Annotated in this window: 55 protein-coding genes (1 of these 55 cut by a window edge); 34 read left to right on the forward strand and 21 right to left on the reverse strand. The window is 74.1% G+C overall.

From position 1 onward, the window contains the following. Positions 1-302: 302 nt before the first annotated feature. A complete protein-coding gene (locus ACWEPX_RS19495; protein ID WP_451898597.1) occupies positions 303-1,568 on the reverse strand; it encodes an alpha/beta fold hydrolase in 1,266 nt (421 codons plus the stop codon). A 215-nt stretch (positions 1,569-1,783) separates the two neighbouring features. On the opposite strand from ACWEPX_RS19495, the gene ACWEPX_RS19500 reads away from it, so the two are divergent. The 5 genes from ACWEPX_RS19500 (at position 1,784) to ACWEPX_RS19520 (ending at position 7,559) form a co-directional block, all read left to right on the forward strand. Continuing rightward, positions 1,784-2,758, forward strand: a complete 975-nt coding sequence (locus ACWEPX_RS19500; RefSeq protein ID WP_451898598.1) for an ABC transporter permease — start codon at positions 1,784-1,786, stop codon at positions 2,756-2,758. Between the two features lie 38 nt (positions 2,759-2,796). After that, positions 2,797-4,527, forward strand: a complete 1,731-nt coding sequence (locus ACWEPX_RS19505; protein WP_451898599.1) for an ABC transporter substrate-binding protein — start codon at positions 2,797-2,799, stop codon at positions 4,525-4,527. A gap of 95 nt (positions 4,528-4,622) precedes the next feature. Beyond that, entirely contained in the window at positions 4,623-5,615 is a 993-nt protein-coding gene (locus tag ACWEPX_RS19510) for an ABC transporter permease (protein ID WP_451898600.1), read from the forward strand. Next, positions 5,612-6,631, forward strand: coding sequence for an ABC transporter ATP-binding protein (locus tag ACWEPX_RS19515; RefSeq protein ID WP_451898601.1), 1,020 nt, complete (start codon positions 5,612-5,614; stop codon positions 6,629-6,631). Before ACWEPX_RS19510 ends, ACWEPX_RS19515 begins: the two co-directional genes overlap by 4 nt. Further along, positions 6,621-7,559 (forward strand): ABC transporter ATP-binding protein, encoded by a 939-nt coding sequence (locus ACWEPX_RS19520; protein WP_451898602.1) that lies wholly within the window; start codon positions 6,621-6,623, stop codon positions 7,557-7,559. The genes ACWEPX_RS19515 and ACWEPX_RS19520 overlap by 11 nt, the downstream gene beginning before the upstream one ends. Here the strand turns inward: ACWEPX_RS19520 and ACWEPX_RS19525 are convergent. From ACWEPX_RS19525 to ACWEPX_RS19535, 3 genes are all read right to left on the reverse strand, one after another. Next, complete coding sequence (locus tag ACWEPX_RS19525) at positions 7,554-8,495, reverse strand: LysR family transcriptional regulator (protein WP_451898603.1); 942 nt, start codon at positions 8,493-8,495, stop codon at positions 7,554-7,556. The two genes, ACWEPX_RS19520 and ACWEPX_RS19525, sit on opposite strands and share 6 nt — an antisense overlap. Positions 8,496-8,505: 10 nt before the next feature. Continuing rightward, on the reverse strand, positions 8,506-9,312 hold the full coding sequence (locus ACWEPX_RS19530) for an alpha/beta fold hydrolase (RefSeq protein ID WP_451898604.1): 807 nt from the start codon (positions 9,310-9,312) through the stop codon (positions 8,506-8,508). Positions 9,313-9,399: 87 nt separating this feature from the next. After that, positions 9,400-9,990 (reverse strand): TetR/AcrR family transcriptional regulator, encoded by a 591-nt coding sequence (locus ACWEPX_RS19535; RefSeq protein WP_451898605.1) that lies wholly within the window; start codon positions 9,988-9,990, stop codon positions 9,400-9,402. A 214-nt stretch (positions 9,991-10,204) separates the two neighbouring features. Between ACWEPX_RS19535 and ACWEPX_RS19540 the strand changes: the two genes are divergently transcribed. Next, positions 10,205-12,139: an NACHT domain-containing protein gene (locus ACWEPX_RS19540; protein ID WP_451898606.1), complete on the forward strand. Its 1,935-nt coding sequence runs from the start codon at positions 10,205-10,207 to the stop codon at positions 12,137-12,139. Here ACWEPX_RS19540 and ACWEPX_RS19545 read toward each other — a convergent pair. Both ACWEPX_RS19545 and ACWEPX_RS19550 read right to left on the reverse strand, forming a co-directional pair. After that, positions 12,030-13,013, reverse strand: a complete 984-nt coding sequence (locus ACWEPX_RS19545) for a class 1 isoprenoid biosynthesis enzyme (protein ID WP_451898607.1) — start codon at positions 13,011-13,013, stop codon at positions 12,030-12,032. The genes ACWEPX_RS19540 and ACWEPX_RS19545 overlap by 110 nt on opposite strands. A 277-nt stretch (positions 13,014-13,290) precedes the next feature. Continuing rightward, positions 13,291-14,184 carry an alpha/beta hydrolase family esterase gene (locus ACWEPX_RS19550; protein ID WP_451898608.1) on the reverse strand — a complete coding sequence of 298 codons (894 nt, stop codon included), beginning with the start codon at positions 14,182-14,184 and terminating at the stop codon, positions 13,291-13,293. A gap of 73 nt (positions 14,185-14,257) precedes the next feature. On the opposite strand from ACWEPX_RS19550, the gene ACWEPX_RS19555 reads away from it, so the two are divergent. From ACWEPX_RS19555 to ACWEPX_RS19575, 5 genes are all read left to right on the forward strand, one after another. Beyond that, positions 14,258-15,331: a sensor histidine kinase gene (locus ACWEPX_RS19555; protein WP_451898609.1), complete on the forward strand. Its 1,074-nt coding sequence runs from the start codon at positions 14,258-14,260 to the stop codon at positions 15,329-15,331. A gap of 64 nt (positions 15,332-15,395) precedes the next feature. Beyond that, positions 15,396-16,067: a response regulator gene (locus tag ACWEPX_RS19560; protein WP_451898610.1), complete on the forward strand. Its 672-nt coding sequence runs from the start codon at positions 15,396-15,398 to the stop codon at positions 16,065-16,067. 153 nt (positions 16,068-16,220) lie between these two features. Further along, the gene (locus ACWEPX_RS19565) at positions 16,221-17,828 is read left to right on the forward strand and encodes an ATP-binding cassette domain-containing protein (protein ID WP_451898611.1); all 1,608 of its coding nucleotides are present in this window, start codon (positions 16,221-16,223) and stop codon (positions 17,826-17,828) included. A gap of 603 nt (positions 17,829-18,431) precedes the next feature. Beyond that, on the forward strand, positions 18,432-19,853 hold the full coding sequence (locus ACWEPX_RS19570) for a lipid II flippase MurJ (RefSeq protein ID WP_451898612.1): 1,422 nt from the start codon (positions 18,432-18,434) through the stop codon (positions 19,851-19,853). A 57-nt stretch (positions 19,854-19,910) separates the two neighbouring features. Next, complete coding sequence (locus tag ACWEPX_RS19575) at positions 19,911-20,339, forward strand: uL11 family ribosomal protein (RefSeq protein ID WP_451898613.1); 429 nt, start codon at positions 19,911-19,913, stop codon at positions 20,337-20,339. Between the two features lie 55 nt (positions 20,340-20,394). Here ACWEPX_RS19575 and ACWEPX_RS19580 read toward each other — a convergent pair whose 3' ends face one another. Then, entirely contained in the window at positions 20,395-21,183 is a 789-nt protein-coding gene (locus ACWEPX_RS19580) for an MOSC domain-containing protein (RefSeq protein WP_451898614.1), read from the reverse strand. A 24-nt stretch (positions 21,184-21,207) separates the two neighbouring features. Here ACWEPX_RS19580 and ACWEPX_RS19585 point away from each other — a divergent pair, with 24 nt between their 5' ends. Continuing rightward, the gene (locus tag ACWEPX_RS19585) at positions 21,208-22,008 is read left to right on the forward strand and encodes a methyltransferase domain-containing protein (RefSeq protein ID WP_451898615.1); all 801 of its coding nucleotides are present in this window, start codon (positions 21,208-21,210) and stop codon (positions 22,006-22,008) included. Between the two features lie 3 nt (positions 22,009-22,011). Continuing rightward, positions 22,012-22,422, forward strand: a complete 411-nt coding sequence (locus tag ACWEPX_RS19590; RefSeq protein WP_451898616.1) for a PaaI family thioesterase — start codon at positions 22,012-22,014, stop codon at positions 22,420-22,422. On the opposite strand, the gene ACWEPX_RS19595 is transcribed toward ACWEPX_RS19590, so the two are convergent. The 6 genes from ACWEPX_RS19595 to ACWEPX_RS19620 all read right to left on the reverse strand — a co-directional run bounded on the left by ACWEPX_RS19595 (position 22,384) and on the right by ACWEPX_RS19620 (position 28,446). After that, positions 22,384-23,871: a flavin-containing monooxygenase gene (locus ACWEPX_RS19595; RefSeq protein ID WP_451898617.1), complete on the reverse strand. Its 1,488-nt coding sequence runs from the start codon at positions 23,869-23,871 to the stop codon at positions 22,384-22,386. The genes ACWEPX_RS19590 and ACWEPX_RS19595 overlap by 39 nt on opposite strands. Further along, complete coding sequence (locus ACWEPX_RS19600) at positions 23,868-24,749, reverse strand: patatin-like phospholipase family protein (protein WP_451898618.1); 882 nt, start codon at positions 24,747-24,749, stop codon at positions 23,868-23,870. Before ACWEPX_RS19600 ends, ACWEPX_RS19595 begins: the two co-directional genes overlap by 4 nt. 63 nt (positions 24,750-24,812) lie before the next feature. Further along, the gene (locus tag ACWEPX_RS19605; RefSeq protein WP_451898619.1) at positions 24,813-25,949 is read right to left on the reverse strand and encodes a glycosyltransferase; all 1,137 of its coding nucleotides are present in this window, start codon (positions 25,947-25,949) and stop codon (positions 24,813-24,815) included. Positions 25,950-25,969: 20 nt separating this feature from the next. Next, positions 25,970-26,425 (reverse strand): YiiD C-terminal domain-containing protein, encoded by a 456-nt coding sequence (locus tag ACWEPX_RS19610; protein WP_451898620.1) that lies wholly within the window; start codon positions 26,423-26,425, stop codon positions 25,970-25,972. After that, positions 26,422-27,000, reverse strand: a complete 579-nt coding sequence (gene idi, locus ACWEPX_RS19615) for an isopentenyl-diphosphate Delta-isomerase (protein ID WP_451898621.1) — start codon at positions 26,998-27,000, stop codon at positions 26,422-26,424. Before idi ends, ACWEPX_RS19610 begins: the two co-directional genes overlap by 4 nt. A gap of 69 nt (positions 27,001-27,069) precedes the next feature. Further along, the gene (locus tag ACWEPX_RS19620) at positions 27,070-28,446 is read right to left on the reverse strand and encodes an aminotransferase-like domain-containing protein (protein ID WP_451898622.1); all 1,377 of its coding nucleotides are present in this window, start codon (positions 28,444-28,446) and stop codon (positions 27,070-27,072) included. On the opposite strand from ACWEPX_RS19620, the gene ACWEPX_RS19625 reads away from it, so the two are divergent. The 10 genes from ACWEPX_RS19625 to ACWEPX_RS19670 all read left to right on the forward strand — a co-directional run bounded on the left by ACWEPX_RS19625 (position 28,445) and on the right by ACWEPX_RS19670 (position 39,016). Continuing rightward, entirely contained in the window at positions 28,445-29,668 is a 1,224-nt protein-coding gene (locus ACWEPX_RS19625) for an aminotransferase class V-fold PLP-dependent enzyme (RefSeq protein ID WP_451898623.1), read from the forward strand. The two genes, ACWEPX_RS19620 and ACWEPX_RS19625, sit on opposite strands and share 2 nt — an antisense overlap. A gap of 335 nt (positions 29,669-30,003) precedes the next feature. Continuing rightward, positions 30,004-31,329 carry a glutamine synthetase family protein gene (locus ACWEPX_RS19630; protein WP_451898624.1) on the forward strand — a complete coding sequence of 442 codons (1,326 nt, stop codon included), beginning with the start codon at positions 30,004-30,006 and terminating at the stop codon, positions 31,327-31,329. Next, entirely contained in the window at positions 31,310-32,065 is a 756-nt protein-coding gene (locus tag ACWEPX_RS19635; protein ID WP_451898625.1) for a gamma-glutamyl-gamma-aminobutyrate hydrolase family protein, read from the forward strand. The genes ACWEPX_RS19630 and ACWEPX_RS19635 overlap by 20 nt, the downstream gene beginning before the upstream one ends. Continuing rightward, a complete protein-coding gene (locus ACWEPX_RS19640; protein ID WP_451898823.1) occupies positions 32,062-33,423 on the forward strand; it encodes an aldehyde dehydrogenase family protein in 1,362 nt (453 codons plus the stop codon). The genes ACWEPX_RS19635 and ACWEPX_RS19640 overlap by 4 nt, the downstream gene beginning before the upstream one ends. Next, entirely contained in the window at positions 33,424-34,188 is a 765-nt protein-coding gene (locus tag ACWEPX_RS19645) for a 3-oxoacyl-ACP reductase (protein WP_451898626.1), read from the forward strand. Next, positions 34,172-34,894, forward strand: coding sequence for a FadR/GntR family transcriptional regulator (locus tag ACWEPX_RS19650; protein ID WP_451898627.1), 723 nt, complete (start codon positions 34,172-34,174; stop codon positions 34,892-34,894). The genes ACWEPX_RS19645 and ACWEPX_RS19650 overlap by 17 nt, the downstream gene beginning before the upstream one ends. A gap of 833 nt (positions 34,895-35,727) precedes the next feature. Further along, positions 35,728-36,717: a class E sortase gene (locus ACWEPX_RS19655; protein WP_451898628.1), complete on the forward strand. Its 990-nt coding sequence runs from the start codon at positions 35,728-35,730 to the stop codon at positions 36,715-36,717. Continuing rightward, positions 36,714-37,394 (forward strand): SDR family NAD(P)-dependent oxidoreductase, encoded by a 681-nt coding sequence (locus tag ACWEPX_RS19660; RefSeq protein ID WP_451898629.1) that lies wholly within the window; start codon positions 36,714-36,716, stop codon positions 37,392-37,394. The genes ACWEPX_RS19655 and ACWEPX_RS19660 overlap by 4 nt, the downstream gene beginning before the upstream one ends. 155 nt (positions 37,395-37,549) lie before the next feature. Then, complete coding sequence (locus tag ACWEPX_RS19665; protein ID WP_451898630.1) at positions 37,550-38,266, forward strand: class I SAM-dependent methyltransferase; 717 nt, start codon at positions 37,550-37,552, stop codon at positions 38,264-38,266. A 54-nt stretch (positions 38,267-38,320) separates the two neighbouring features. Further along, the gene (locus tag ACWEPX_RS19670; RefSeq protein WP_451898631.1) at positions 38,321-39,016 is read left to right on the forward strand and encodes a 4'-phosphopantetheinyl transferase family protein; all 696 of its coding nucleotides are present in this window, start codon (positions 38,321-38,323) and stop codon (positions 39,014-39,016) included. Here ACWEPX_RS19670 and ACWEPX_RS19675 read toward each other — a convergent pair. The 5 genes from ACWEPX_RS19675 to ACWEPX_RS19695 form a co-directional block, all read right to left on the reverse strand. After that, positions 39,013-39,516: a methylated-DNA--[protein]-cysteine S-methyltransferase gene (locus ACWEPX_RS19675; protein ID WP_451898632.1), complete on the reverse strand. Its 504-nt coding sequence runs from the start codon at positions 39,514-39,516 to the stop codon at positions 39,013-39,015. The genes ACWEPX_RS19670 and ACWEPX_RS19675 overlap by 4 nt on opposite strands. A 9-nt stretch (positions 39,517-39,525) precedes the next feature. Continuing rightward, positions 39,526-40,125, reverse strand: coding sequence for a bifunctional 4-hydroxy-2-oxoglutarate aldolase/2-dehydro-3-deoxy-phosphogluconate aldolase (gene eda / locus ACWEPX_RS19680; RefSeq protein WP_451898633.1), 600 nt, complete (start codon positions 40,123-40,125; stop codon positions 39,526-39,528). Beyond that, positions 40,122-41,981, reverse strand: a complete 1,860-nt coding sequence (gene edd, locus ACWEPX_RS19685) for a phosphogluconate dehydratase (RefSeq protein WP_451898634.1) — start codon at positions 41,979-41,981, stop codon at positions 40,122-40,124. The genes eda and edd overlap by 4 nt, the downstream gene beginning before the upstream one ends. A gap of 208 nt (positions 41,982-42,189) precedes the next feature. Then, positions 42,190-43,497 carry a DUF6923 family protein gene (locus ACWEPX_RS19690; protein ID WP_451898635.1) on the reverse strand — a complete coding sequence of 436 codons (1,308 nt, stop codon included), beginning with the start codon at positions 43,495-43,497 and terminating at the stop codon, positions 42,190-42,192. Further along, positions 43,494-44,258, reverse strand: coding sequence for a bestrophin-like domain (locus tag ACWEPX_RS19695; protein WP_451898636.1), 765 nt, complete (start codon positions 44,256-44,258; stop codon positions 43,494-43,496). Before ACWEPX_RS19695 ends, ACWEPX_RS19690 begins: the two co-directional genes overlap by 4 nt. Before the next feature lie 184 nt (positions 44,259-44,442). Here ACWEPX_RS19695 and ACWEPX_RS19700 point away from each other — a divergent pair, with 184 nt between their 5' ends. From ACWEPX_RS19700 to ACWEPX_RS19745, 10 genes are all read left to right on the forward strand, one after another. Beyond that, a complete protein-coding gene (locus ACWEPX_RS19700) occupies positions 44,443-45,498 on the forward strand; it encodes a hypothetical protein (protein ID WP_451898637.1) in 1,056 nt (351 codons plus the stop codon). Between the two features lie 179 nt (positions 45,499-45,677). Continuing rightward, positions 45,678-46,133 carry a winged helix-turn-helix domain-containing protein gene (locus ACWEPX_RS19705; RefSeq protein WP_451898638.1) on the forward strand — a complete coding sequence of 152 codons (456 nt, stop codon included), beginning with the start codon at positions 45,678-45,680 and terminating at the stop codon, positions 46,131-46,133. A gap of 75 nt (positions 46,134-46,208) precedes the next feature. Then, positions 46,209-46,664: a rhodanese-like domain-containing protein gene (locus ACWEPX_RS19710; protein ID WP_451898639.1), complete on the forward strand. Its 456-nt coding sequence runs from the start codon at positions 46,209-46,211 to the stop codon at positions 46,662-46,664. A 97-nt stretch (positions 46,665-46,761) separates the two neighbouring features. Next, positions 46,762-47,643, forward strand: coding sequence for an SIS domain-containing protein (locus ACWEPX_RS19715; protein WP_451898640.1), 882 nt, complete (start codon positions 46,762-46,764; stop codon positions 47,641-47,643). Further along, positions 47,643-48,479, forward strand: a complete 837-nt coding sequence (locus ACWEPX_RS19720) for a class II fructose-bisphosphate aldolase (RefSeq protein WP_451898641.1) — start codon at positions 47,643-47,645, stop codon at positions 48,477-48,479. The genes ACWEPX_RS19715 and ACWEPX_RS19720 overlap by 1 nt, the downstream gene beginning before the upstream one ends. Then, positions 48,476-49,381, forward strand: a complete 906-nt coding sequence (locus ACWEPX_RS19725; protein WP_451898642.1) for a 1-phosphofructokinase family hexose kinase — start codon at positions 48,476-48,478, stop codon at positions 49,379-49,381. Before ACWEPX_RS19720 ends, ACWEPX_RS19725 begins: the two co-directional genes overlap by 4 nt. Before the next feature lie 141 nt (positions 49,382-49,522). Beyond that, on the forward strand, positions 49,523-49,855 hold the full coding sequence (locus ACWEPX_RS19730; RefSeq protein WP_451898643.1) for a YidH family protein: 333 nt from the start codon (positions 49,523-49,525) through the stop codon (positions 49,853-49,855). Then, positions 49,852-50,112: a DUF202 domain-containing protein gene (locus ACWEPX_RS19735; protein ID WP_451898644.1), complete on the forward strand. Its 261-nt coding sequence runs from the start codon at positions 49,852-49,854 to the stop codon at positions 50,110-50,112. Before ACWEPX_RS19730 ends, ACWEPX_RS19735 begins: the two co-directional genes overlap by 4 nt. Before the next feature lie 340 nt (positions 50,113-50,452). Then, positions 50,453-50,908 carry a helix-turn-helix domain-containing protein gene (locus tag ACWEPX_RS19740; RefSeq protein ID WP_451898645.1) on the forward strand — a complete coding sequence of 152 codons (456 nt, stop codon included), beginning with the start codon at positions 50,453-50,455 and terminating at the stop codon, positions 50,906-50,908. A gap of 86 nt (positions 50,909-50,994) precedes the next feature. After that, a complete protein-coding gene (locus ACWEPX_RS19745) occupies positions 50,995-51,342 on the forward strand; it encodes an STAS domain-containing protein (protein ID WP_451898646.1) in 348 nt (115 codons plus the stop codon). A 30-nt stretch (positions 51,343-51,372) separates the two neighbouring features. Here the strand turns inward: ACWEPX_RS19745 and ACWEPX_RS19750 are convergent, their stop codons facing one another. The 3 genes from ACWEPX_RS19750 to ACWEPX_RS19760 all read right to left on the reverse strand — a co-directional run bounded on the left by ACWEPX_RS19750 (position 51,373) and on the right by ACWEPX_RS19760 (position 54,757). Continuing rightward, positions 51,373-53,724, reverse strand: a complete 2,352-nt coding sequence (locus tag ACWEPX_RS19750) for a Tex family protein (protein ID WP_451898647.1) — start codon at positions 53,722-53,724, stop codon at positions 51,373-51,375. 98 nt (positions 53,725-53,822) lie between these two features. Continuing rightward, positions 53,823-54,029 carry a cold-shock protein gene (locus tag ACWEPX_RS19755; protein ID WP_451898648.1) on the reverse strand — a complete coding sequence of 69 codons (207 nt, stop codon included), beginning with the start codon at positions 54,027-54,029 and terminating at the stop codon, positions 53,823-53,825. Between the two features lie 155 nt (positions 54,030-54,184). After that, the gene (locus ACWEPX_RS19760; RefSeq protein ID WP_451898649.1) at positions 54,185-54,757 is read right to left on the reverse strand and encodes a TetR/AcrR family transcriptional regulator; all 573 of its coding nucleotides are present in this window, start codon (positions 54,755-54,757) and stop codon (positions 54,185-54,187) included. A 43-nt stretch (positions 54,758-54,800) separates the two neighbouring features. Between ACWEPX_RS19760 and ACWEPX_RS19765 the strand changes: the two genes are divergently transcribed. Then, positions 54,801-55,792, forward strand: partial view of an FAD-dependent monooxygenase gene (locus tag ACWEPX_RS19765; RefSeq protein WP_451898650.1) — the 5' portion only. The gene runs 73 nt beyond the window's last position; only the first 992 of its 1,065 coding nucleotides appear in the window; it begins with the start codon at positions 54,801-54,803; its stop codon lies beyond the right edge, outside the window.

Consider the following 55,792-nt stretch of genomic DNA (forward strand, 5'->3'; position numbering starts at 1 on the left):
ACGCCGCTAAACTGGCCAGGGCGTGAACGGGCTCCGCCCGCCTTCACCGCCTTCACGCCCAAGCGGCGTTTCGCTTAGGGGTCCCCGCGAATGCGGGTTCACCCCATCGGACCCACCACCCACGCCGCGCACCACCACCCCAGCCCACCCACACAACCCCGAGCCGCACCCCGAGCCGCAAGACGCAAGCCACCGCCCACACCACCGCAGCCGAAAGCCGCAGCCGCCACCCACCGCCGCCGCAAGCCGTCGTCGGCCACAGCCGCAAGCCACAGCCACCGCAGCCGCCCGCCAGCACACCGTCACACCACCCCAGTCACCATCCCCCGAAGCCGCTCAAACACCTCCACCCGAGCCCCCATCCCATCATGCGCAAACTCATTCGTCACCCACACCTCCACCCCCCGAACCACCCGCCCGGTCTCCACCGACAACCCATGATCCACATACAGATCGTCCACATACACCACAGCCGCCACCGGCACCCGGTTCACCACCAACCGATCCACGTCATACAACGCAGGCCACACCCGCCCAGCCAACAGCTGCGCGCACTCCCGCAACGGCACCAGACTCGGATCCTGCTCGAACAACCACGGATAGAACATCTCCGCCGTGAACAGCCCCTCCCGCTCGAACTCCGGGAACTCCTCCCGCACCCGATGCGCAGCCCACCCCGACGCCCCGCCCTGGCAGTAGATCGCCTCGTGCAGCACCGCGTACAGCGGCCGATCGGCCATCGACAGCGCCGCATCAACCCCGCGGAGGAACGCATCGGACATGGCGCGGCCGGAACCGCAGGGGATGAACGCGCGGGCCAGCAGGTGGTGGAGCAGGTCGAAGCTGCCCACCACGCCGAAGCACAGCCCCAGCATCCGGAACCGCTCGGGCGTCAACCGCTCCCCCGTCGGCATCCGGGTGTCCGTCTCGGCCAGGTGCTCGACCACGGCCCGCGCGATCGCCCGGTCCTGCGGGTACCGCGCGAAGTAGCGCTCGTTGTGGGCGATCGCCCGCGGGTAGGCCGCGCGGTACACCTCGTCCGGTCCGGCCGTCAGCCCCGGCAGCCCGCCCGCGATCATCACCTCGGCCAGCCCCTCCGGGGCCAGCGACAGGTACGTCAGCGCGCAGAAGCCGCCGAAGCTCTGGCCCAGCAGGCTCCACGGCCGCTCGCCCAGCAGCGCCCGGCGCACGATCTCGGCGTCGCGGACGATCGAGTCCGCGCGGAAGTGGCTGAGGTAGTCGGCTTTCTGCTCGGCGGTCAGCCCGGCGAGGGACTGGCGGGTGGCAGGCGTGCTGCGGCCGGTGCCGCGCTGGTCGAGCAGCAGCACCCGGTAGTCGCGCAGCGCCCGGCCCAGCCAGGCCGCCCCCGATGAGGGCCGGTCGGCGGCGTGGCCCGGCCCGCCCTGCAGGTACAGCAGGGTCGGCAGGTCCCGGCCGACGTTGCCGCTGCGCACGACCTCGGTGGCGAAGACCTCGATGCGCGCCCCCGCCGGGTCGGCGTGGTCCAGCGGCACCTCGAAGGTGTGCTCCAGGCACACCTGGTCGGGTCGGCGGTAGGTCAAGGGCATGGTTGGGAACCCCCGGTAGCAGGTGCGACTGACCCGACTATTGCCGCGCCCGGCGGCTCGGCGGCATCACACCTTCCATATCCCCGCCGTTATCGCACCGCTGCGACCTGCGGGTTCGCCGACCGGTCGGGGCCGGACGCCGGACGGGGCGCTGGTGCTCGCCGCGCGGGCGGCCACAGGATGGCGCGGTCCCCGTGGCAGTCGGCGGAGGTCTGATGCGGCACACCGGCGAGGCAGGCGCGCTCGACGCGGGCACGGCCGCGCCGGACCGCTCGCCGCTGCGGATCGCGCTCGGGCGGCTGCGGCGCGACCGGGTGGCGGTGGTGTGCCTGGGCGTGTTCGGGTTCTTCGTCGCCGTCGCCGTGTTCGCCCCGCTGCTGGCCCGGCTCGCGGGCCAGGACCCCTACACGCTGCACTTCGACCTGGTGGACGACTACGGCTTCCCGTTCGACGGCCCCACCGCCGAGCACTGGTTCGGCGTCGAGCCCCGGCTGGGCCGGGACCTGTTCGCCCGCTGGGTCTACGGCGCGCGGCCGTCGCTGCTGGTGGCCGGGATCGTGACGGTGCTGACGACCGCCGTCGGCGTCGTGGTCGGCCTGGTCGCCGGGTTCTTCGGCGGCTGGGTGGACCGGGTGCTGTCCTGGCTGGTCGACTTCGTGCTGAGCCTGCCGTACCTGCTGGTCGCCATCGCGCTGCCCGCCGTGCTGGTCTCGGTGGTGTACGGCTCGGCGGAGAACACCAACCCCGAGCAGGTCAGCGCGGTGCGGTTCTGGTCGCTGATCGCGGTGCTGACGGTGTTCGGGTGGGCGAGCCTGGCCCGGCTCATCCGCGGGCAGGTGCTCTCGCTGCGCGAGCGCGACTTCATCAGCGCGGCGCGGGTGCTCGGGCTGCCCCGCCGGGCGATCCTGTTCCGCGAGCTGCTGCCGAACCTGGTGGCCCCGATCGCGGTGTCGGTGACGCAGGCGTTCCCCGGCTACATCGTCGTGGAGGCGGGCCTGACCTTCCTGGGCGTCGGGCTGACCGAGCCGACCCCGTCCTGGGGCGGCACCATCGCCGCCGCCCAGACCTTCTACCGCGCCGAGCCGCTGTACCTGTGGCTGCCGGTGCTGGGCATCACCGCCCTCGTGCTGGCCCTGAGCCTGCTCGGCGACGCCGTGCGCGACGCATTCGACCCGAAGATCCGCCGATGACCCGCCGGTGATCTGCCGACGAGATGGGGAGCTGGACTGTGAGCAGAACGCGACACCTGGCCGCCGCGCTGGCCGTGTGCCTGGCCGCGGCGGGCTGCGGCGGCAGCGGGCGGCCGAGCCCGGCGGCGGACCAGGGCGGCGGGATCGCCCAGGACCGCACCGCGATCGACCCCGACGCGACCGGCCCGGCCCCGGAGGTCCCGGGGGCGACCAAGGGCGGCGTGATCACCGTCTACGCCCGGACCACGCCGCACACCTTCGACCCGACGAACGTCTACTACGCCGACGCCAACGCGATCTCCAAGCTGCTGTTCCGCACCCCGACGCAGGTCATGATGCGCGACGGCCACCCGGTGCTGGTCCCCGACCTCACCGACCTGGGCACGGTGTCCGACGACCAGCTCACCTGGACGTTCAAGCTGCGCAACCCGGTCAAGTACGACGACGGCACCGAGGTCAAGGTCGAGGACCTCGCCTACGCGATCAAGCGGTCCTTCGCCCACGACGTGTTCTCCTACGGACCGTCCTACCAGCTGCTGTACTTCAAGGACGGCGACAAGTACAAAGGCCCCTACGCCTCCGGCGAGGACTACTCCGGCGTGGAGACCCCGGACGCCACCACCCTGGTCATCCACCTGGCCAAGCCGTTCGCCGACCTGCCCTTCTTCATGTCCTTCCCGCTGTTCACCCCGATCCCCCAGGCCAAGGACACCCGGGAGACCTACGGCAACGACCCGCTGGCGACGGGCCCGTACCAGTTCGACTCCTACACCCCCGGCACCAACCTCAAGCTCGTCCGCAACCCGCACTGGGACCCGGCGACCGACCCCGCGCGGCACCAGTACGTCGACGGGTGGGACTTCCGCTGGGGCCAGGACGACGTGAAGACCCAGCAGCAGGTGCTCAACTCCGCAGGGCCGGACGCGGCGGCGCTCAACTACGCCCAGGTCGACGCCTCCCTGGTCCCGCAGCTGGCCGGGGACAGGGCGGCCCAGCTCGTCACCGGGGCCAGCCCGTGCACGCGCACCTTCCAGCTGGACTCGCGGAAGATCCCGCTGGAGGTGCGCAAGGCCATCGCCAAGGCGTGGCCCGCCGACCAGCTCTGGCGCGCGGAGGGCCTCAACCCGCACATCGCGGAGAAGGCCACCACGATCCTGTCGCCGAGCGTGCCCGGCTACGTCCGCTACGAGCCGGTGCCCGACCTGACCGGGGACGGCCCGGGCGACCCGGCGGCGGCCATGGAGCTGCTGGCGGCGGCGGGCAAGGTCGGCTTCGAGCTGAGCTGGTACTACGACAGCGCCTCCGCGCGTGCGCAGCAGGCCGCGCAGATCCTCTCCGACGCCATGACCGCGGCGGGGTTCGCGGTCAAGCCCATCGGCATCACCACCGCCGAGGTCCGGGCCAAGACCTCCGACTACGACGCGCCGGTCAACATGGGGCAGAGCCCGCAGGGCTGGTGCTCGGACTGGCCGACCGGCGGCGGCTGGTTCCCGGTGCTGTTCACCTCGGAGGCGGTGGCCAACCAGCAGAGCCTGGGCATGCTGGCCGACCCGGCGGTCGACGCCGAGATCGAGGCCATCGCCACCCTGCCCGCCACCGAGGCGGCGGCCAAGTGGGGCGAGCTGGACCGCAAGCTGATGGGGATGTACCTGGTGATCCCGCGCTTCTACATGAAGACGGCGTTCGTCGTCGGCACCGCCGTGGGCGGCGCCGAGGCCGACAGCTCCCAGGGCCAGCCCGCCTACGCGAACCTGTTCGTCAAGCCCTAGGGCCCAGTTGCGCCCGGCCCCGCGCGGGCCGGCGCCGATGGACCGGTCCGGTGGTCCCCCCTGCCGCCGGGCCGGTCCCCCGGGAGGGACACCCCATGCTGCTCATGCTGCTGTACGTGCTGCGCAGGCTCGCGTCGGCGGCCTCGGTGGTCGTGGCCACGATGCTGGCCGGGTTCGGGCTGTTCTTCCTGGCCCCCACCGACCCGGCGGGCGCGATCTGCGGCAATAACTGCTCGGCCGAGCGGGTCGCGCACATCCGGGCGAGCCTGGGCCTCGACGAGCCCTTCCTCAGCCAGTTCGGCCACTACCTCGCGGGCGTCGTCGCCGGGCGGACGTACGAGGCGAACGGGGTGGTGATCGACTGCTCCGCGCCCTGCCTGGGCTTCTCCTACCAGCTCAACCAGCCGGTGACCGCGCTGATCGCCGACGCGCTGCCGGTCACGGTGTCCATCGTGGCCGGGGCATCGGCGGTGTCGCTCACGGTCGGCGTGCTCACCGGGGCCTTCGCCGCGCGCAGGCGGGGCACGGCCGCCGACCGGCTCGCCGTGGCCACCGCGCTGGGGTTCGGGTCGGTCCCGTTCTTCGTCGTCGCCCTGCTCTCGGCGCTCTACCTGGCGGGCACCGCGCTGCCCCGGGCCCAGCACGTGCCGCTCGGCGAGGACCCGCTGGGCTGGGCGAGCGGGCTCGTCGCGCCCTGGCTGACCCTCGGCGTGGTCAGCGCCGCCGCCTACACCCGCCACGCCAGGGCGGCCATGATCGAGTCGCTGGGCGAGGACTACATCCGCACCGCGCGGGCCAAGGGGCTGACCGAGCGGCGGGTGGTCTACCGGCACGGCCTGCGCGCCGCGATCACCCCGGTGGCCACCCTCTTCGGCCTCGACATCGCCTTCCAGCTGACCGGGGCGCTGTTCACCGAGGCCATCTTCGGCCTGCCCGGCCTCGGCGTGCTCACCCTGCGCGCCTTCGCCGTGTTCGACCTTCCCGTCCTCATGGGCGCCGTGCTGGTCGGGGCCACCGTGCTGGTCGTGATGAACCTGGTCGTCGACATCGCCTACACGGCGCTGGACCCGAGGGTGCGCCTGACATGACCGATCCCTATCTGGTCGTGCGCGACCTCACCGTCGAGTTCGGACCGCTGCGGGCGGTGTCCGGGCTCAGCTGCGGCGTCTCGCTGGGTCGCACGCTGGCGATCGTCGGCGAGTCCGGCTCGGGGAAGTCGGCGGCGTCGCTGGCCGTGCTCGGCCTGCACGACCCCGCGTCCGCCCGGGTCACCGGCTCCATCACCGTCGGCGGCACGGAGGTCGTCGGGATGCCGCCGCACGAGCTGCGCGCGCTGCGCGGCGGCCGGGCGGCGATGGTCTTCCAGGACCCCCAGTCGGCCCTGCACCCGTACTTCACCGTGGGCGCGCAGATCGCCGAGGCGTACCGGGCGCACCACGCCATGTCCCGCCGGGCCGCCCGGGAGCGCGCCGCCGACGTGCTGGGCCGGGTGGGCATCCCGGCGGCCCGGCGGCGGCTCGACGACTACCCGCACCAGTTCTCCGGTGGCATGCGCCAGCGGGTCATGATCGCGATGGCGCTGGTCAACGACCCCAAGCTGCTCATCGCCGACGAGCCCACGACCGCGCTGGACGTGACCGTGCAGGCGCAGATCCTCGACCTCATCGCCGACCTGCGCGCGGAGTTCGGCACGGCGGTCGTGTTCATCACCCACGACCTCGGGGTGGTCGCCGAGATCGCCGACGACGTCCTGGTGATGTACGCGGGCCGCTGCGTCGAGCAGGGCCCGGCCAAGGCCGTCCTGTCCGCGCCAGCGCACCCCTACACCTGGGGCCTGCTGGAGAGCATCCCCGTCACCGCCGACCAGCCCGGCCGCCTGCGCCCGATCCCCGGCAGCCCGCCCAACCCGCTGGACCCGCCCACCGGCTGCGCGTTCCACCCGCGCTGCCGCTACGCCGAGCGGGTGCCCGACGCCGCCTGCCGCGACCGCCTGCCCGCGCTCGCGGGCACCGGGCCGCGGCTGTCCCGCTGCCACCTGCCGGAGCCCGGGCAGGTCTTCGACGCCGAGGTCCGGCCGCGGCTGGGGGTGCACCATGCCCGATGACCTGCTGCGGCTGGAGAACGTGGTCAAGCACTTCACCGGCCGGGAGACCGTCCGCGCGGTCGACGGGGTGGGCCTGGCGCTGGCCGAGGGCGAGACCCTGGGCCTGGTGGGCGAGTCCGGGTGCGGGAAGTCCACGCTGGGCAGGCTGGTCACCCGGCTGCTCACCCCCACCAGCGGCGCCGTCGTCTACCGCGGCACGGACATCGCCGCCCTGCCCGAGCGGCGGCTGCGCCCGGTCCGCGGCGACATCCAGATGGTGTTCCAGGACCCGTACCTCTCGCTCAACCCGCGCCGCACCATCGGCTCGATCATCGGCGCGGCCGTGGCCCGCTCCGGCGAGCGGGAGGGCGGGCGGCGGGTGCGCGAGCTGCTGGCCACCGTCGGCCTCGACCCCGGCCACGTCGACCGCTACCCGCACGAGTTCTCCGGGGGCCAGCGCCAGCGGGTCGGCATCGCCAGGGCGCTGGCCACCCGGCCCCGGCTGATCGTGGCCGACGAGCCGGTCAGCGCGCTGGACGTCTCGATCCAGGCGCAGATCGTCAACCTGCTGCAGGACCTGCGCCGCGAGCTGGGCATCGCGTTCCTGTTCATCGCCCACGACCTGGGCGTCGTGCGGTACTTCTGCGACCGGGTTGCGGTGATGTACCTGGGGCGCATCGCCGAGACCGGGACCGCCGAGCAGATCTACACCAACCCTCGGCACCCGTACACCCAAGCGCTGCTGTCGGCCGCGCCGGACCTGTCCGCGCTCCGCTCGGACGCGCCGAAACCGCGCATCCGGCTGGTCGGGGACGTGCCCAGCCCGGTGAACCCGCCCAGCGGGTGCCGCTTCCGCACCCGCTGCTGGAAAGCCGACGAGCGGTGCGCGGCCGAGGAGCCCGAGCTGCGCGGGCGCGACCACCAGGTGGCCTGCCACCACGCGCTATGACGTCTGGCCCAGCCAGGCCCGGTAGTGCTCGTGCCTGCCCGCCGCGGCGTGGTAGGCGTCGCGGGCCAAGCGCAGCAGGTCGGCGAAGCCGTCGGCCAGCAGGCCCTCCGCGCGGCACACGAGCAGGTGTCGCATGTGGACCGGTGTGCCTGCCAGCGGCTTGACGACCACCCCGTCGCCGGTCGGGAAGACGGCCTGGCAGGGGCTCACCGCGCGCCGGGTCGCCACGATGTCGTGCTGGGGCACGGCATCCGAGACCGAGTACAGCACCCGCGGGGTGAACCCGGCGCGGTGGCAGGCGGCGTAGAAGCAGTCCGGCCAGCCCGCGCCGTCCTGCGGGGTCACCGCCCACCGCTCCCCCGCCAGCTCGGCCAGGTCCACCTCGGCGCGGTCGGCCAGCGGGTGGCGGTCGGACATGGCCACGAACACCGGCTCGACGGCGATCACGTCCGCCAGCACGGTGGACGGGGTGTTCAGCGGGAAGCCGGGGTAGTCCACCACCGCGGCGGCGTCGAGCCGGTCGGCCAGCAGCAGCTCCCACAGCGCCCGCGGCGAGTAGTCCCCGTGCAGCCGCACCTCCACGTCCGGCAGCAGGTCGCTGAGCCGGTCGGCCAGGCCGATCGACACCGCGCAGGACACCCCGCCCAGGCGCACCTGCGGGCGATCGGCGCAGACCTGCCGCCCGGTGGCGCGGCGCAGCTCCTCCACGGCCAGCAGCACACCGCGCGCCCGGGTGAGCAGGAACTGCCCGAGCGGCGTCGGCGTCACGCCCCCGCGGCCGCGGTCGAAGAGCCTGCCGCCGACCTCCCGCTCCACGCGCTGCAACCGCGCGGACAGCACCGGTTGCGACACCCCGAGGACCGTCGCCGCCCGGGTCAGGCTGCCCGCATCGGCGATCGCGCACACCGAGCGCAGGTGCCGCAGCTCAAGGCCCATCCGCCCGAGGCTAGACGACCTCGTCGGCCCGCGTAACCCGCGCGCCGGCGAAATCGATCACCGCGCGCAGCACGTCCTGGTCACCGAGGATGCGCCGGTGGCCGAGACGTTCGGTGGTCATCAGGTGGGCGGCTGGCCAGTGCTGGGCGATGGCGGCTCCGTTGGCGTGGCTGACTTCCCGGTCGCCCTTGTCGTGCACGACCAGCAGCGGCGGCAGGTCGGTGCGGTCGGCGGCGCGGGCGGGGATGTCGAAGTCGGACATGGAACGGCCGACCAGCCGCTCCAGCCTGCGCACCAAGGCGGCGCGGGTCTTCTCGCCCAGGCCGAGGAACTGGGCGAAGAGGCGGATCTGCACCATCGGGTCGGCCATCGGGGCGATGAAGGCCAGGCGGGTCGCGGGCAGGCCGTCGAGCACGGCGAGCGCGGTGGCCGTGCCGCCCATCGAGTGGGCGACGATGGCGTGCGCGGGGCCGAACGCGGCCACCACGGCGGTGAGCGCGGCGGCGAACTCCGGCAGCGTCGCTCGGCCCGGGCCGAGCGCGCCCGGCCCGGACTCGCCGTGGCTTGGCGCGTCGAAGGCGATCACCCGGTGCCCGGCGGCGACCAGCGGCGGCACCAGCCCGGCGAGCTGGCCGCGGTGGCCGCCCCAGCCGTGCACCAGGTACACCGCAGGACCGCCGCCCCAGGTCTCGACGCGCATCCCCGCGATGGTCGCGGTGGTCCCGCTCGGCCCGGCCGACGGCCGGGCGTGGCGGGGCGTCACCCACAGCCGCAGCGCCAGCCGCCCCCCGATCTCCGGTGCGAGCCGGTCGAGCACCTGGAACGTGCGTCGAACCAGAAAGATACGAACGATCGTGCTTTTCTTGGCGCCTGCCACGGCCGCCCCCTTGTCCGATTGAGATTCCTACGTGGTCGCCCGCGCGGCGGCGAGCAGGTTGTCGAACGCGCGCCGGGTCATCGACTCGGCGGCGGGGTCGCCGAGGAGCCGCTGGGCGTGGAAGAAGGCGAGCATCACGCCGTGCAGGTCGTGGGCGAACTGCACGGGGTCGGCGTCGGCCCGGAACTCCCCCTCGCTGATCCCGGTCCGGAACATCTGCGCGACCGAGTCGGCGAAGTCGAGGTGGTCGCGCACCAGCTGATCCCGAATCGGCCCAGGCTGATCGTCATACTCCGCCGACGCCGACACGAACAGGCACGCCGACCCGCCATCGCGGCCCAGCGCCAGCCAGCGCTCGAACAGCGCCCGCACCCGCGCCTCCCCCCGAGGCGCCGCCAGCGCAGGCCGAACGACCTGGTCGACGAACTGCTCCCGAGCATGCGCAAGCACTTGCGCCTGCAAGGACTCCTTCGACTGGAAGTGCGCGAACAGCCCGCTCTTCGACATCCCGGTCCCGGCCGCCAACGACCCGATCGTCAACCCAGCCAACCCCACCCGGCTCGCCACCTCAGCAGCCCGCCCCAACACCGCCTGCCGAGTAGCCTCCCCTTTGCCCACCCACCCTTTCTAGCACGAACGTTCGGTTCTGACCAAGCTGCGGCACGCCTGTTCCAGACTGCCGACGCTCAAGGCCGCCGACCCGTCGGCGGCGCGCGTCGGGGTGCAGGTGTTGCAGGCGGTTCCCGCGAAGCTGCGGCCCGATCGGATCTTCCTCCGGCCTGACCGGGTGCGGTTGACTGCTGGGGTGTCTCGACGCGGTGCGTTGGTTCAGGTGGGGTTGTGGGGGGTGCTCGTCCTCGGGCTGATCCTCATCTGGTCGCGGCATGACGCCAATGCGGTGGCGACGGCGTTGACGATCCTGACCGGGGCTGCGGCGGTGACGCAGTTCCTGATGGCGGGGCGGTGGAAGGCCAAGCCGCGGGTCAGCAGTGACGAGCAGGTGGCGGCGGCGCTGGCCGCGCTGGCGCGGGAGCTGGTCAAGCAGTGGGTGCCCGAGGGGCGCAGGCGGATGCTGGACGAGACCAACCGGCTCGCCGTGCGGTGCAGGCCGCTGGTCGGGGTGGACGTCGACTGCGACCAGCTCATCGCGGGCTACGTCGACGCGCCGCGGCGGATGGTGGTGGTCGGGGCGCCGGGGTCGGGGAAGACCGGGTTGTGCGTGCTGCTCACCTTGGCCCTGCTGCACCGACCGGACGCCGGGCGGGTGCCGCTGCTGGTGCCGGTGTCGGCGTGGAACCCGGAGGAGAACGTCGAGGCGTGGCTGCTGTCCTGGCTGCTGGAGACCTACCCCTTCCTGGGCAGCCGGTCCCGCTTCGGCCCCACCGCCGCGCAGGAGATCCTGGCCGGGGACCGGGTGCTGCTCATCCTCGACGGGCTCGACGAGCTGCCCGACGACCAGCGCACCGCCGCGCTGGAGGCCATCAACAGCGACCTCGGCGGCTCCGGCCCGCTGGTGCTCACCAGCCGCACCGCCGAGTTCGCCGCGGCCAACGCGGGCGGCCTCATCCGGGACTCGCAGGTGGTCGCGCTGCTGCCGCTGCGCGACCGGGAGATCGCCGAGCACCTGCGGGCCACCGTGCCGCAGGCGAGCATCGAGCGCTGGGAGCCGGTGCTCACCGCGCTGGGCGAACGCGACGGCGGCCCGCTCGGCCAGGTGCTGCGCACCCCGCTGATGCTGTCGCTGGCGCTCGCTGTCTACACCGACCCCAAGCGCGACGTGCGCGAGCTGCTCGCCCTCCCCGACGCCGGGCAGGTCGCGGCCAAGCTGCTGGACGAGTTCACCACCCGCGCCTTCACCACGCGCAAGCCGTCCCCGCTGGACAACCCCGAGCACCGGCCCGGCCGCTGGCGGCCCGCGCGGGCCGAGCGCTGGCTGGCGTTCCTGGCCGGGGAGTTCCGCGAGGTCGCCTGGTGGCAGCTGTGGCGGACGGTGCCGCGCTGGGTGTTCGTCGCCCGGGGGGTGCTCATCGGCGGGACCATGACCGCGCTGCTGGGCTGGCTGTTCCTCGGCCTGTTCGGCGAACCGGTGCTCGGGCTGCTGCTCGGCGCGGCGGTCGGCGTGGTCGCGGGCGTCGCCCTGGGCCTGGTGCCCGCCGAGGCGCCGCGGCGGTTCGTGCCGCGGGTGCCGCGCCGGGAGGAGATCGGCCGCGACCTGGTGTACGCCGCGGTGGGCGTCGTCGCGGGCGGGGTGGCGGTCGGGGCGCTGTACGGCGGGTGGCACGGCGTCGTCGTCGGGCTCCTGTTCGGCACGGCCTTCGGCCTGATCCGCCGGTTCACCGAGCCGACCGAGCCCTCCGAGGCGGTCACCCCGGACTCGGTCCTGCACGCCGACCGGCAGGCGGTGGTCGTCGCCACCGCCCTGGGCTCGGGGCTGGGCATGCTGGTGGGCGGGTTCTTCGCGGGGGTGGTCGGCGTTCCCGAGCCCGGCCTGGTCGTGCCGATCACCGACCCGGTGCGGCTGGGCCTGGTCGGCGCGGTGGTCGGGCTGCTGCTCGGGGCCAGCGGCCTCGGCCTGACCACCTACGCCACCAGCGCCAGCGCCCGCTTCAACACCGCCCGGATCTGGCTGGCGCTGACCGGCAAGACCCCGTGGCGGCTCATGGCCTTCCTCCGCGACGCCCACCGCGTCGGCGTGCTGCGCCTGGTCGGCCCGGTCTACCAGTTCCGCCACGAGCTCCTGCGCGACCGCCTGGCCCGCCGCCGGTGAGCCCGGGCGCCTTGCGCAGCAGCACGCCCAGCGGCCCGCGCGGCGGCGGCAGCCGGTCGCCGATGCCGGGCAGGCGCCTGCGCACCAGCGCCATCCACAGCGCCGCGTACAGCACGGCGCGCATGCGGCGGGGCAGGCGCAGCTCGGCCAGCCGCGCGCAGATGCCCGCCAACGTCACCTCGCCGCGGGTGGCCCCGGTGGTCACGCCCGCGCGCCGGTCGGCGTCGACGTCCTGGTAGTCGTCCAGGAGCTGCAGCACGGCCCCGAGCTCCCGCACCCGCGCGGGCCTGCTGATCGGCCCGGTGGCCACGGCGAAGAGCACGACCACGCCGTACCCGCCCTTGCCCCAGGTGATCCCGCGGACGACCGCGGGGTCGACGCCCGGTTCGGCCTGCTCCCGCGAGCGCACCTGGTAGGCGTGCGCGCGGGCGAGGTCGGCGTGCACCGGGTCGTCGGGGCCGAGCCGGGCGGCGATCTGGTCGAAGAGGGCGGCGAACACCTCCTCCACCGGGTTGGCGGGCGCGAACCCCTGCCCGGCGAACCGCTGCGCCAGCCTGCGGTCGACCTCCGGGCCACCGAGGCCGTCGATCAGGTCGTCGTAGACCCGCGTGATGGCCCCGGCCAGGACCGCGAGATCCGGCCGCAGCCTGCGCCCGGCCAGATCGGCATACGCCGCGGCCAGGAACCCCAGCTTCACCGCCACCGACCGCAGGACCCGGGCGACCTCGGCGTCCGGCACGAGCGGCACCACCACCCGGTCGAACTCCGCGGCCAGCTCCGCCGCCCGGCGCCGCGCCCCGGGCACCCGGCCCGCCCACGGCAGCCGCCGCAGCAGCGCGAGCACATCCCGGAGCAGGCCCCTCGCCCCGTCCACCAACCCGCCCCCCGCTGTCGCGTCGAACCGTAGCGGCATCCTCCTCGCGGACGACCCGCTCCTCCGCACTCCGTAGGCCGCGAATCGCCTGCGAGCACGACGACACCGGCCCCCGCCGCGCGCGACCCTTGAACCGGAAGGAACCACAGGGGGAAGAAGGAGCGGATGACGATGCGATCCAGCATTTCCTGACACCGGCCCCGCGTCGATCACTGGGGGTACCGACGCGGGGTGGGCGGGGCCCGCCGGGGGGTGGCGGGCCCCGCCCCTCGTCGGCTCAGGCCGTGAAGAAGGACCAGAAAGCGGCGGTCGCGTCGAAGGCGGCGCCGTTGGGCGGACCGGGCCAGAAGTGGCCGTCGCGGTCGGGGCTTCCGGTGTCGAGCTGGTCGACGACGACCGCACCCGGATGGGAGCAGCGGAAATGGACGGTCCTGGCCACCACGCCCCACCCGGTCTGCCCGGTGTCGGTGACCACCTGGTCGTCGGCGCAGCCGTTGGCGGCCGCCCAGCCACCGGCCAGCAGGTGCATGCCCGCGGTCATCGCGGCCAGGTCGCCGCCGCAGCAGTGGGCGAGCACGTGGTCGTTGTGGGAGAACACCAGGCGCATCGGCACCGGGTGGGCGGCCAGCTCCGGGCAGATCCGGCCCGCGGCGTCGGGCAGCGGGGCGGCGGCGACGAGCCCGATGCCCGCCAGCCGGATCCCGTCCAAGCCGCCCCGCGCGCCCGCGCAGGCCAGCTGGGAGGCCATCAGGCCGCCGCTGGAGAACCCGACGGCGTAGACCGCGGCCGGGTCGACGCACAGCCGCTCGACGGCGATCCCGATGAGCCGCCGCAGGAACTCGGTGTCGCTGACCCCGCGCGCGGCCTCGTCCTCCGGCGCGGTGGTCCAGTGCGGCGCGGAGTCGGGCTGCACGACCACGAAGCCCTCGGCGTCGGCCTTGGCGCGCATGCCGCTGCGGGCGTCCTGCTCGTCCTTGTCGCTGAACGCGCCGTGCAGATCGATGACGAGCGCGCCGCCGGGGTCCGGGGCGCCGTCGGGCTTGTGCTGCACGACCGGCCACGCCGCCTCGGTGTGGTCGCCGGGCGGCGCGCAGCCCGGCGCCGCGGATGAGCTGATTGGGGTGGTCATGGCGAGCACGGCCAGGGTCGCAAGGGCGGCGCGGATGAGCACGGGGCGAGTCTGGCGGAGGAACCCGCGGCCGAGCGCGCGCCGCGAGCGGTTTCGCTCGTTAGTGTGGTGGGCCATGCGCGTTGCTCGGCCCAACACCGCGGACGGCGCGGGCGCGCTCGTCCTGCTGGCCGTCGACATCTGGTTCAACGCGGCGCTGCAACACCCGACGCCGCCGCTGGGCTGGTCGGTGGTGTTCCTGGCGGGCAGCACGCTGCCGCTGGCGTGGCGTCGGCACGCGCCGGTCGGGGTGCTGTGCGTGGTGGGCGGGTTCGCGCTGGCGGGCACGGTGCTCGGGCTCGCGATCAGCGAGGTGGGCGTGCTGATCGCGCTCTACACGGTGGGCGCGTGGCGGTCGCGGTGGGTCGCGGTGGGCTGCCTGGTCGCCTTCGGAGTGAGCAAGGTCGTCGCCGAGTTGGTGACGGGCTTCGCCCTGTCGTGGATCCCGGTGCTGGTGGTCCTGTACTGCACGGCGGTGGTGCTGGGCGACCAGCAGCGGGCCAACCGGGAGCTGGCCGCCCAGGAGCAGCAGGCCAGGGCGCGCCTGGCGACGGCGGCCGAGCGCAGCCGCATCGCGCGCGAGCTGCACGACGTGGTGGCCCACACGGTGAGCGTGATGGTGCTCTACGCCTCCGTGGCCCGCCGCGCGGTGCGCAGCGACCCGGCGCGCGCCGACGAGGCCTTGGCGCAGGTGGAGCAGTCCGGCCGGGAGAGCCTGGCCGAGCTGCGCAGGCTCTTGGGCGCGCTGCGCACCGAGCCCGCCGACCTCGCCCCGCACGCCAGCCTTGCCAACCTGGACGACCTCGTGGCGCGCTGCGCCGCGGCCGACCTCCCGGTGCGCCTGCGGGTCGAGGGGAACCGGCGGCCGCTGGCGGCCGGGGTGGAGCTGTGCGCGTACCGGATCGTCCAGGAGGCGCTGACCAACGCGGCCAAGCACGCCAACCCCAGCGAGGTGACCGTCGACTTGGCCTACCGCGACCGCGAGCTGCGCATCGATGTGCGCAACGACGGCCCCGGCCGGGCCGACGGCGACCCGGGCCACGGGCTGATCGGGATGCGGGAGCGGGCCGCCCTTGTGGGTGGTCACATCGACATCCATCATGGACCGAGCGAGTTCCGCGTCACCGCAACGCTCCCCTATCAGGGCTAATCCGTCCACTGTCGAGTGACAGCATCCGGTGGTGGGCGGCGGCCGGGACTACGCTCCGGCCACTATGGGCGCCCTCTCCGTTCTGCTCGCCGACGACCAGGCCCTGATGCGGACGGGCTTCCGGCTGATCCTGGAGGCCGAGCCGGACATCGAGGTCGCCGCCGAGGCGGGCGACGGCGAGCAGGCCGTGGCGCTGGCCCGCCTGCACCGCCCCGACCTGGTGCTGATGGACGTGCGGATGCCCAGGATGGACGGGATCGCCGCGACCCGGGCGCTGGCGGGCCCCGGGGTGGCCGACCCGATCCCGGTGCTGATCCTGACCACCTTCGACCTCGACGAGTACGTCTTCGACGCGCTGCGGGCAGGCGCGAGCGGCTTCCTCCTCAAAGACGTCCCGTGCGACCGCCTGGTCGACGCCGTGCGGATCGTCGCCGCGGGCGACGCCCTGCTCGCCCCCGCGGTGACCCGTCGGCTGATCCACCGCTTCGCCCGGTGCGCGCCGGTCCGGGTCGACACGGCCGCGGTGGCCTGCCTGACCCCGCGCGAGCGGGAGGTGCTGGTGCTCATGGCGCGCGGCATGTCCAACGCCGAGATCGCCGCCGAACTCGTCCTCGGCGCGACGACGGTGAAGACCCACGTCGGGCGGGTGCTGATGAAGCTGGACCTGCGCGACCGCGTGCAGGCGGTCGTCTTCGCCTACGAGCACGGCCTGGTCCGCCCCGAAGCCACCCTATGAGGAAATCCGCCCACAGGCGCGGACGAGGCCGGGAGGCCGCACGTCGGGTCGGCCCCTTGGCCGCCGCGGAAATTCGGCGGACCGGGGCCGCCTTCTGTAGTAGCTTCGCCGGTCGGCTGGCCCCCGCCCGGGGACCGCGTTGGGGGTGGCGAAATGGGACACGTGGAGGTCGCGCACGTCGAGTACCACCTGCCGGACGGGCGGGCGCTGCTCGACGACGTCTCCTTCCGGGTCGGCGACGGCGCCGTGTGCGCGCTGGTCGGCGCCAACGGCGCGGGCAAGACGACGCTGCTGCGGCTGATCGCCGGTGAGCTCAAGCCCGACGCGGGCGCGGTGACCGTCAGCGGCGGCCTGGGCGTCATGCCGCAGTTCGTCGGGTCGGTCCGCGACGAACGCACGGTGCGCGACCTGCTGGTGTCGGTCTCCCCGCCAGCGCTGCGCGCCGCGGCCAAGGCCGTCGACGACGCCGAGCTCGTGCTGATGGACCGCGACGACGAGGCCGCGCAGATGGCCTACGCCCAGGCGCTCAACGACTGGGTCGAGGCGCGCGGCTACGAAGCCGAGGTGCTGTGGGACAAGTGCACGATGGCCGCGCTGAGCATGCCGTACCAGAAGGCGCAGTGGCGCGAGGTGCGCACGCTCTCCGGCGGCGAGCAGAAGCGGCTGGTGCTGGAGGCCCTCCTGCTCGGCGGCGACGGCGTGCTGCTGCTCGACGAGCCGGACAACTACCTCGACGTGCCCGGCAAGCAGTGGCTGGAGCAGCGGCTGCGGGAGACCACGAAGACGGTCCTGTTCGTCTCCCACGACCGCGAGCTGCTGGCCAGGGCCGCCCAGAAGATCATCAGCGTGGAGTCCGGCAGCGGGGTGTGGGTCCACGGCGGTGGCTTCGAGACCTACCACCAGGCCCGCGAGGAGCGCTTCGAGCGGTTCGAGGAGCTCCGGCGGCGCTGGGACGACAAGCACGCCCAGCTGAAGAAGCTCGTCGCCGACCTGCGCCAGTACGCATCCCGCAGCGACGACATGGCCTCCCGCTACCAGGCCGCGCAGACGCGCCTGCGCAAGTTCGAGGAGGCCGGACCGCCCGCCGCCCCGCCGCGCCAGCAGAAGATCACCATGCGGCTGCGCGGCGGCCGCACCGGCGTGCGGGCGGTGACGTGCGCCGGACTGGAGCTGACCGGCCTGATGAAGCCGTTCGACCTGGAGGTCTTCTACGGCGAGCGGGTCGCGGTGCTCGGGTCGAACGGGTCCGGGAAGTCGCACTTCCTGCGGTTGCTGGCGGGGGAAGACGTCGCGCACAGCGGGATGTGGAAGCTGGGGGCGCGGGTCGTGGCCGGGCACTTCGCGCAGACGCACGCCCATCCGGAGCTGATGGGGCGGACGCTGGTGGAGGTCTTGTGGGACCACGGGATGGATCGTGGGGCGGCTATGGGGGTGTTGCGGCGGTACGAGCTGGATGGGCAGGGGGATCAGCTGTTCTCGCGCTTGTCCGGGGGGCAGCAGGCTCGGTTCCAGATCCTGCTGCTGGAGGTCGGCGGGGCTACGTTGCTGCTGCTGGATGAGCCTACGGATAACTTGGATCTTGCGTCGGCTGAGGCGTTGGAGCAGGGGTTGGCTGCTTATGCGGGGACTACTGTGGCGGTGACGCATGATCGGTGGTTTGCTCGGTCGTTTGATCGGTATTTGGTGTTTGGGGCGGATGGGGTGGTGCGGGAGGTTGATGAGCCGGTGTGGGATGAAGGGGTGGTTCGGCGGGAGCGGTGAGGTGTGATCTGGGCTTGGATTACGGCTCGCGGGTTGCGAGGGTGGTTCGGTGGGGTGGTTGCGCGGCTTGCGTGGTGGGTTCGATGGGGTGAACTCGCATTCGCGGGGACCCCTAAGCGAAACGCCGCTTGGGCGTGAAGGCGGTGAAGGCGGGCGGAGCCCGTTCACGCCCTGGCCAGTTTAGCGGCGTTTCGCTCCCCGCGAATGCGAGTCCACCCCATCGGACACTTGGGCGGGGGCGCGTGCGGTTGGGTGGGGCTTTGCTCCGCGCGAATGTGGGTCCTCCCCCATCGGACAGGCTTGGTGGGGCGCGTTGCTGTTTAGCGGGTTGCGCTCCCCGCGAATGTGGGTCTATCCCATCGGCGGCAGGGTTGGCTGGGGCGGTTGCTGTTTGGGTGGTGGGGCGCGTTGCTGGCTCGGGGGAGGGCGCGTTGCGGTTGGTGGGGGTGTTGCTGGTGGGGGCGTTGTGGCGGGAGGTGTTGGGGAGAGATCGTCTCGGCTTAGAGTGCTTGTGTGGGTGTGCGGCGGGCGGCGGTGGTTACTGCGGGGTTGACGTTGGTGGGGGCGGCGTTGGGGCTTGTGCGGGATGTTGTCATCGCTGCGGTGTTTGGGGCTGGGGCGGCTGTTGATGCGTTTCTGGTGGCTCAGGGGTTGATGAATCTCGTCCTCGGGTTGATTGCGGGGGCGTTGGCGAAGGCGGCGGTTCCGGTGGTGGCGCGGGCTGTTGATCGGGGGGAGGCGGCGGCGGGGGTGGCGAGTGTGCGGGCGGCGTTGGGGTTGTCGGGGGTCGTGTTGCTGGTGGGGGGTGGTGGGATGTGGGTTGGGGCGCCTGGGGTGGTGGGGGTGTTGGCGCCTGGGTTTGATGCCGCGACGGCGGAGGTGGCGGTGGGGGTGACGCGGGTTGTTCTGGTGGCGACGGTGTTGATCAGTGGGACGAATCTGCTCGCCGGGGCTGGGCAGGCGTTGGGGCGGTTCGCGCCTGCGGCGGTGCAGGGGGTGGGGTTCAACCTCGTCATGATCGCCGCGGCGGGGGTTGCGGGGCCCGTGTTCGGGGTGGGGGCGTTGGCGTGGGGGTTCGTGCTGGGGTCGGCGGTGCGGTTGGTGATCCAGGTGCCTGCGGTGCGGGCGGTGGTCGCGCGGCCGTGGCCGACGCTGCGGTGGGGGGATCCCGGATTGCGGGAGATGCTGCGGCTGCTGCCCGCCCTGCTGGTCGGCAGCGCCGCGGCCAACGTCAACACCCTGGTCGACCGGGCCGTCGCGTCGACCATCGGGGATGGGGCCATCGCGGCGGTCAACTTCGCCGCGCGGTTGGTGGCCACTGTGGACATGCTGGTGGTCGCCACCCTGCTGGCCGCCCTGTACCCGCGGCTGTCGGCGGCCGTCGGGCGGCGGGCGGAGCTGCGCGGGCTGGTGGAGCGGGGGATGGGGGCGCTCTCGGCCGTGCTGGCGCCGGTCGCGGTGGTGCTGGCGGTGGTGGCGACCGAGGTCGTCGCCGTGGTCTTCGGGCGCGGGGAGTTCGACGCCGCCGCGGTCGGGCTGACCGGGTCGGTGGCCGCGGTGCTCGCCGTCGGGCTGCCGGTGCTGGCCGTGCGGGAGGTCGCCGCGCGCACCGCGTACGCGCTGGGTGACGGCGGCATCGCGGTGCGTTCCGCCCTGGCGGCGATGGTGGTGAACGTGGTGGGCGACCTCGCGCTGGCCCCGGTGCTCGGGGTGACCGGCATCGCCGCGGCGACGGTGGCCAGCGGGGTCGTCGGCGCGGTCGTCGCCGTCCGCGGGCTGGCCAGGCGGCACGGGGCCGTGCCCGGGCTGCGCTCGACGGTCGGCGGCGTGCTGGTCGCGGGCGCGGTGGCCGCCGCGCTGGCGGTGGGCGCGCGTGCGCTGCTGTCCGGGGTGGGGGATATGCTGCTGGTCGCGGCTGTGGGGCTGATCACGCTGACCGGCTACCTCGCGGCGCTGCGCTTCGCCGCTCCGCGGCAGTTCCGGCTGCTCGCCGACCTCCCGCGGGAGGTGCTGCGCGGGCGCTGACGGGCGGCAGGGTACCCTTGACCGGTTGGGTCCGTCGTAGAGAGAAGATATCGGGAAATGCCACCGAAGCAGAAGAAGACGTTCGAGGCGACGCTCGAACTCGAAGCGGGCAACGCCGCCATGGTCGACCTGGGCAAGATGCTCGGCCCGACCGGCGCCAACACGCGAGCGATCAAGCTGGAGTACGACGAGGCCACCGCCGCCCAGCGCGGTGACATCGTCCCCGTCGTGGTGACCGTCTACGAGGACCGCAGCCACAGCCTGCGCCTGAAGACCCCCCCGACCTCCTTCCTGATCCGCAAGGCCCTGGGCGCCAAGTCCGGCTCGGCTACCCCCGGCCACAAGTCCGGCGGCACGCTGACCGCCGCGCAGGCGCGCGAGATCGCCGAGCGCAAGATGCCCGACCTGAACGCCACCACCATCGAGGCCGCCCTCAAGGTCGTCGCTGGCACCGCCCGCTCGATGGGCGTCACCGTCACCGACTGACAGGGTTCTTCGACGGACTTGCCAGGGGCGCCCCCCACCCGGGGGCGCCCCTTCCTCATGCCGTCGCGGTGAAGGCGTCGCCCACGGCGAGCCTGCCGGGGCGGACCACGGAGAACTTCACCCCGAACGCCACTCCGCCCGACTCGTGGCGGCGGTAGGCCGCCAGGGTGCGCAGCGGCTCCTTGCCGGTCTTCACCCCGTTCTCCTGGTCCACCGCGGTGACCACGCAGCGGATCGCGGGCTTGCAGAAGGCCAGCGCCGCCGTGCCCACCTCGGCGGCCAGCACCCGGTCCTCGCCGTACGGGCCACCCAGGTCGTCCACCACGATGTTGGGCCGGAACCGCGACATCGGCAGCGGCTCGGGCAGCCGGGTGTTGAGGTCGGCCAGCGACGACTCGGTCAGCACGTGCAGCGCGGCGCTGTCCGCCCAGCCCGAGGTGCCGGGGGTGGCGCCCTCGACCACCCGGTCGTGCTCGGGCGGCACCCGCACCAGCCTGCTCGGCGCGCCCAGCACCGTCGACAGCCACTCCGCGACGACCGCGCCCTGGTCGATGCCCCGGAAGTCCGCCGAGAACAGCCGCACCGGCGTGCGCGGGCCGGTGGTGTCCACCGCGACGACCACCGGCTCGACCCCGGGCGCCCGCAGGTGCAGTTCGTCGCCGCGGACCTCGGGGCGGATGACGGCCAGCCGGGGGTCGCGGCGCTGGCTGCGGAACACCCCGTCGAGCGTGGTCACCATGAACGACCGGTCGTGGCGCAGGCCCGCGGGGGTCAGCTCGCCGTCGGCGGCGGCGGGGGCGCAGCCCTTGATCGGGTAGGTGAACAGTCCCACGACGCTCGGCATGGGCAGAAAGCTAGCCTGGGCCAGGTGGACGACGCGCGGGCATTGCGGGCGAAGATGTACGGCGAGGACGACCTCAGCTCCCTCCCCGTCTTCGCCGGGGGGTTCATCAACTACGGCTACTGGCGGGGCATCCCGCTGGAGCCGCCGATCAGCGCCGAGCGCAGGGTGGCCAGCCAGCTCGCCCTCTACCGGCTGATCTACGCCGACCTCGCGGGCCTGCGGGTGCTGGAGGTCGGCCCAGGGACCGGCGTCGGCCCGGGGTGGGCCTTCGCCGAGTGCGGCCCGGCCGAGCTGCACGGCGTCGACCTGCACCCCGAGCAGGTGCAGCGGTGCGCCGAGCGCAACGCCGACGCGATCGCCGCCGCAGCGGGCCGGTTCACCTTCCGCCAGGGCGCCGCCGACGCGCTGCCGTTCCCCGACGGCGCCGTCGACGCGGTGGTCTCCCTGGAGGCCGCCCAGCACTTCGACGACCTCGCCGGGTTCGCCCGGGAGGCCCACCGGGTGCTGGTCGGCGGCGGGCGGCTCAAGGTCACCACCTTCTTCGCCCCCGACCCGGCCACCCGCGGCTCGCTCCCGGCGCTGCTGGAGCCCTTCGCCGAGGGCGTGGACCGCGAGCACGCGCTGCCGGACTTCCTCGCCGACCTCGCCGCGGCCGGGTTCACCGAGGTCGCCGCGGAGTCCATCGGCGAGCACGTCTGGCCCGGCCTGGACGCCTGGGTCGCCCAGCTCGGCGAGCCCGAGGGCAGCTGGCCCCGCCGCTACCTGCCCGCGTGGCGCGACGGGCTGCTCGACTACTACGTCGTCACCGCGCGCAAGGTGGGGTGAGGGGTGCAGAGCCTCGACATCGCGGCCGCCCGCGCGGTGCTGGCCGCCCAGCCGTTCAGCCGCCTACTCGGCGCCCGGATCACCGCCTTCGGCGACGGGACCGCGGTCCTGGAGCTGGACATCGGCGACGACCTGCGCCAGCAGCACGGCTTCGTGCACGGCGGCGTGCTGAGCTACCTGGCCGACAACGCCCTGACCTTCGCCGCCGGCACGGCGGCGGGGGCGAACCTGGTCACCTCCGGCATGACGATCGACTACCTGCGCCCCGCCGTCGGCACGACCCTGCGCGCCCGCGCATCGGTCGTGCGCGCGGGCCGCACCCGGGTGGTCTGCCGCTGCGAGGTGACCGCGGTCGACGATGCGGGCGAGGAGACGCTATGCGCGGTCGCCCAGGGGGCTGTCGCGGTGGTGTGAGGTCGTGACGGTGTAGGCGGCGGGGTCGAAGGCCCGGATGCGCTCGCGCATCCGGCCGGTCGACCACGGCCAGCTGAAGCTGTTGCGCCCGTTGACGTCGAGGTAGTAGCTGGAGCAGCCGCCCGCGTTGTAGACCGTGGTCGCCAGCGCCGCCTGCACCTGCGCGTCGTAGGCGGCCTGGACCTCCGGCCGGACGTCCACACTGGACCACCCGCCCGCGCGCATCTGGCGCAGCGCGTCCATCACGTACGCCAGCTGCGCCTCCAGGACCATGAACGCCGAGGAGTGCCCGGTCCCCAGGTTCGGGCCGAGCAGCAGGAAGGCGTTGGGGAAGCCGCTCACCGCCGTCCCGAGGTAGGCGCTCGGGCTGCCCCGCCAGCGCTCGGCCAGCGAGTGCCCGGCGGCGTCGAACACCCGCCCGGCCAGCGGCATGTCGAGGATGCGGAAGCCGGTGCCGAGGATGATGCAGTCCACATCCGACCGCGACCCGTCGGCGCCGACCACGGTCGAGCCCTCGACCGCCCGCACCGCGTGCGGGTGCACCCGAACGTTCGGCATGGTCAGCGCCGGGTAGTAGTCGTTGGAGAACAGCAAGCGCTTGCAGCCCAACGTGTAGTCCGGGGTCAGCGCCCGGCGCAGCCGCGGGTCGCGCACGGTCGCCAGCAGGTGCGCCCGGCCCACCACCTGGACCGCGCGCAGGACGGCCGGGTGCCGGAAGCCGACCCCGAGCGCCTCCATCGCCAGGTACTCCGCCGACCGCAGCGCCCGCTGCAAGGCCGGGAAGCGGCGCAGCAGGTACCGCTCCACGCGCGGGACGTGGTGGTCGGGCTTGGGCAGCACCCACTGCGCGGTGCGCTGGAAGAGGTCGAGCGAGGCCACCTGCGGCTGGATGCGCGGCACGAACTGCACCGCGGACGCCCCGGTGCCGACCACGGCCACCCGCTTGCCGCGCAGGTCGTAGCCGTGGTTCCACCACGCCGAGTGGAACACCTCGCCGGGGAAGTCCAGCAGGCCGGGCAGGTCCGGGATCAGCGGCTCGTGCCACGGCCCGGCCCCCGCGACCACCACGCGCGCGGTGAACCGACCGCGCGTGGTCTCCAGGACCCAGCGCCCCAGCGCGCCGTCCCACTGCGCCCGGGTCAGCTCGGCGCCGAACCGCACGTGCGGCAGGACGCCGCCGCGCCCGGCCACCTCCCGCAGGTACGCCAGGATCTCCGGCTGGCGGGCGAAGGCCCGCGTCCACCCCGGGTTGGGGGCGAAGGAGTACGAGTAGAGCGCCGAGGGCACGTCGCAGGCGCAGCCCGGGTAGGTGTTCGCCCGCCACGTCCCGCCCACGCCGTCGGCCTTCTCCAGCACCACGAAATCGCGCATGCCCTCACCGAGCAGCTTCACCGCGGCGCCGATGCCCGACGCGCCCGCGCCGATGATCACCACGTCGTGGTCGGTCACACCATCTCCTCGGCGGCCAGGGGGAGCGCGCGGCGGCCGGTGCGCAGCGCCGTCTCCAGCACGTGCAGGGAACGCCCGCGCGCCATCGGGTTCGGGCCGATCGCGGCCAGGTCCTCGGGGCCGGGCACGAGCCGCAGCACCGGCACCCCGCGCGCCCGCAAGGCGTCGACCTCGTGGTCGAGCCGCGCGGCCAGGTACCGGCGCAGGGGATCGCGGCCCGCGGCCATCGGGGCGAGCACGACCACCTCGTCCACGTCCGCGACCAGGTCGGCCGAGGTGGGGGAGAACGCGCCGCCGTCGATGTAGCGCCTGCCGCCCACCGCGACCGGCGGCAGCCAGCCGGGGATCGCCCACGACGCCCGCAGCGCCTGGTCGACCGTCGCGGCGGGGGCTCCCGGTGCGCCGAAGGCGACCCGTTCGCCCGCGTCGACGTCCACCGCCACCAGCCAGGCCGCGGGGTGCGGCAGCCAGCCGTCCGGGCACAGCCGCCCGGCCAGCGCGGTGAAGCGGCCCGCGTCGCCGCGCCCGACCGGCAGCAGCCCGCTCATCCGGGTCGGCCACGGCAGGTCGCGCCTGCCCGCCAGGCGGGGCGCGGTGAGCCGGGGCGCGGGCCGCGGCGGCAGCGGCGGGGGCGCGGCGGCCAGGTGCGCGACGAGCGCGGGATGCGCACCCGGCTTGCGCAGCCAGGCGTCGAGCAGGTCGGCGGTGCCCAGCCCGCAGGCCAGCGCGGTGGCGAACTCCGCGCCCGCCGACGTGCCGACCAGCGCGTCGGCGGCGCGGGCGTCCCAGTCGAGCGCCTGCTCGACGGCGATCAGCGTCCCCAGCGCCCAGGCGGCCCCCAGGGTGCCGCCGCAGCCGATGACCAGTCCCCTGCGCACGCGGACCTCCTTGGATACCGGGAGGTTCCGGAGACTAGCAGTATTACGTACTCGTGGGTAGGTTCAGCGGGCGAGCGCCGTCGCCACCTCGTCCGGGCCCGGCATGGCCGCGATCTCGGCGGCCACCCGCGCCGCCGCGGCCCGGGCCCCGGCGTCGGCCAGCAGCGCGCCGGCGGCCTCGCCGATGGCCGCCGACGTGGCCTCCGCGCCCTTCAGCGCCCGGCCGATGCCCGCACCGGACACCGCGTCGGCGTTGATGAACTGGTCGGCCCCCTGCGGCAGGAACAGCTGCGGCAGCCCGGCGGCGAGGGCGCCCAGCGTGGTGCCGGAACCGCCGTGGTGCACGACGAGGTCGGCGTGCGGCAGCAGGTCGGCCTGCGGCACCCAAGACAGCACGGTGACCGCCTCCGGCAGGTCCCGCAGCTCGTCGGCGTCGACCACCGGGCCTGCGGCGACCAGCACGTTCACCGGCAGCGCGGCGAGCCCGTCGATGGCGGTGCGCAGCACCTCCAGGTTGCCGAACGCGGTGCCCAGGGTCAGGTACACCAGCGGGCGCTCGTGCGCGGCGACCCACGCGGGCAGCTCGCCGGGCTCGGCGAAGGCGACCGGCCGCAGCGGCATCCGCGCGGGCGCCAGGTGCTCCTGCAGGGAAGCCGGGTAGATGTCGAGGTAGGTGTCCTTCTGCAGCAGCGGGTCGGCGGTCAGGTCGACGCCGTTGTCGGCGGCCACGGCGGTGAGCAGGTCGACCAGGTGCGGGAACAGCTCGGTCGCCGTGCCCCGGCCGATGCCGTGGCTGATCGCGGGCACCCCGCGGGCCTTGGCCGCGATCGCCGCGCCCGGGTTGGCGATCTCGTAGATGACCAGGTCGGGGCGGTCGCGGTCGAGCACGGCGCCGATGTCGCGGGCGAACAGCCGCGGCAGCACGTCGCCGAAGACCCGGGTGATGGCCTCGCGCAGCGCCGGGTCGGCCGGGTTGGTCCGGTCGATCTCGACGCCCACGGCGCTCGCGGCCTGGCCGAACGCCTCGCGCATGCTCATGCCCGCCAGGATCGGCTCGGTGCCGAGCTTGGCCAGCAGCGGCTGGAAGTCCGGACCGGTGGCGTAGCTGACCCGCTCGCCGCGGGCGACCATCGCGCGGGCGAGGGGCAGCAGGGGATAGGTGTGTCCGTACGCGGACAGGGAGGTGAAAAGAACGTGCACCCGGCCAACAGTAGGGATCTTCAACCGGTCGCGCGCGGAAGTTCCCGAACCCGGAGCTGGTAGGCGCTTTCCGTTGTGGCGACAACTGTTCCGGCCAGATCGGTCAGCGTCGCGGCCAGCGTGAACTCGGCCCGGCCGTGCTCCTCGGCCGCGGCCCGGATCGCCTCGATGCCTTCCAGCGCGGCCTCGGCGAGCACGTCTGTGCGCGCGGGCTTGGTGAAGTCGATGCGGACGTTCTTCACCACCGGGTAGAACCGGGTCAGGTCGAAGGAGGGCAGGCAGATCCCGCCGCCGAGCACCTCGGCCACGGTGAACAGCACCCCGGCGTACATCGTGCCGATGTGGTTGCCGTTGCCCGCCAAGGGAACCCGGCAGACGATGCGGCCCGGCTCCAGCACGACCGCGCGCACCCCCATCCGGTGCGCCTGCGGGACCAGTTGCGCCAGCGCGGCGTTGAAGGCGTCCCGGTGGGTCACCGCAGGGCGGGCGGCAGGTCGGCAGGCGCGCCGACGGGCCAGGCCAGCGGGTCCGGGCCCAGCGCGGCCAGCTCGCGGACCTGGAGCGCGCACCACGGCGAGATCGGCCGGGTGCCCGCCAGCACGGCGTCGGCGAAGGGCTGCCACGCCACCCACTCCACGGCGTCGACCTCCTCCGGGTTGGGCGCGACCACCCCGTCGGTGACCACCCGGTACACCGGGCACATCTCGTTCTCCACCACGCCGTTGGCCATCTCGGCGCGGTAGCGGAAGCGGGGGAGCACCAGGTCGATCTTGGTGCTGCCGATCAGCCCGAGCTCGTCGGCCAGCCGCCGGGCCACGGCGGTGGCCGGGGCCTCGCCGGGGGCGGGGTGCCCGCAGCAGGAGTTGGTCCACACCGCGGGCCAGGTCGGCTTGTGCGCGGCGCGGCGGGTCAGCAGGAACTCCCCGCGCTGGTTGAACACGTAGCTGGAGAACGCCAGGTGCAGCGGGGTCTCCCGGTGGTGCACATCGGCCTTGGGCGCGGTGCCCACGGCCGCCCCGGACTCGTCCAGCAGCACGACTTCCTCGGTCACCCGGACCACCCTGCTACACCGGCTGCGCCGAGGCAACCGAGCCCGCCGCGGCTCCACCCCATCCGGTGATCATCGGACCAGCCTGCGCACGCCCTCGGTCAGCTCGGCCGGGTCGGCGGTGGCGGCGAAGGTCAGCCGCAGGTGGTCGGCGGGCTCGGCCGGGTAGAACCGGGTGCCCGCGCTGACCGCGACCCCGCGCCCGCGGGCGGCGGCGGCCACAGCGGCGGCGTCCTCGCCCGGGGCCAGCCGGACCCACAGGTGCAGGCCGCCGGTCGGCACGCGGTCGACCGCCCACCGCCCGCACTCCGCGCGCACGGCGGCGACCAGCGCGGCGCAGCGCTCCTGCAGGGCGCCGGACAGCGCCCGCAGGTGCCGGTCCCAGCCGGGGGAGCTGAGCACGTCGACGGCGGCCTCCTGCAGCGGGCGGGCGACGAAGAAGTCGTCGACCAGCCGGGCCGCGCGCATCCTGGCCATCACCGGGCCGCGGGCGGTGATGGCCCCGATGCGCAGGCTCGGGGCGGTGGCCTTGGTCAGCGAGGACACGTGCACGACCGTGCCGTCGCGGTCGTCGGCCAGCAGGGGGCGGGAGACCGGGCCGCCATGGCCGAGGTGGCGGGTGACGTCGTCCTCCAGCACGAACGCGCCCGCCGCCCGCGCGGCGTCCAGCACGGGGCGGCGGCGCTCGGCGGCCAGCACCGCGCCGGTCGGGTTGTGGTGGGTGGGCTGGCAGTAGAGCAGCCGCGCCCCGGTCATGGCGAACGCCTCGGCGAGCAGGTCCGGGCGCAGGCCGTCGGCGTCGACCGGGACCGGCACCGGGCGCAGGCCCGCGGCCCGGGCGGCGGCCAGCGCGCCGGGGTAGGTGGGGCAGTCCACCAGCACCGGGCTGCCGGGCGCGGCGATGGCGCGCAGGGCGATCGACAGCGCGCTCTGCCCGCCCGCGGTGATCAGCACGTCGTCGGGGCCGACGTCGGCCCCGGTCGCGGCGGCGAACGCGGTGCGCAGCGCGAGCAGCCCGGCGGCGGGGGCGCGGTCCCAGGCGTTGGGCCGCCGGGCCGCGCGGGCCAGCGCCGTGCTGAGCAGGCGGACCGGTTGCAGCGCGGGGTGCGGGTAGCCGCCGTCGAGCCGGATCGCGCCCTCGGGGGGCGGGCCGAGGGCGTCGGTGAGCGAGCCGGTGTCGACCGAGCGGTCGGCGAGGGCGACGGTCTGCCAGCCGGTGTCGACCGGGGTCCTGGGCTGCCGGGCGGCCGCGTAGGTGCCGCTGCCGGGCCGGGTGACCACCACGCCCTCGGCGGCCAGCTGGGCGATCACGCGCGCCACGGTCACCGGGCTGACCTGGTGCTCACGCACCAGCTCCCGGCTCGACGGGAGCCGGTCGCCCGGGCGCAGGCCGCGGACAAGCGCCCGCAGGGCACCCGCCAGCTGGTCCACACTGCTATCGTCTGACATGAGAGATCACGATAGCGCTACTACTGCCGGCCTGGTACCGCTCCTGGATGTCGCCGCGCTGCGTGCCGACACGCCGGGGTGCTCCACCGTCAACCACCTCAACAACGCGGGCTGCGGCCTGATGCCCGCTCCTGTGCTGTCCGCGGTGCTCGACCACGTGCGCCTGGAAGCGCAGATCGGCGGGTACGAAGCCGCGGCGGCCCGGGCCGAGCAGGTCAGGGAGTTCTACGCCCGGATCGCCGAGCTGATCAACGCCCGGCCGGAGAACATCGCGTTCTCCGGAAGCGCTACCCATGCCTTCGCCACCGCGCTGTCGGCCATCCCGTTCCAGCCGGGCGATGTCATCCTGACCACCCGCAACGACTTCGTCTCCAGCCAGATCGCGTTCCTGTCCCTGCGCAAGCGGATGGGCGTGGAGGTCGTGCACGCCCCCGACCTGCGCGAAGGCGGGGTCGACCTGGACGCGATGGCCGCGCTGATCCGCGCGCGCCGCCCCCGGCTGGTCACCGCGACCCACATCCCGACCAACTCCGGCCTCGTCCAGCCGGTCGCCGAGATCGGCGCGCTGTGCCGGGCGGCCGGGGTGCTGTACCTGGTGGACGCCTGCCAGTCGGTCGGCCAGCTCCCGGTGGACGTCGCGGCGATCGGCGCGGACCTGCTCACCGCGACCTGCCGCAAGTTCCTGCGCGGCCCGCGCGGCACCGGCTTCCTCTACGTCTCCGACCGCGTGCTGGAGGCGGGCTACGAGCCGCTGTTCGTCGACATGCACGGCGCCCGCTGGACCGCGCCCGACCGCTACGAGCCCGCGCCGACCGCGGTCCGGTTCGAGGAGTGGGAGTTCCCCTACGCCTCGGTCCTCGGGTGCGCGGAGGCCGCCCGCTACGCCCTGGGCGTCGGCATGGCGGCCATCGGCGAGCGCACCCCCGCGCTGGCCGCCCGGCTGCGGGACGGCCTCGCGGCGATCCCCGGCGTCCGGGTGCTCGACCGCGGCGCGCGGTTGGGCTCGCTGGTCACCTTCGAGATCGGCGGATGGGCCCCGCAGGCGTTCAAAGCGGCGATGGACGCCCGCGGCATCAACTCCGCGCTCAGCCTCCGCGAGTTCGCCCAACTCGACTTCGCCGACAAGGACGTCGAATGGTGCCTGCGGCTCTCGCCGCACTACTACAACACAGAATTGGAAATCGATGAGGCCGTCGCCGCGGTAGCCGAACTCGCGGCCTGAAAGGGATACGGCGGTGGCCGCAGGATTGCGGCCACCGCCGTCGAGCCCGCGTGGGCCGGTGCAGGGAGCCCGCGACCTTCGCCCTCGGTCAGGTCGGCGGGCAGCGGCCCAGCGCGATGATCGCCAGTATTTGTTAACGCGCGTGAACCCGGCAAGGCGCAGTTTTGAACAGATCGTTCCCACTTCGCCGTCTGAGCTGGTAGCCCGGTGTAATGGCACCAGGTCGGGCCATTGCGCGGGGGCCACCTGTTGCCCTCGCGGTGTGATCACTGCCACGATGCAGTCACGCGGTCTGCCATTGGGCTCGTGCTGATCCTTTGGGGAGGGGTACCCGCATGCGTGAGCTGTCGGTCGACCGGCTGCGCGAGCTGGTGGACGCCGGGCGGGTCGACACGGTGCTCGTCGCCATGACCGACATGCAGGGGCGGTTGCAGGGCAAGCGGTGCGGGGCCCGGTACTTCCTGGAGGAGGTGCTCGCCCACGGCACCGAGGCCTGCGACTACCTCATGGCCGTCGACGTCGAGATGACCCCCGTCGCCGGGTACGCCACCTCGTCCTGGGACCGCGGCTACGGCGACTTCCTCCTCCAGCCCGACCTCGCCACCCTGCGCATGGTCCCCTGGCACGAGGCCACCGCGATGGTCCAGGCCGACGTGCTCAACCTCGACGGCACGCCGGTGGCCCCGTCGCCGCGGCAGGTGCTGCGCCGCCAGCTCGACCGGCTCGCCGAGCGCGGCCTGGCCGCCTACGTCGGCACCGAGCTGGAGTTCATCCTCTTCGAGGACACCTACGAGGACGCCGCCCGCCTCGGCTACCGCGGCCTCACCCCGGCCAACCAGTACAACGTCGACTACTCGCTGCTCGGCACCGGCCGCGTCGAGCCGGTGCTGCGCGCGATCCGCAACGGCATGACCGGCGCGGGGATGTACGTCGAGTCGGCCAAGGGCGAGTGCAACCCCGGCCAGCACGAGATCGCCTTCCGCTACACCGACGCGCTCACCACCTGCGACAACCACGCCGTCTACAAGACCGGGGCCAAGGAGATCGCGGCCCGCCACGGGCGCAGCCTGACCTTCATGGCCAAGGTCGACGAGCGGGAGGGCAACTCCTGCCACATCCACATGAGCCTGCGCCGCGACGACAAGCCGCTGCCCGACGCCGACTTCCGCGCCTTCCTCGCGGGCCAGCTCGCCTGCCTGCGCGACTTCACCGCCTTCTACGCGCCCAACATCAACTCCTACAAGCGCTACGCGGTCGGCTCCTTCGCCCCGACCGCCATCGCGTGGGGGACCGACAACCGCACGTGCGCGCTGCGCGTCGTCGGGCACGGCCGCTCCAAACGGGTCGAGAACCGGGTGCCCGGCGGCGACGTCAACCCCTACCTCGCCGTGGCCGCGATGGTCGCCGCCGGGCTGCACGGCATCGACGGCGGCCTCGACCTGGAAGCGGAGTTCCAGGGCAACGCCTACGCCTCCGACAAGCCGCGGGTGCCCACCACCCTGCGCGCCGCGGCCGAGGCCCTCGACGCCAGCGCCGTCGCGCGCGCCGCCTTCGGCGACGACGTGGTCGAGCACTACCTCAACGCGGCGCGGGTCGAGCTGGCCGCCTTCGACGCCGTGGTCACCGACTGGGAGCTGGCGCGTGGCTTCGAGCGTCTCTGAGCCCGCCGGGGCGCCCCCGGTCATCGGGATCACCACCTACCTGGAGCACGCGACGTTCGGGATCTGGGAGACCGAGGCGGCCGTGGTGCACCGCGCCTACGTCGAGGCCGTGCGCGCCGCGGGCGGCAACGCCGTGCTGCTGCCGCCGATCGGGGACTGGCGCGCCGAGACCGTCGGCTGGCTCGACGGGCTGGTCCTCTCCGGCGGGGCCGACATCGACCCGGCCCGCTACGGCCAGGCGCCGCACCCGACCACCGGCACCCCGCAGCCGCTGCGCGACGCCGCCGAGTTCGCCCTGACCGAGGCCGCGCTGGCCATCGACCTGCCGCTGCTGGCCGTGTGCCGGGGGATGCAGGTGCTCAACGTCGTGCTCGGCGGCACCCTGCACCAGCACACCCCCGAGCGCACCGGGACCACCGACCACCAGCCCGAGGTGGCGATGTACGGCAAGACCGAGGTCGAGCTGACCCCGGGCAGCAGGCTGGAGTCGATCCTGGGCAAGCGCGTGCAGGTCGCCTGCCACCACCACCAGTCGCTGGACCGCATCGGCGCGGGGATCAAGGTCACCGCCAGGGCGGCCGATGGGACGGTCGAGGGGATCGAGCTGCCCGCGTCCCGGTTCGCCGTGGGCGTGCAGTCGCACCCCGAGCAGAACACCGACGACACCCGCCTGTTCGCCGCGCTGGTCAAGGCGGCGGCCAGCAGGCGGGCCGAGGGCGGGAGGGCCGAGCGCTGACCGCACACGCCGTGCGCGACCCGGCGACCGAGGAGGTCATCGCGGCCGTCGAGCTGGCCTCGGTCGAGCAGGCCGACGCCGCCATCGCCCGCGCCGCCGCCGCGTTCGGGGCCTGGCGCGCCGTCGCCCCGGCCGACCGGGCCCGGCTGCTGCGCCGCTTCGCCGAGGCCGTGGACGCCGACCTGGAGCACCTGGCCGCCACCGAGGTCCGCAACGCCGGGCACACCATCGGCAACGCGCGCTGGGAGGCGGGCAACGTCCGCGACGTGCTGCACTACTACGCCGCCGCCCCCGAGCGCCTCAGCGGGCAGCAGATCCCGGCGCCGGGCGGGCTGGCGGTGACCTTCCACGAGCCGCTGGGCGTGGTCGGGGTGATCGCGCCGTGGAACTTCCCCATGCCCATCGCCGCGTGGGGGTTCGCGCCCGCGCTCGCCGCCGGGAACACCGTGGTGCTCAAGCCCGCCGAGGCGACCCCGCTGACCGCGCTGCGGCTGGCCGAGCTGGCGCGCGCGGCGGGCATCCCCGAGGACGTGTTCCAGGTGCTCCCCGGGGCCGGGCCGGTGGTGGGGCGGCGGTTCGTGACCAACCCGCTGGTGCGCAAGGTGGTCTTCACCGGGTCGACCGCGGTGGGCAAGCAGGTGATGGCCGGGTGCGCCGAGCAGGTCAAGCGGGTCACGCTGGAGCTGGGCGGCAACAGCGCCAACGTCGTCTTCGCCGACGCCGACCTGGCCAAGGCGGCCGCGACCGCGCCGATGGCGGTGTTCGACAACGCCGGGCAGGACTGCTGCGCGCGCTCGCGCATCCTGGTGCAGCGGACGGTCTACGACCGGTTCCTCGAACTGCTGGAGCCCGCGGTCAAGGCGGTCGTCGTCGGGCCGCCCGCCGAGGAGCGCACCCAGATGGGGCCGCTGATCACCGCCGAGCACCGGGCCCGCGTGCAGTCCTATGTGGAGGAGTCGGCGGTCGCGTTCCGCGGCTCCGCGCCCGATGGCCGCGGGTACTGGTTCCCGCCGACCGTCCTCACCGGACTCCCGTCCGACCACCGAGCGGTGGTCGACGAGGTGTTCGGACCGGTCGTGGCCGTGCTGCCGTTCGACGACGAGGACGACGCCATCCGGCAGGCCAACGCCACCGAATACGGGTTGTCGGGATCGATCTGGACGCGCGATGTGGGCCGGGCGCTGCGTGTGGCGCGTGGAATCGATGCGGGCAACCTGTCGGTCAACTCGCACTCGTCGGTGCGCTACTGGACGCCCTTCGGGGGGTTCAAGCAGTCGGGGTTCGGCCGCGAGCTGGGGCCGGACGCGGTTGCGTCGTTCACCGAGGTCAAGACCGTGTACCTGGATGCGGAGGGCTGAATGGGCAGGCTGGATGGCCGGGTGGCGGTCGTCACCGGCGGGGCCAGCGGCATCGGGCTCGCCTCGGTGCGCAGGCTGGCCGACGAGGGCGCGCGGGTCGTCGTCGGCGACGTCGACGCCGAGGGGGGTGCGGCGGCGGCCGCGGAGGTCGACGGGCTGTTCGTGCGCACCGACGTCACCGTCGAGGCCGAGGTGGCCGCGCTGTTCCAGACCGCCGTCGACCGATTCGGCGGGCTGGACGTGGCCTTCAACAACGCGGGCATCTCCCCGCCCGAGGACGACTCGATCCTGTCGACCGGGCTGGACGCCTGGCACCGGGTGCAGCAGGTCAACCTGACCTCGGTCTACCTGTGCAGCAAGCACGCCATCGGGCACATGCGGGCGCGCGGGCGCGGCTCGGTGATCAACACCGCGTCGTTCGTGGCGGTGATGGGGGCGGCGACCTCGCAGATCTCCTACACCGCGTCCAAGGGCGGGGTGCTGGCGATGAGCCGCGAGCTGGGGGTGCAGTTCGCGCGGGAGGGCATCCGGGTCAACGCGCTGTGCCCGGGGCCGGTGAACACCCCGCTGCTGCAGGAGCTGTTCGCCGCCGACCCCGAGCGGGCCGCGCGGCGGCTGGTGCACATCCCGCTGGGCCGCTTCGCCGAGCCGGAGGAGATCGCCGCCGCCGTGGCGTTCCTGGCCTCCGACGACTCCTCCTTCATCACCGCGTCGTCGTTCCTGGTCGACGGCGGGATCTCCGGCGCTTATGTCACTCCGCTCTGACCCCGACCCCCTCGCCGACGCGCTGCTGCGGCCCGTCCGGGCGGGCAACGCCTTCGAGGAGACCCTGGCGCGGCTGCTGCAGGCCATCCGGCTGGGCCTGGCCGCGCCGGGGGAGCGGCTGCCGCCCGAGCGCGACCTCGCCGCGCGGCTGGGCGTCAGCCGGGTGACCCTGCGCGAGGCCCTGCACGCCCTCCAGGAGGCGGGCTACGTGGAGAGCAGGCGCGGCCGCTACGGCGGCACGTTCGTCCGCTCCCTGCGCCCGACCCACCCGACCCCGCCTGCGCCCGCGTTCGCCGCGGACGTGGAGGACGTCATCACCCTGCGGCACGTCCTGGAGACGGGCGCCGCCGAAGCCGCCGCCGCCCGCGCCCTCGACCCGACCACCCGCCGCCACCTGCGCGCCCGCCTCGCCGAGTGCACCGGCGCCCCGGTGGCCGAGTACCGCCGCCGCGACGCCCGCCTGCACCTGGCCGTCGCCGCCGCGGCCGCCGCCCCCTCCCTGACCGCCGCCGTCGCCGACCTCCGCGCCCGCTTGGACGCCCTCCTCGACGCCATCCCCCCGATGGCCACCAACATCGACCACTCCGACGACCAGCACCGAGCTGTGATAGACGCCATCCTCGACGGCGACCCCCACGCAGCCCGCACCGCGATGGCCGAGCACCTGGCGGGAACGGCCGCCCTCCTCCGCGGCTTCCTCACCTGACCCCGGCCGCCCGCAGCACCGGAGCCCACCGGTGCCTTATCTTGGCGGGGTCGGACGTAGCGAACGAGGGGGTGACCGCGGTGGACCAGCCGCCCTCCCGCCGCACCCACCCCCCGACACCCCCCACTCACCGCCCACCCCACCGCCTCCCCCCGGAGCACCCCCGCAACGGCTCCCCTCACCCACCGCGCAGGCCGGGCGCCGCGTATCCGGAGCCAGTTGACAGCGGTGTGAATGGGGTGGGCCCGAACGGCGCTCCCTCGCCTCCGGGCGGGCGGAGGTTGAACGGTGCTTCGCGCCCGGATGTTGATGGGTTCGGCGGGAATGGTGCCCCGCCTGCTGGGATGGGGCGAGGGCCGAACGGCGTGCCTGTCGCGGGTGGGCAGCGGGGGCTGAACGGTGTTTCGCGCCCGGACAGGGTTGATGGGTTCGGCGGGAATGGTGCCGCGCCTGCCGGGGCGGGGCGAGGGGCGAACGGCACGCCCCTGCCGGGTGGGCAGCGGCCGCTGAACGGCGTTTCGCGGCCGGACGCGGTTGATGGGTTCGGCGGGAACGGTGCACCTGCTCCCGGTGGGCAGCGAGGGGTGGATAGGGCTTCGCGGCCGGGGGTGGGGCCAGGGGCGAACGGGGTCCCCCGCGGGGGTGGAATGCGCGGGGTCGATGGTGCTCCGCGGGCGGAGGGTGCGGTTCGGGGTGATGGGGGTCGTGGGCCGGGGGGTGGGCCGCGTTCCATCGGGGGGCCGAGGGGGGCTGGCGGGTTCGCGCCGAACGGTTACCGGGCGGCCGACTCGAATGGCCTGAACGGGTCTTCGGCTGCGGTGGACGTGAATGGGGTGCCTGCTCGGTTCGGGGGCACGCTGGATGTTCCGGCTGACGCGCCCACCGAGTACATCCGGCCCGTTGAGCCGCCTACCGAGGTCATCCGGTCTGTCCCGCGGCGGGCGGTTCCCGTTGATCCGCCGACGGACTTCGTTGAGCCCGAGTACGACGACTACGCAGACGACGACTACGACGACGATTACGAAGACGACGACTACCCCGACGAAGCCCCCCGCAAGGCAAGCGCGGGTGCGGTCGTCATTCGGTCCATCGGCGAGTTGATGGTCACCGCTGGTCTGGTCATCCTCCTCTTCGTCGTCTACGAGGTCTGGGTGACCGACTTGATGTCGGCCCAGAAGCAGGCCGACGTCACCGCCGATCTCGAACGGCAGTGGGAGGCCGCGCCTGACGACCCCGAGCGGGAGCAGAAGTTCGAGTTCGCCGACGGGGAGGGGATCGCGAAGCTGTACATCCCCGTCTTCGGGCCCGACTACCACTTCACGATCGTCGAGGGCACCTCGGCGGCCAACCTCGAGGTCGGGCCGGGGCACTACACGAAGTCCGCGGCGCCGGGGCAGCCCGGCAACTTCGCGGTCGCGGGGCACCGGGTCGGCAAGGGGGCGCCGTTCAACGACCTCGACCTGCTCAACCCGTGCGACGCGATCGTCATCGAGACCAAGACCGACTGGTACGTCTACCGGATGCTGCCCACCGCCGACCTGCCCGCCGACCCCGCGGACCCGCGCTGCAAGGGCGTCGAGGAGCAGACCGGGCCGTACGCCGCCGCCGTCGGCCGCCGCATCGTCACCCCCGACAAGGGCGAGGTCGTCCTCCCCGTCCCGGGCAACGCCGAGGCCCAGGTGCCGGAGGGCCAGCTCAAGCGCATGCTGACGCTGACCACCTGCCACCCCAAGTTCTCCAACGCCCAGCGGATGATCGTGCACGCCATCCTGGTCCGCGAGCAGCCCAAGGGCGACGACCTCCCCCCGGAGTTGACCGAATGAGGACCGCGATCGTCACCGGCGGCACCGGTGGGCTCGGCAGCGCCGTGACCGCCGCCCTCCTCGACGACGGCTGGCGCGTCGTCGTCCCGTGGATCGCCGAGGCGGAGCTGGGCAGGCTGCCCGGCAGCGACCGGCTGGTGGCCCACCGCGCCGACCTGTTCACCGAGGACGGGGCCGCCGCGTGCGCCGCGCTGGCCGCGGGTGACCCGGCCGCGCCGCTGCGGGCCGTGGTCAACCTCGTCGGCGGCTTCGCGGCGGGCGGGCGGCTGCACGAGACGCCGGTCGAGGAGTTCGAGCGCCTGCTGCGGCTGAACCTGCGCCCGACCTACCTGACCACCCACGCCGCCCTCCCGCACCTCATCGCCGGGGGCGGCGGCTCGGTCGTGTGCGTCTCGGCCCGCGCCGTCGAGCAGCCCTTCGCGGGCGCGTCGGGGTACATCACCGCCAAGACCGCCGTGCTGGGCCTGGTGGCCGCCCTCGCCGCGGAGTACCGCGAGGACGGCGTCCGCGCCAACGCGGTCCTGCCCGGCGTGATCGACACCCCGGGCAACCGCGCCGCCATGCCGGACTCCGACCGGGCGGGCTGGGTCAGCCCGGAGCGCATCGCCGAGACCGTCCGGTTCCTCTGCGGCGACTGCCCCATCACCGGGGCGCGGGTGCCCGTCGCCGGCCCCTGAGTGGATCACCGCGGGTGATCGCGGATCACGCTTGGTCGATCATCGCGTTAACCAGATTCACCCTAAATGATCAAAACTGAGCCCGTCTCTTGCAAGATCATGTCGCCGGGACGTAGACCGTACACGCTTTCGGGCTACCCCCATCGGAGGACGACATGACGACGACCGTGAACGACAACTGGGAGCACTACTGGCGCGACCTGCCCCGGGAGCGCGGGCTGCCGGTGTGGGACAGCGCGGGCGCGATCACCGCCACCGCCCAGCTCCCCCTGTTCCAGCCGCACTTCGACGCCGCCCTCCCGGTGGTGGACATCGGCTGCGGCAACGGCACCCAGACCGCGGCGCTGGCCGAGCACTTCCCGCGGGTGATCGGGATGGACTTCGCCGCGTCGGCCATCGAGCACGCCCGGGCGCTGCAGGCGGGCAGCCCGGCGACCTTCCGCACCTTCGACCTGACCGACGCCGACGCCGCGGGCGCGGTGCACGCCGAGCTCGGCGACGTCAACGCCTACCTGCGCGGCGTGCTGCACCAGATGCCCGACGCCGACCGCCCGAAGGCCGCCGCCGCGCTCTCGGTGCTGCTCGGCGCGCGCGGCCACGCCTTCATGGTGGAGCTGGCCCCCGCGGCCTCGGCGACGATGAAGGCCGCGATGGGCCAGGACCCGGGCGCGGTGCCGAAGCTGCAGCGGGTGTTCCAGTACGGCCTGACCCCCGCGGCCTGGGACGATGGCAAGCTGGACGCCGTGCTCGACGGCGCGGGGCTGGAGGTCGTCAGCCGCGGCGAGGTCGCGCTGCACGGCACCGACGAGCTGCCCGACGGCTCGCCGCTGCTGCTGCCGATGATCTACGCCGTGGTGCGCAACCGGCGCTGAGACGTCCCTGACGGCCCGGCTGGCCGCACTGTCGGCCGGGCCGGGGACTGCGGCATGATCGAGCGCACGGGTGTCGAGCGAATGGGTGGCCAGCACGTGATCGAGAGCATCCTCCCGGCCGCCGCCGTCGCGGTCGAGGTCTACGGCGACCCGCCGGAGGCGGCGCTGCTCCCCGCCGAGGAGCCGGTGATCGCCAGGGCGGTGGACAAGCGCCGCCGCGAGTTCACCACCGTCCGCCACTGCGCCCGGCAGGCCCTGGCCCGCCTCGGCCGCCCGCCCGCGCCGATCCTGCCCGGGGAGAAGGGCGCGCCGCAGTGGCCGGAGGGGATCGTGGGCAGCATGACGCACTGCGCGGGCTACCGGGCCGCCGTGCTCGCCCTCGACACCGACCTGCGCAGCGTCGGCATCGACGCCGAGCCGCACGAACCGCTGCCCGACGGCGTGCTCGCCGCGGTCTCCCTGCCCGAGGAGCGCGCCCACCTCGCCGCGCTCGGGAGCGAGCTGCACTGGGACAAGCTGCTGTTCGCCGCCAAGGAGAGCGTCTACAAGGCGTGGTTCCCCCTGGCCCGCAAGTGGCTGGGCTTCGCCGAGGCCCGCATCGAGTTCGACCCGGCTGGGACGTTCCGCGCCGAACTGCTGGTGCCCGGCCCGGTGGTCGACGGCGCGGAGATCACCGGCTTCACCGGCCGCTGGCTGGTCGGCGGCGGCCTGGCCGTGACCGCGATCGCGGTGGCCGCCAAACCCGACTAGAACAGCGCTTCCTGCCCGTTGGGGTCCGCGGCGCCCTCGATGGCCAGCATGCGCAGCTTCGTCGTCGTCCCGCCCGGGGCGGAGAAGCCGACCATCCGCCCGTCCGCGCCCATCACCCGGTGGCAGGGCACGATGATCGGGTACGGGTTGCGGCCCAGCGCCCGGCCGACGGCCTGCGCCGACCCGGGCGCCCCGATCCGCTTGGCCACCGTCCCGTAGGTGACCACCTCGCCGGGCGGCACGGCCCGGGTGACGGCGTAGACGCGCAGGTTGAACTCCGGCACCCCGGTCGGGTCCAGCTCGACGTCGGCGAGGTCGTCCTTGGCGCCGCTGAGCAGCCCCTGCACCCGCTCGATCACCGCCCGCACCGCGGCGGGCGGCTCGGCGGCGTCGGCGGCGAACCCCATCGGCCCGGGCAGGCGCACCCGGGTGATCCCCAGCGGGCCCCAGGCCAGGCCGCACTGGCCGATGGCGGTGTCGAACAGCGCGTACCCGGTCACGCCACCAGGTTACGGCCGGGGGCCGACGCGCAGCCCGGCCGCTTCCCGCGCCAGGGCCTCCACATCGCCCGCGGTGAGCCAGCTCCCGCCGACGCAGCCGACGTTCGGCAGGGCGAGGTACCCCGGCGCGGTGGCGGCCGTGATTCCGCCCGTCGGGCAGAACCGCAGGTCGGGCAGCGGACCGGCGATCGACTTGAGGTAGGCGACGCCGCCTGCGGCCTCGGCGGGGAAGAACTTCAGCTCGGTGTGGCCGCGCTCGGCCAGCCGCATCGCCTCGGAGACGGTGGCTGCGCCGGGCAGCGTCGGCAGGCCGGTCGCGGCGGCGGCGTCCAGGACGCGGTCGGTGGAGCCGGGGGTGACCAGGAAGCGGGCGCCCGCCTTGGCCGCCCGCTCGGCCAGCTCCGGCGTGGTGACCGTGCCCGCGCCCACCTCGATCTGCGGCGCCTCGGCCGCGATCCGCTCGATGGCGTCGAGCGCGGCGGGGGTGCGCAGGGTGACCTCGATGATCCCGATGCCGCCGCGCAGCAGCGCCTGCGCCAGCGGCACGGCGTCGGCGGCGTCGGCGATCACCACGACCGGCACGACCGGGGAGACATCCAGCAGGCTCATACGGAGAACTCCAGCTCGGGGCGGGTGTCGGCGAAGTCGGGACCGAAGACGGTGGCGCCGTGGTCGGCCGGGCCGACCGCGTGGCGCAGCGCGGCGAACAGCTCGCGGCCGGTGCCGGTCCAGTCCTCGGCGGGGGCGTCGTCCGGGCGGCGCGCGGCGAGCACGTCCGGCTCGACCAGCAGCGTCAGCGTGCCCGCCTCGGCGTCCAGGCGCACCAGGTCGCCGTCGCGCACCAGGCCGATGGGGCCGCCCGCGGCCGCCTCCGGCGTGCAGTGGATGGCGGCGGGGATCTTGCCCGACGCCCCCGACATGCGCCCGTCGGTCACCAGCGCGACGCGGTGGCCGCGGGCCATGAGCGCGCTGAGCGCGGGGGTGAGGGCGTGCAGCTCGGGCATGCCGTTGGCGCGCGGGCCCTGCCTGCGCAGCACGATCACCACGTCGCGGTCCAGCTCGCCCGCGCGGAACGCCGCGCCGACGGCGTGCTGGTCGGTGAACACCCGGGCGGGCGCGGTCACCACGCGGTGCTCGGGGGCGACCGCGGACACCTTGATCACCGACCGGCCGAGGTTGCCCGAGAGCATCCGCAGCCCGCCGTCGGCGGAGAACGGCTGCGCCACCGGCCGCAGCACGTCGAGGTCGCCGGAGACCCGCGCGCCCGGCCGCCAGGTCAGCTCGCCGTCGAGCAGGACCGGCTCCTGCCGGTACCGGTCCAGCCCCGGACCGGCCACAGTGGACACATCGCGGTGCAGCAGCCCGGCGTCGACCAGCTCGCCGATGAGGAACTGCACGCCCCCGGCGGCGGCGAAGTGGTTGATGTCCGCGGCCCCGTTCGGGTACACCCTGGCCATCAGCGGGACCACCGCGGACAGGTCGGAGAAGTCGTCCCAGGTCAGCCGGATGCCCGCGGCGGCGGCGATCGCCACCAGGTGCAGGGTGTGGTTGGTCGACCCGCCGGTGGCCAGCAGCGCGACCACGCCGTTGACCACCGAGCGCTCGTCGACCACCTGCGACAGCGGCGTGTACTCCGGCCCCTGCGCGGAGATCTCGACCGCCCGGCGGGCGGCGGCGTCGGTGAGCGCGCGGCGCAGGGGCGTGCCCGGCGCCACGAAGGTGGCGCCCGGCAGGTGCAGGCCCATCACCTCGACCACGAGCTGGTTGGAGTTCGCCGTCCCGTAGAAGGTGCAGGTGCCGGGGGAGTGGTAGGCGGCCGACTCGGCGGCCAGCAGGTCGTCGCGCGTGGCCTTGCCCTCGGCGTACGCCTGGCGCACCCTGGCCTTCTCGCCGTTGGGCAGACCGGAGGCCATCGGCCCGGCGGGCACCAGGATCGCGGGCAGGTGGCCGAAGGCGAGCGCGCCCATCAGCAGCCCGGGGACGATCTTGTCGCAGACGCCGAGCAGCAGCGTCGCGTCGAACATGTCGTGGGAGAGCGCGACGGCCGTGGCCATCGCGATGACCTCGCGGCTGAACAGCGACAGCTCCATGCCCGCGCGGCCCTGGGTGATGCCGTCGCACATCGCGGGCACCCCGCCCGCGAACTGGGCGACCCCGCCCGCCTCGCGCACCGCGGCCTTGATCCAGTCCGGGTACTCGTGGAAGGGCTGGTGCGCCGAGAGCATGTCGTTGTACGCCGAGACGATCGCGACGCCGGGCTTGGCGACCCCGCGCACGGCGATGCGGTCGGGGCCGGAGCAGGCGGCGAAGCCGTGGGCGAGGTTGCTGCACCCGAGCCCGGCGCGGGTGGGGGTGCTCGACGCGGCCGCGGCCATCCGGGCGAGGTAGGCGCCGCGCCCGGCGGCGCTGCGCTCGGCGATCCGGGCGGTGACCTCGGCGACGGCCGGGTGCAGTGGGTTCGGCATGTCCGTCATCTCCGCGATGCGACGGTGGGCAGATCCGGGAGACGACAGCGCTGGCGATCAACCGGGCGATGGCGATTTCGACCGTACTCACGAGTGACGCGCGATGTCAAAATCGATTCAGCAGCTCACCCTCCGTGCGGTTGCCGTCCCGGACGGAGGATGCCGGACCAGCCTGACGGTCGGCTTATGCCCGCCCGACGCCCGCAGGTCAGCGGTGCCTGCGGTGCGCGGCCCCGGCCACCGCGCCCGCGCCCAGGATCAGCACCAGCGTGGCGATGCCCCAGCGCCGCATCTTGTCCCGCGCGGTCAGCCCCGGCTCGGCCATCTCCTCGACCTGCTTGCTCGACCGGCCGATCGTCGGCGCAGGCGGCGGTGCTGGCGGCGGGACGCGCGGCGGCACCCCGGGCGGCGGGACGACCCCGGGCGGCGGCGCCCCCGGCAGCAGCGGCGGCAGCACCGGGATCACCTGCGGTGACGTGGTGACCGCAGGCGGCGGGAAGGTGGGTGGCGGGAAGGTCGGGGGGAAGGTCGGCGGTGGGACGTTCGGGGGCGGGACGTTCGGCGGCGGGAGGGTCGGCGGCGTGGTCGGCGGCACCGTGGGCCGGGTGGTGGGCGGCGGCGTGGTGGGCCGGGTGGTCGTGGGCCGGGTCGTCGTCGGGGGAGTGGTCGGCGGGACCGTGGTGGTGGTCGTCGTCGGCGGGATGGGCCGGGCGGGCGCGCAGCCGGTCATGTCGGTGTGGTCGGCCACCGGCCAGTTCGCGATCTGCACCGGCTTGGCCCCGCGCCGGGGCTCGACGCGGATCAGCCGCCCGCGCTGCGGGCCGTGGTCGGTCCAGTGCGTGCGGTTGGCCGCGGCGTACAGCGCCCCGTCCGGCCCGATCGCGGCCGACCCGTACGTCGTCCCGCCCGGCAGCATGCGCGTGCCGACCTCCCGCATCCGCCCGGTCGCCGGATCGATGCTCACCACGTGCCCGAAGAACCGCGACCGGGCCGACACGCCGTAGAGCAGGCCGTCGCGGACGTCGAAGTCGTCGATGGCGTGCGGCAGCGCGGCGGGCCGCAGCCGCACCGAGGCCACCACGCTCAGGAACCGCGGGCTGCGCGGGTCGATGGAGACGCTGCGCAGCACCGAGCCGACCCGCACCACGAGCAGGTCGCCCATCACGGTCCCCGCGGACGCGCCGCGCACCTGCGGCACCGGGCCCAGGTCGGTCAGCACCCCGTCGGGGGTCAGCGACACGACGTTCCCACCGGAGACGCCGTAGGCCAAGCCCTGGCCCCGGTGGTAGCCGATCGCGTCGACGCGGCGGTCCAACGTCCGCACCCGCGTCATCGCCCCGGACGCGAGGTCGACCCGGAACAGGGTGGACGGGCCGCCGAGCGCGGTCACCCGCAGCACCGAGCACGTCGGGTAGGCGGTCGGCGCGGCCTCGCCCGCGCCGGGCCCCAGCGCGAGCACACCGCCCCCGACCAAGCCCGCCGCGGCGAGCCCGATGGCGGCGATGCGCGCTCTCATCGCAACCGGGCTATCGCCGCTTCGAACGCCTCGGGCGCCACCGCCGCGCCCCCGCCGTAGGGGTTCTGCAGCTGGTAGGTGGCGAACAGCAGCAGCGCGAGCGTGCCCGCCAGCACCGAGACGATGATGATGTGGACGCGCGGCCGCGGGCCGCCGAACAGCAGCGGCAGCGAGATCGACATGATGCTGCCCGCGATCAGCGCGAACCACAGCACCGTGCTCACCCCGCCGCTGCCCGCCGAGTCCAGCCGGGCCTGGCGCGCCTCGTAGACCTCCCAGAGCTTGTTCGCCGCTTCGGTCTTCTGGTCGTTCTGCCACTGCTCGGTCACCGGGGCCGCGGTCACCAGCGAGCGCATCCGCTGCAGGTCGGCCCAGCCCGCGCCGCCCGCGTCGTCGGCGCCCTCGCGCATCAGCGGCCACTCCTCGTCGACCACCCGCGTCGCGTAGGACAGGGCCAGCTCGCGCATCTGCTCGCGCGTCTGCTGGCCCAGCGCCTCGGCCGCCCAGTTGGCGGCGACGAGCCCGTCGGCCTCCTTGAAGGCGCTGTTCTCGGCCGCGCCGACGGAGTCGAACAGCGAGATGAGCACGAACGCCAGCAGCACCGCGTGCAGGCCGCCGACGATGGTGAACACCTGCCCGGCGGCCTCGTTGTTCTCCACGATGCCGTCGGTCTCGCCGATGCGCCGCACCACGTAGGCGGCCAGCCCGGCGACCAGCGCCGCGCCGAGAACCCACAGCAGACCGGACAGGTAGATGCTCATGCGTGCCTTCCGACGGATCCGTCGGGGCCACAATGGTGCAACCGACCCCCGGATGGGGCTGCGAGGCGGCGGGAATGACTCGTCCGGACGCGCAATCCGACCCGACCGAGTGAAGGTGATCACCGGCTGTTCGCGGTCGTGCCTGCCGTCGGGTGGTCGGCGCGCCGCTCCTAGACTGCGGCCCGTGGAATACCAGCTCACCGCCGACCTCATCCCCGCCGACGGCACGCCCGACCTCGACCCGCTGCAGCGGCACGGGGTGGCCGCCCTGCTCGACGAGCGCCTCGACCTGCTCGCGGGCATCGAGGGCCCGGACGGCGTCGAGGTCGAGCCGCTGGACCACCGGGTCGCGGTGCACCCCGGCGGCGCGGTCATCACCTGGCTGGTCGACGCCCCCGCGCTGAGCTTCGCCGAGGACGCCGCCCGGCACGTGCTGACCGAGATGCTGGAGCAGACCGAGCTGCTGTCGGGCTGGTCGGTGGGCCGCTGCGAGGTCATCGCCAGCGACGACGACCTCGAAGCCGCGCTGGGCAACCCCGCCGACGACGACGGCGATGACGACGACCTCGACGCCGCCGAGCTGTCCGACGACGAGGTCGAGGCGCTGCGCGCCGAGCTGCTGCGCTCGGCCGCGACGCTGGTCGCCTTCGACGCCGCCGCCTTCGGCCACCGCCCCGACGACCCCGACTGTCCGGTCTCGGCCGAGGCCGCCGCGCTGGTCGCGGGCGCGTTCGTGCAGGGCATGGAGATCCTGACCGACGAGCTGTTCGCCGACGTGCAGGAGCTCGACGACGCCGAGGCCCCCGCCAGCGAGGTCGAGGCGCTGAGCGTGCTCAACCAGCTCCCGCAGCGCTACGCCGACCACTACGGCCCGCTGTTCGCCAAGCAGTTCCTCGTGGTGACCGCGATCCTGGGCCACCGGCTCACCCAGCCCGGCTGGACCCCGCCGCTGTGCACCGCGGAGGCGCTGGCGCTGCACGTGCTCAAGTCCGAGGCGGGCGTGCAGCTGCACCTGGCGAACCTGCTGGACGAGCTGCCGATGAAGGAGATCCTGGCCGCCTTCGACCGGCACGCCTTCGCCGACCTCGACCACGAGCGGCTCTACGAGCTGTCCAACGAGGCGGGCGAGGACGACATCGATCTGCTCGGCACGCCCGGCCTGGACTTCGACGAGTGGTTCCTCCCGCGCGGGCACGGCGTACTGCACCCGTACCTGGCTGTCGAGCAGCCGTTGGAGTGAGGGCGAAGGTCCCGCGCTCGTTCCCAGTGACCGGAATGACGTTGACGCATCTGTGATCCAGTGGTCGAGTAGGCACTGTGCGTCCCGATGTGGTGACTCTAAGGCGATGTCGACGCTGACCAAGCTCCGGCACCGCATCGCTCCCACCATCACCTTCGGTACACGACTGGGAAACTGACATGGCAGCGCCGCTCCTGATCGAGCCCTCGTCCAACCGGGTCAACCTGACCCTGCACATCACGGCCGACTCCGACCAGGTGGCCGGCCTCGTGCACGCCCTGCGCGCACTGGGCGCGGTCGCCGACGAACCGGAGGCGGACCGGGTCGTGGCGCTGCGCCCGGCGCCGCTGCGCCTGGACGCCGCCGCGCGGCGCGCCTTCTGGCACGGCCAGGAGATCACCCTGACGCGCCTGGAGTTCGACCTGCTCCACCACCTGGCCGCAGCGCCGCACCAGGTGCACCGCCGCCGCGCGCTGATGCGCGAGGTCTGGCACACCGCTTACATCGGCGAGCGGACCGTCGACGTGCACGTGCGCAGGCTGCGCGGCAAGCTCGCCGCGGGCGAGGAGCTGATCAGGACCGTGCGCGGGGTCGGCTACCAGTTCACCGACCCGCGCCTGGTCGACCTCGTCTGAGCCTGGCGGGATCTGGTCCTCAGCGGGCGTTCCTGCCACTTCCCGCGGGTCCGGGCGGTCACGAGGATCGCCCGCATGACCGCTGTGCACCGCATCCCGCCCGCCGCGCCCGAGGTCGCGGCCGCGCACTTCGCCGCCCGCCTCGCCGTCGAGACCGACGTCAGCGACGTCCACGCCGACCTGGAGGCGGGCGTCCCCGGCTTGGTCGTGGTCGACTCCCGCTCCGCGCAGAGCTGGGAGCAGGGCCGCGTGCCGGGCGCCCTGCACCTGCCGACCGCCGAGATCGCCGACCGCGCCGCCGCCGAGATCCCGCTGTCGTCGCTGGTCGTCACCTACTGCTGGGGCCCGGGCTGCAACGGGGCCACGCGCGCCGCGCTTGAGTTCGCGCGCCGCGGGTACCGCGTGAAGGAGATGATCGGCGGTTTCGAGTACTGGGCGCGGGAGGGCCTGCCGGTGGAGCGCGCCGACGGGGTCACCCGCGGCGCGGTCGACCTGCTGGTCGCCCCGTCGGGGTCCGCCTGCGCCTGCTGATCACATCGGGTGGCCGGGACGACGGCACCTTGTCAACTTGTGCTCGAAACTGCATCATGATGCGCAGGAGTGAGCACCAGCGAGCAGGGGAGTGCGGATGACCGAGTCCTTCGTGGCCGCCGAGATCGCCAGCCAGCCCGACTGCTGGCGGCGGGTCGCCGAGCTGGGGGCGGGCGGCCTGGGCGTCACCGCGGGCGAGAGCGTCGCCGTCGTCGGCTGCGGCACGTCGTGGTTCATGGCGATGGCCTACGCCGCGCTGCGCGAAGCCGCAGGCCAGGGCCGCACCGACGCCTTCGCCGCGTCGGAGGTCCCGGCGGGGCGCGACTACGACCGCGTCGTCGCGATCAGCCGGTCCGGCACCACGACCGAGGTCGTCGCCGCGCTGGCCGGTTTCGCCGGGCGCGTGCCGACCACCGTGGTCACCGGGGTGGCCGGGACGCCGGTGACCGAGGTCGCCGACCACGCGGTGGTGCTGGACTTCGCCGACGAGCGCTCGGTGGTGCAGACCCGGTTCGCCACCTCGACGCTGGCGCTGCTGCGCGCCTCGCTCGGCGAGGACGTCACCGGGGCCGCCGCCGACGCCGAGGCCATGCTCGCCGAGCCGGTCGACGAGCTGGCCGCGGCCGGGCAGATCACCTTCCTCGGCCGCGGCTGGACCGTCGGGCTGGCGATGGAGGCCGGGCTCAAGCTGCGCGAGGCCGCGGGCGCGTGGACCGAGGCGTACCCGGCGATGGAGTACCGGCACGGGCCGATCAGCATCGCCGAGCCGGGCCGGGTGACCTGGATGTTCGGGCAGGCCCCCGACGGCCTGGCCGACGAGGTGGCGGCGACCGGGGCGCGGTTCGTCACCAGCGGCGTCGACCCGATGGCGCACCTGGTGCTGGCCCAGCGGGTGGCGGTGGCGATGGCCGCCCGCCGCGGCCTCGACCCGGACCGCCCGCGCAGCCTCAGCCGCTCGGTCATCCTGGCGAGCGCCTGATGCCGCTGGCGCCGATGGCATCGATCCTGGCCGGGCGGCGCGGGGTCGGCGCGTTCAACGTCATCCAGCTCGAGCACGCCTACGCCCTGGTGGAGGGCGCGTCCCGGGCGGGGGCGCCGGTGGTGCTCCAGATCAGCCAGAACTGCGTGCGCTACCACGGCTCGCTGGAGCCGATCGCGCTCGCCTGCCTGGCGATCGCGCGCTCGGCCGACGTGCCGGTCGCCGTGCACCTCGACCACATCGAGTCGACGGACCTGGTGGGGGAGGGGATCGCGCTGGGCATCGGGTCGGTCATGTTCGACGCCTCCCGGCTGCCGTATGCCGAGAACGTCGCCGCGACCCGCGACGTGGTCCGGCAGTGCCACGCCGCAAGCGTTTTCGTCGAGGCGGAGCTGGGCGAGATCGGCGGCAAGGACGGCGTGCACGCCCCCGGCGCGCGCACCGACCCGGCCGAGGCGGCGGAGTTCGTGGCGGCCACCGGGGTCGACGCGCTCGCCGTCGCGGTCGGCACCTCGCACGCGATGACCACCCGCGACGCCGTGCTCGACCTGGACCTGATCGCCGCCCTGCGCGCGGCGGTCCCGGTGCCGCTGGTGCTGCACGGCTCCTCGGGGGTGCCCGACGACGCCCTCGCGGCGGCGGTGCGGGCGGGCATCACCAAGGTGAACATCGCCACACACCTGAACAAGGTGTTCACCGCGCAGGTCCGCGCGGCACTAGGATCGGGTGAGTCTGTTGTGGACACTCGAAGGTATCTCGGCCCGGCGCGCGACGCCGTGGCCGCCGAGGTCGCCCGGCTGCTCGGCGTGCTGGGCGCGGAGGTGATGGCGCGGTGATCCTGACCTGCACGCCCAACCCGGCGCTCGACGTCAGCTACCAGGTGGACCGGGTGGTGCCGGGCACGACCCACCGCATCCGGTCGGTGCTGGAGCGCGCGGGCGGCAAGGGCTTCAACGTCAGCCGGGTGCTGGCCCAGATGGGCGTGCCCACGCTGGCGGTCGGCCCGGTCGGCGGCATCCTCGGCGACTCCCTGCGCGCCGACCTCATCGAGTCCGGCCTGCCCCACGAGCTGCTCCCGGTCACCGCCGCGACCCGGATGACCGTCGCCGTCGTCGCGGCCGACCCCCCGGACGCGACCATGTTCAACGAGCCCGGGGGCCCGATGTCCGAGGCCGACTGGGCCCGCCTGCGCGACCTGATCGCCAAGCACCTGCGCCGCGCCTCCGCCCTGGTCTGCTCGGGCAGCCTGCCGCCCGACGCCCCCGAGGACACCTACGCCCAGTTCGTCCGCCTGGCCAAGGACTTCGAGGTCCCCGCCGTCGTCGACGTCGGCGGCCCCGCCCTGCGCGCGGCCGCCGCCGCGGGCGCCGACATCCTCAAGCCGAACGCCGAGGAACTCCGCTCGGCCGTCGGCACCGACGACCCGCTCGCGGGCGCCCGCGAACTCCTGGCGTTGGGCGCAGGCGCGGTCGTCGTCTCCCTGGGCGCCGCCGGCTCCCTGGCCGTCACCCCCGACGCCACCTGGCGCGCCGTCCCCCCGCGCATCGACGGCAACCCGACCGGCGCAGGCGACGCCGCCGTAGCCGCCCTGGCCGACGGCCTCGCCCGCGGCATCCCCTGGCCCACCCGCCTGGAAACCGCCGTCGCCTGGTCCGCCGCCGCCGTGGCCGCCCCCGTGGCGGGCGAGGTGGACGAGGACGTCCTGGCCACGGTCAAGGTCGAGGTGACCCAACTCTGACGAGCTAGCCGCGTCGACGCTGGTCGCCTCTGTTGGTGGCTGGCCGCTCCGGCGGTAATCCGCTGAGGTTCTGGCGCAGAAAGTGGTGGTTGCTCAGTTCTGGGCGGGTCGTGGGGTGGAGGTGGGCTTACGATCGCCGGGGTGGAGGGCAGCGAGCCGGATTATCGGTTTACGTTGGCCAACGAGCGGACGTTCCTCGCGTGGGTGCGGACGTCGTTGGCGCTGGTCGCGGCTGGGGTCGCGGTGGCGGAGTACCTGCCGGGGCTCGGGCCGCCGTGGGTGCGGACGTCGATCGGGGTTGTGCTGGTGGTGTTCGGGGCGGTGCTGGCGGGGTTGAGCCATCGGCGGTGGCGGCGGGCGCAGGCGGCCATCCGGGCGGGGCGGCCGCTGCCGTCGGCGCCGGAGTTGACCCTCGTCGGGTACGGGGTCGCGCTGGTCGCGGCGGTGGTGCTGGTCCTGGTGATCGCGTCGTGAACGGGTTGCAGGCCGAGCGGACGCGGCTGGCGTGGGGGCGGACGGGGTTGGCGTGCGCCGGGGTGGGGGCCTTGCTGCTGCACAACGCCCGCGGCGTCCTCGGCTTCGGCCTGGCCGGGCTGGTGCTCCTGGCCGCGGCCGCCTTCGCGGTCATCGGCGCGCGCCGCGACTACGGGTCCGAAATGGACAATCGGGGCATGCTCGCGCTGGCGCTGGTGCCCCCGCTGGCGGCCATCGCCGTCCTGCTGGCGGGGTAGCGCCCCGGAACCGGTACGGCACGGACCGGCCCGGGGCGCGCACGGCGGTCGCTGACCCCGCCCCGCCGAGGAGGGTTGCGGCGGGCCTCGATTGCGGGGGGCGAAGGCACGGTGCCCAGGCAGTATCTGCCGCTGCGGGCCGTGCGTCCAGCGCTACCGGCCGGTAATCGAACGGCCGTCGAGGTTCCCACGGACCGTGCTCGCACCTCACTCGATAGAGCGAGAGTTCGGCGCTGGCGGTTCAGCCGGGCGGCAAACGCCGTAGCGTGGCCCACAGTCGGAAAGGTGCAGGTCAGACTGCTGTCGGGGACGGCGTCGCTGAGCAGGCCGGGCAGGGGACATGGACGGTGCGGCGTACCAGCGTGCGCTCGGGCGGGAGTTGCGCAGGCTGCGGCTCCGGCGCAAGTGGACCCGGGCGCAGCTCGTCCAGCGCCTGCCCGGGGAGCTGTCGGCGCAGGCCCTGGCCTCCTACGAGACCGGCACCCGCTCCTGCACGGTCGTGCGCTTCGTCGAGCTGTGCGGCGCGCTCGACGCCTCGCCGCACGACCTGTTGGAACGGGTCCACCGGCGCATCCTCAACGAGGAGTTCCCCGCCGCCCTGCGCGTCGACCTGCACAAGCTGGCCGCCGACGAGCGCCCGGAGCTGGTGCCCGCCCGCCGCTGGGCCGCCGCCGAGGTGAGCAGGCACGCCACCGCGGTGCGCGAGCTGGACTACCCGGCACTGGAATCGCTGGCGTCGCTGTGCGGACTGCCGGTCGTGGAGCTGATCCGCATGTTGCGCTCGGAATCCGACTAGGGTTTCTCACTCGATCGTGGGTCGTGGCGTCCCGGGGATGCGGGGTAGCGTCGGAAGCCCAACCCGAACGCCGGGGGGTGGTTGCCGTGGAACTGCGCTTGGACGACTCACCCGCGTACGGCGTCGTGCAGGTGGCCGTGGGCGGGGAGATCGACCTCGTGGCGGCCGGGGTCCTGGAGCGCTTCCTGCTCGGCGCGGTCGCCGATCGCCGGGTGGCCGAACCGGGCCTGGTCGTGGACCTGTCCGACACCGAGTTCATGGGCTGCGCAGGGGTGAACGCGCTGCTCGCCACGCAGGCCCGCCTGCACCGCATGGGCGGCTGGCTGCTGCTGACCGACATCTCCCCCGCGGTGGCCCGCGTGCTGGAGGTGACGGGCATGAACACCGCCCTCACCGTCGGCACCTTCGCCGACCTGGAACTGGTGGACGACTAGCCCGCGCCGGAGCGCGGGCCAGTCGCGCCCTCAGCCCTTGTACCCGGCCCGGCGCAGGGCGTCGGCCAACGAGCCGCCGGGGGCGTCGCGGCGCTCGGCCTTGCCGCCCCGCTGCCCGCCCTGGCGCCCGCCGCCGCGCTGGCCCTGCCCGCGGCCCGGGTTCTGGCCGCGCCCGCCCTGGCCGCGCTCGCCGCGGCCCGCGCCGGGCTGCACCTCGTCGTCCAGGCGCAGGGTCAGCGAGATGCGCTTGCGCGGGATGTCGACGTCCAGCACCTTCACCTTCACCACGTCGCCGGACTTCACCACGTCGCGCGGGTCCTTGACGAAGGTCTTCGACAGCGCCGAGACGTGCACCAGCCCGTCCTGGTGCACCCCGATGTCCACAAAGGCCCCGAACGCGGCGACGTTGGTGACCACGCCCTCCAGGGTCATCCCGGGCCGCAGGTCGGCCAGGGTCTCCACGCCTTCGGCGAAGGTCGCCGTGGTGAACGCCGGGCGCGGGTCGCGGCCCGGCTTCTCCAGCTCGGCCAGGATGTCGGTCACCGTGGGCAGGCCGAAGGTCTCGTCCACGAACGACGACGGCTTGAGCGCCCGCAGCGCGGCGGTGTTGCCGATGAGCCCGGTCAGCTCGCCGCCGGTCGCGGCCAGGATGCGCCGCACGACCGGGTAGGACTCCGGGTGCACGCTGGAGGCGTCCAGCGGGTCGTCGCCGTCGCGGATGCGCAGGAAGCCCGCGCACAGCTCGAACGCCTTCGCGCCCAGCCGCGGCACCTCCTTGAGCCCCGCGCGCGAGCGGAACGGCCCGTTCGAGTCGCGGTGGGCCACGATGTTCTCCGCCAGCGACGCCCCGATGCCCGAGACCCGGGTCAGCAGCGGCACCGACGCGGTGTTGACGTCCACGCCCACGCCGTTGACGCAGTCCTCGACCACCGCGTCCAGCGAGCGCGACAGCTTCACCTCGGAGATGTCGTGCTGGTACTGGCCGACGCCGATGGACTTCGGGTCGATCTTCACCAGCTCGGCCAGCGGGTCCTGCAGCCGCCGCGCGATCGACACCGCGCCGCGCAGCGAGACGTCCAGGCCGGGCAGCTCCTGGGAGGCGTAGGCCGAGGCCGAGTACACCGACGCGCCCGCCTCCGACACCATCACCTTGGTCAGCCGCAGCTCCGGGAAGCGCTTGAGCAGGTCGCCCGCCAGCTTGTCGGTCTCCCGCGACGCGGTGCCGTTGCCGATGGCCACCAGCTCGACGCGGTGCTTGGCGCACAGCTTGGCCAGCACCGCGAGCGACTCGTCCCAGCGCTGCTGGGGAACGTGCGGGTAGATGGTGGCGGTGTCGACCACCTTGCCGGTCGCGTCCACCACGGCCACCTTGACCCCGGTGCGGAAGCCCGGGTCCAGCCCCAGCGTCGCGCGGGTGCCAGCGGGGGCGGCCAGCAGCAGGTCGCGCAGGTTCGCCGCGAACACCCGCACGGCCTCGTCCTCGGCCTCCTGCCGCAGCCGCCCGCGCAGGTCGATGCCCAGGTGCACGAGGATGCGCGTGCGCCAGGCCCAGCGCACGGTGTCGAGCAGCCACTTGTCGGCGGGGCGGTCCCGGTCGGCCACGCCGAAGCGGGCGGCGATGCGCGTCTCGTAGTCGCTGCGGGCCAGCGGGTCGGCGCCGGGGTCGGGGTCGATGGTGAGGTCGAGCACCTCCTCCTTCTCCCCGCGGTAGAGCGCCAGCACGCGGTGCGACGGCAGCTTGGACAGCGGCTCGCTGAAGTCGAAGTAGTCGGCGAACTTGGCCCCGTCGGCTTCCTTGCCCTCGCGGACCTTCGACACCATCGCGCCGCGGGTCCACATCCGCTCGCGCAGCTCGCCGATCAGGTCGGCGTCCTCGCCGAAGCGCTCGACCAGGATGGCCCGCGCGCCCTCCAGCGCGGCGGCGGCGTCGGCGACGCTCTCCCCGACGTAGGCCGCCGCGGTCTCCTTCGGGTCCAGCGCCGGGTCGCCCAGCAGCGCGTCGGCCAGCGGCTCAAGCCCGTTCTCCCGGGCGATCTGCGCCTTGGTGCGCCGCTTGGGCTTGTAGGGCAGGTAGATGTCCTCCAGCCGCGCCTTGGAGTCGGCGGCCATGATCTGCGCGGTGAGCGCGTCGTCCAGCTTGCCCTGCTCCCGGATGGACTCCAGGATCGCCGTGCGCCGCTCCTCCAGCTCGCGCAGGTACCGCAGCCGCTCCTCCAGCGTGCGCAGCTGCTCGTCGTCGAGCGCCCCGGTGGCCTCCTTGCGGTACCGGGCGATGAAGGGGACCGTCGCGCCGCCGTCGAGCAGGTCGACCGCGGCGACGACCTGACCCTCCCGCACCCCGAGCTGCTCGGCGATGCGTCCGGTGATGCTCTGCACTGTCATGTCGGTTTGCGTCTTTCGGCGGCGAAGGGTCTGGGAACGAGCGATCGGGCCCCACACGGCACGTGGAGCCCGATCGGAAGTATCTCGTGGAACGGTTGTCAGCTGATCACGGTCACGCCGGTCGCCTGGGGGCCCTTGCTGCCCTGGCCGATCTCGTAGCGCACCTTCTGGTTCTCCTCGAGGGTGCGGAAGCCGCTCGACTGGATCTCCGAGTAGTGCACGAAGACATCGGAGCTGCCATCTTCCGGCTGGATGAATCCGTAGCCCTTCTCCGAGTTGAACCACTTCACGGTGCCCTGGGCCATGCCTGTCTCCTAGCTGTCCTGCTGTGGCCGCCCGTGGACGGCCGTACATGTGTCGGCGGACGCGGGTTTCGAAGCCGGGCGAACACGGCGGCGAAGCGAGCGACCACGGCCAGTCAACCACAGCGCCGGGGGCATGGCGAGGATCGAACGCGGGTTCATGACCCGGTCGGGTGGCCGAGCGCGGCGCCCAGCACCTCGGCCACCGAGCGCCGGATCTCCGCGGTGGACAGCGCCCGGGCGCCCGCGCCCGCGATCCGGTCGTAGATCAACCCGTCGAGGAAGGCGATGAAGGCGCGGCCCTTGCGCTCGGCGTCGGCGGCCCCCGCCGCGGCGAGGACGGCGGCGGCCACCTGCCGGTACCGCTCGCCGACGGCGGTGAGCGCGGCGCGCAGCTCCGGCCTGCGGGTGGCCTCGATGGACAGCTCGTAGCGGGCGACCATCCGGTCCCGGTGGGTCGTCGTGGCCTGCTCGACCAAGTCGGCGACAGCGGCGGCGAGGCCGTCGAGGTCGGTGGGCTGCGGGTCGACCGGGATCAAGTCGATCGTGTCCAGCTCCGCCATGCGCGTCACCGTGCCGACGAGGAGCGCGTGCCGGGTGCGGAAGTAGTACGAGGACGACCCTTCGGGCAAACCGGCCACCCGGTCCACCGCGCGGTGGGTCAGCCCGCGCAGGCCCTCCCTGGCGAGCACGGTGATCGCGGCGTCGGTCACCTGCTCCCGTCGGCTCACCTCTACAAGAGTAGAGTGCTCTACAGATGTAGAGGAGGACGCCATGCGAACGGCGGCGATCGTCGGCGGCGGGATCGGCGGGCTGGCCACCGCCGCGGCCCTGGTCTGGCGCGGGTGGGACGTGCGCGTCCACGAGCAGTCCCCGGAGTTCACCGAGGTCGGGGCGGGCATCTCGATGTGGGGCAACGCGCTGGCCGCCCTCGGCGCGCTCGGCCTGGCCGAGCAGGTCCGGGCGGCGGGCGCCCACCCGGGCCGCAGCGGCTTCCGCGACCGCCGGGGCCGCTGGCTGGCCAGGGGCGGCGAGCACGACCTGGTGATGCTCCACCGCGCCGACCTGCTGGCCATCCTGCGCGCCGCGGTGCCCGCGGAGTGCCTGGTGGCGGGGGAGCGGGTGACCGAGCTTCGCGTCGAGGAGGGCCGCCCGGTCGTCGCGGGCCGGTCGGTGGACCTGCTGGTCGGCGCGGACGGCATCCGCAGCACCGTGCGCGCCGCCTTCTGGCCGGACGCCCCCGCCCCGCGCCACTCCGGCTACACCGCGTGGCGCGTGGTGGTCCCCCGCGGCGGCATCCCGCCGTTCGACGGCAGCGAGACCTGGGGCGACGGCCTGTGCTTCGGCGTGTTCCCGATGGGCGCCGACAGCATCTACTGCTACGCCGCAGGCCGCGACGCCACCATCGACCTCCGCACCACCTTCGCCACCTGGCCCGACCCGATCCCCGCCATCCTCGCCGCAGCCGACCCCACCGCCATCCTCCGCCACGACGTCCACTACCAACCCCCACTGCCCACCTTCACCCGCGGCCCGGTAGCCCTCGTCGGCGACGCCGCCCACGCCATGACCCCCAACCTCGGCCAGGGCGCGTGCCAAGCGCTGGAAGACGCCGTGACCCTCGCCGCCCACGCAGGAACCCCCGACGGCCTGCGCCGCTACGACGCCGAACGCCGCCCCCGCGCCCAATCCATCGCCCGCCGCTCCCTCCGGGTCGCGGGCATGGTCCACACGCGCCGCGGCGAACGGCTGCGCAACGCGGTCGT

The sequence above is a fragment of the Actinokineospora sp. NPDC004072 genome (genome assembly GCF_053604195.1).

Bases quoted from the DNA above. Each gene is read 5' to 3' on its own strand.
- ACWEPX_RS19495 (WP_451898597.1), bottom strand. From the start codon at position 1,568: ATGCCCTTGACCTACCGCCGACCCGACCAGGTGTGCCTGGAGCACACC.
- ACWEPX_RS19500 (WP_451898598.1), top strand. From the start codon at position 1,784: ATGCGGCACACCGGCGAGGCAGGCGCGCTCGACGCGGGCACGGCCGCG.
- ACWEPX_RS19510 (WP_451898600.1), top strand. From the start codon at position 4,623: ATGCTGCTCATGCTGCTGTACGTGCTGCGCAGGCTCGCGTCGGCGGCC.
- ACWEPX_RS19515 (WP_451898601.1), top strand. From the start codon at position 5,612: ATGACCGATCCCTATCTGGTCGTGCGCGACCTCACCGTCGAGTTCGGA.
- ACWEPX_RS19520 (WP_451898602.1), top strand. From the start codon at position 6,621: ATGCCCGATGACCTGCTGCGGCTGGAGAACGTGGTCAAGCACTTCACC.
- ACWEPX_RS19525 (WP_451898603.1), bottom strand. From the start codon at position 8,495: ATGGGCCTTGAGCTGCGGCACCTGCGCTCGGTGTGCGCGATCGCCGAT.
- ACWEPX_RS19555 (WP_451898609.1), top strand. From the start codon at position 14,258: ATGCGCGTTGCTCGGCCCAACACCGCGGACGGCGCGGGCGCGCTCGTC.
- ACWEPX_RS19560 (WP_451898610.1), top strand. From the start codon at position 15,396: ATGGGCGCCCTCTCCGTTCTGCTCGCCGACGACCAGGCCCTGATGCGG.
- ACWEPX_RS19565 (WP_451898611.1), top strand. From the start codon at position 16,221: ATGGGACACGTGGAGGTCGCGCACGTCGAGTACCACCTGCCGGACGGG.
- ACWEPX_RS19575 (WP_451898613.1), top strand. From the start codon at position 19,911: ATGCCACCGAAGCAGAAGAAGACGTTCGAGGCGACGCTCGAACTCGAA.
- ACWEPX_RS19580 (WP_451898614.1), bottom strand. From the start codon at position 21,183: ATGCCGAGCGTCGTGGGACTGTTCACCTACCCGATCAAGGGCTGCGCC.
- ACWEPX_RS19625 (WP_451898623.1), top strand. From the start codon at position 28,445: ATGAGAGATCACGATAGCGCTACTACTGCCGGCCTGGTACCGCTCCTG.
- ACWEPX_RS19620 (WP_451898622.1), bottom strand. From the start codon at position 28,446: ATGTCAGACGATAGCAGTGTGGACCAGCTGGCGGGTGCCCTGCGGGCG.
- ACWEPX_RS19630 (WP_451898624.1), top strand. From the start codon at position 30,004: ATGCGTGAGCTGTCGGTCGACCGGCTGCGCGAGCTGGTGGACGCCGGG.
- ACWEPX_RS19645 (WP_451898626.1), top strand. From the start codon at position 33,424: ATGGGCAGGCTGGATGGCCGGGTGGCGGTCGTCACCGGCGGGGCCAGC.
- ACWEPX_RS19650 (WP_451898627.1), top strand. From the start codon at position 34,172: ATGTCACTCCGCTCTGACCCCGACCCCCTCGCCGACGCGCTGCTGCGG.
- ACWEPX_RS19660 (WP_451898629.1), top strand. From the start codon at position 36,714: ATGAGGACCGCGATCGTCACCGGCGGCACCGGTGGGCTCGGCAGCGCC.
- ACWEPX_RS19665 (WP_451898630.1), top strand. From the start codon at position 37,550: ATGACGACGACCGTGAACGACAACTGGGAGCACTACTGGCGCGACCTG.
- ACWEPX_RS19670 (WP_451898631.1), top strand. From the start codon at position 38,321: ATGATCGAGCGCACGGGTGTCGAGCGAATGGGTGGCCAGCACGTGATC.
- eda (WP_451898633.1), bottom strand. From the start codon at position 40,125: ATGAGCCTGCTGGATGTCTCCCCGGTCGTGCCGGTCGTGGTGATCGCC.
- edd (WP_451898634.1), bottom strand. From the start codon at position 41,981: ATGCCGAACCCACTGCACCCGGCCGTCGCCGAGGTCACCGCCCGGATC.
- ACWEPX_RS19690 (WP_451898635.1), bottom strand. From the start codon at position 43,497: ATGAGAGCGCGCATCGCCGCCATCGGGCTCGCCGCGGCGGGCTTGGTC.
- ACWEPX_RS19695 (WP_451898636.1), bottom strand. From the start codon at position 44,258: ATGAGCATCTACCTGTCCGGTCTGCTGTGGGTTCTCGGCGCGGCGCTG.
- ACWEPX_RS19705 (WP_451898638.1), top strand. From the start codon at position 45,678: ATGGCAGCGCCGCTCCTGATCGAGCCCTCGTCCAACCGGGTCAACCTG.
- ACWEPX_RS19710 (WP_451898639.1), top strand. From the start codon at position 46,209: ATGACCGCTGTGCACCGCATCCCGCCCGCCGCGCCCGAGGTCGCGGCC.
- ACWEPX_RS19715 (WP_451898640.1), top strand. From the start codon at position 46,762: ATGACCGAGTCCTTCGTGGCCGCCGAGATCGCCAGCCAGCCCGACTGC.
- ACWEPX_RS19720 (WP_451898641.1), top strand. From the start codon at position 47,643: ATGCCGCTGGCGCCGATGGCATCGATCCTGGCCGGGCGGCGCGGGGTC.
- ACWEPX_RS19740 (WP_451898645.1), top strand. From the start codon at position 50,453: ATGGACGGTGCGGCGTACCAGCGTGCGCTCGGGCGGGAGTTGCGCAGG.
- ACWEPX_RS19750 (WP_451898647.1), bottom strand. From the start codon at position 53,724: ATGACAGTGCAGAGCATCACCGGACGCATCGCCGAGCAGCTCGGGGTG.
- ACWEPX_RS19755 (WP_451898648.1), bottom strand. From the start codon at position 54,029: ATGGCCCAGGGCACCGTGAAGTGGTTCAACTCGGAGAAGGGCTACGGA.